This window comes from Neisseria subflava (assembly GCF_024205745.1).
GTDB classification, from domain to species: domain Bacteria; phylum Pseudomonadota; class Gammaproteobacteria; order Burkholderiales; family Neisseriaceae; genus Neisseria; species Neisseria flavescens_B.
Genome location: NZ_CP073117.1, coordinates 976007 through 1033677, shown reverse-complemented (window position 1 = coordinate 1033677; position 57671 = coordinate 976007). Strand labels below are relative to the sequence as shown.

The 57671-nt window shown below is 49.0% G+C and carries 54 protein-coding genes and 1 pseudogene (2 of these 55 running past the window's edge); 37 read left to right on the top strand and 18 right to left on the bottom strand.

Annotated elements, in window-relative coordinates; genetic code table 11:
* Positions 1-2525, bottom strand: partial view of an Rne/Rng family ribonuclease gene (locus KCG55_RS05075; RefSeq protein ID WP_254323568.1) — the 5' portion only. The gene continues 367 nt to the left of window position 1, outside the view; the window shows 2525 of its 2892 coding nt (coding positions 1-2525); its start codon is at positions 2523-2525; the stop codon falls past the left edge of the window.
* Between the two features lie 515 nt (positions 2526-3040).
* On the opposite strand from KCG55_RS05075, the gene KCG55_RS05070 reads away from it, so the two are divergent.
* Both KCG55_RS05070 and KCG55_RS05065 read left to right on the top strand, forming a co-directional pair.
* Positions 3041-4027, top strand: a complete 987-nt coding sequence (locus KCG55_RS05070) for an RluA family pseudouridine synthase (protein ID WP_254323567.1) — start codon at positions 3041-3043, stop codon at positions 4025-4027.
* 10 nt (positions 4028-4037) lie between these two features.
* Positions 4038-4688, top strand: coding sequence for an HAD-IA family hydrolase (locus KCG55_RS05065; protein ID WP_254323566.1), 651 nt, complete (start codon positions 4038-4040; stop codon positions 4686-4688).
* Between the two features lie 65 nt (positions 4689-4753).
* Here the strand turns inward: KCG55_RS05065 and KCG55_RS05060 are convergent, their stop codons facing one another.
* Positions 4754-5560 (bottom strand): DNA ligase, encoded by an 807-nt coding sequence (locus KCG55_RS05060; protein ID WP_254323565.1) that lies wholly within the window; start codon positions 5558-5560, stop codon positions 4754-4756.
* A 110-nt stretch (positions 5561-5670) separates the two neighbouring features.
* On the opposite strand from KCG55_RS05060, the gene KCG55_RS05055 reads away from it, so the two are divergent.
* The 5 genes from KCG55_RS05055 (at position 5671) to KCG55_RS05035 (ending at position 9854) form a co-directional block, all read left to right on the top strand.
* Positions 5671-6309, top strand: a complete 639-nt coding sequence (locus KCG55_RS05055; protein ID WP_254323564.1) for an MBL fold metallo-hydrolase — start codon at positions 5671-5673, stop codon at positions 6307-6309.
* A gap of 459 nt (positions 6310-6768) precedes the next feature.
* Complete coding sequence (locus KCG55_RS05050; protein WP_188208878.1) at positions 6769-7284, top strand: outer membrane protein assembly factor BamE; 516 nt, start codon at positions 6769-6771, stop codon at positions 7282-7284.
* A gap of 8 nt (positions 7285-7292) precedes the next feature.
* Positions 7293-7721, top strand: coding sequence for a hypothetical protein (locus KCG55_RS05045; protein ID WP_049332858.1), 429 nt, complete (start codon positions 7293-7295; stop codon positions 7719-7721).
* A 300-nt stretch (positions 7722-8021) separates the two neighbouring features.
* Positions 8022-9239, top strand: coding sequence for an MFS transporter (locus KCG55_RS05040; protein ID WP_254323563.1), 1218 nt, complete (start codon positions 8022-8024; stop codon positions 9237-9239).
* Positions 9240-9389: 150 nt separating this feature from the next.
* Positions 9390-9854, top strand: a complete 465-nt coding sequence (locus tag KCG55_RS05035) for a four-helix bundle copper-binding protein (protein WP_254323562.1) — start codon at positions 9390-9392, stop codon at positions 9852-9854.
* Between the two features lie 61 nt (positions 9855-9915).
* Here the strand turns inward: KCG55_RS05035 and KCG55_RS05030 are convergent, their stop codons facing one another.
* The gene (locus KCG55_RS05030) at positions 9916-10449 is read right to left on the bottom strand and encodes an acyltransferase (RefSeq protein ID WP_070591913.1); all 534 of its coding nucleotides are present in this window, start codon (positions 10447-10449) and stop codon (positions 9916-9918) included.
* 280 nt (positions 10450-10729) lie between these two features.
* On the opposite strand from KCG55_RS05030, the gene rpmE reads away from it, so the two are divergent.
* The 16 genes from rpmE to cysS all read left to right on the top strand — a co-directional run bounded on the left by rpmE (position 10730) and on the right by cysS (position 23181).
* Entirely contained in the window at positions 10730-10945 is a 216-nt protein-coding gene (rpmE, locus tag KCG55_RS05025; protein WP_003681847.1) for a 50S ribosomal protein L31, read from the top strand.
* 236 nt (positions 10946-11181) lie between these two features.
* Entirely contained in the window at positions 11182-12840 is a 1659-nt protein-coding gene (locus KCG55_RS05020) for an ArnT family glycosyltransferase (RefSeq protein WP_254323561.1), read from the top strand.
* Positions 12841-12977: 137 nt separating this feature from the next.
* Positions 12978-13865, top strand: a complete 888-nt coding sequence (locus KCG55_RS05015; RefSeq protein ID WP_254323560.1) for a hypothetical protein — start codon at positions 12978-12980, stop codon at positions 13863-13865.
* 222 nt (positions 13866-14087) lie between these two features.
* A complete protein-coding gene (locus KCG55_RS05010) occupies positions 14088-14888 on the top strand; it encodes an ABC transporter ATP-binding protein (protein WP_254323559.1) in 801 nt (266 codons plus the stop codon).
* Positions 14889-14953: 65 nt separating this feature from the next.
* Positions 14954-15730, top strand: a complete 777-nt coding sequence (gene mlaE / locus KCG55_RS05005; protein WP_070823640.1) for a lipid asymmetry maintenance ABC transporter permease subunit MlaE — start codon at positions 14954-14956, stop codon at positions 15728-15730.
* Between the two features lie 50 nt (positions 15731-15780).
* Complete coding sequence (gene mlaD / locus KCG55_RS05000) at positions 15781-16275, top strand: outer membrane lipid asymmetry maintenance protein MlaD (protein ID WP_049329454.1); 495 nt, start codon at positions 15781-15783, stop codon at positions 16273-16275.
* 85 nt (positions 16276-16360) lie between these two features.
* Positions 16361-16897 (top strand): MlaC/ttg2D family ABC transporter substrate-binding protein, encoded by a 537-nt coding sequence (locus KCG55_RS04995; protein WP_254323635.1) that lies wholly within the window; start codon positions 16361-16363, stop codon positions 16895-16897.
* 62 nt (positions 16898-16959) lie between these two features.
* Positions 16960-17238 (top strand): STAS domain-containing protein, encoded by a 279-nt coding sequence (locus KCG55_RS04990; protein WP_036492161.1) that lies wholly within the window; start codon positions 16960-16962, stop codon positions 17236-17238.
* Positions 17235-18062 (top strand): MlaA family lipoprotein, encoded by an 828-nt coding sequence (locus tag KCG55_RS04985; protein WP_204787896.1) that lies wholly within the window; start codon positions 17235-17237, stop codon positions 18060-18062. Before KCG55_RS04990 ends, KCG55_RS04985 begins: the two co-directional genes overlap by 4 nt.
* A 115-nt stretch (positions 18063-18177) precedes the next feature.
* Positions 18178-18540 (top strand): hypothetical protein, encoded by a 363-nt coding sequence (locus KCG55_RS04980; RefSeq protein ID WP_003681812.1) that lies wholly within the window; start codon positions 18178-18180, stop codon positions 18538-18540.
* Positions 18540-18923 (top strand): acyl-CoA thioesterase, encoded by a 384-nt coding sequence (locus KCG55_RS04975; protein ID WP_254323558.1) that lies wholly within the window; start codon positions 18540-18542, stop codon positions 18921-18923. The genes KCG55_RS04980 and KCG55_RS04975 overlap by 1 nt, the downstream gene beginning before the upstream one ends.
* Positions 18920-19408 (top strand): peroxiredoxin family protein, encoded by a 489-nt coding sequence (locus KCG55_RS04970; protein ID WP_049332892.1) that lies wholly within the window; start codon positions 18920-18922, stop codon positions 19406-19408. Before KCG55_RS04975 ends, KCG55_RS04970 begins: the two co-directional genes overlap by 4 nt.
* Before the next feature lie 143 nt (positions 19409-19551).
* Positions 19552-20688 carry a GTPase ObgE gene (gene obgE / locus KCG55_RS04965; protein ID WP_254323557.1) on the top strand — a complete coding sequence of 379 codons (1137 nt, stop codon included), beginning with the start codon at positions 19552-19554 and terminating at the stop codon, positions 20686-20688.
* Between the two features lie 40 nt (positions 20689-20728).
* Positions 20729-20938, top strand: a complete 210-nt coding sequence (locus tag KCG55_RS04960; protein ID WP_084824333.1) for a hypothetical protein — start codon at positions 20729-20731, stop codon at positions 20936-20938.
* Positions 20939-20997: 59 nt separating this feature from the next.
* Entirely contained in the window at positions 20998-21738 is a 741-nt protein-coding gene (locus KCG55_RS04955) for a hypothetical protein (RefSeq protein ID WP_254323556.1), read from the top strand.
* A gap of 21 nt (positions 21739-21759) precedes the next feature.
* The gene (gene cysS, locus KCG55_RS04950; protein ID WP_254323555.1) at positions 21760-23181 is read left to right on the top strand and encodes a cysteine--tRNA ligase; all 1422 of its coding nucleotides are present in this window, start codon (positions 21760-21762) and stop codon (positions 23179-23181) included.
* A gap of 112 nt (positions 23182-23293) precedes the next feature.
* On the opposite strand, the gene KCG55_RS04945 is transcribed toward cysS, so the two are convergent.
* Together KCG55_RS04945 and KCG55_RS04940 are read right to left on the bottom strand one after the other, a co-directional pair.
* A complete protein-coding gene (locus KCG55_RS04945; RefSeq protein WP_254323554.1) occupies positions 23294-23899 on the bottom strand; it encodes a nitroreductase family protein in 606 nt (201 codons plus the stop codon).
* 15 nt (positions 23900-23914) lie between these two features.
* Positions 23915-24310 carry a DoxX family protein gene (locus KCG55_RS04940; protein ID WP_254323553.1) on the bottom strand — a complete coding sequence of 132 codons (396 nt, stop codon included), beginning with the start codon at positions 24308-24310 and terminating at the stop codon, positions 23915-23917.
* A gap of 128 nt (positions 24311-24438) precedes the next feature.
* Between KCG55_RS04940 and KCG55_RS04935 the strand changes: the two genes are divergently transcribed.
* Positions 24439-25329, top strand: a complete 891-nt coding sequence (locus tag KCG55_RS04935; RefSeq protein ID WP_254323552.1) for a LysR family transcriptional regulator — start codon at positions 24439-24441, stop codon at positions 25327-25329.
* A gap of 57 nt (positions 25330-25386) precedes the next feature.
* Here KCG55_RS04935 and KCG55_RS04930 read toward each other — a convergent pair whose 3' ends face one another.
* The 7 genes from KCG55_RS04930 to KCG55_RS04900 form a co-directional block, all read right to left on the bottom strand.
* Complete coding sequence (locus KCG55_RS04930; RefSeq protein ID WP_003683849.1) at positions 25387-25728, bottom strand: hypothetical protein; 342 nt, start codon at positions 25726-25728, stop codon at positions 25387-25389.
* A gap of 129 nt (positions 25729-25857) precedes the next feature.
* Positions 25858-26925: a Fic family protein gene (locus KCG55_RS04925; RefSeq protein WP_254323551.1), complete on the bottom strand. Its 1068-nt coding sequence runs from the start codon at positions 26923-26925 to the stop codon at positions 25858-25860.
* 145 nt (positions 26926-27070) lie between these two features.
* Positions 27071-29425: a Tex family protein gene (locus KCG55_RS04920; RefSeq protein WP_254323550.1), complete on the bottom strand. Its 2355-nt coding sequence runs from the start codon at positions 29423-29425 to the stop codon at positions 27071-27073.
* A gap of 63 nt (positions 29426-29488) precedes the next feature.
* The gene (locus KCG55_RS04915; protein WP_003747991.1) at positions 29489-30139 is read right to left on the bottom strand and encodes an ABC transporter ATP-binding protein; all 651 of its coding nucleotides are present in this window, start codon (positions 30137-30139) and stop codon (positions 29489-29491) included.
* Positions 30136-30933 carry an ABC transporter permease gene (locus KCG55_RS04910; RefSeq protein ID WP_070646519.1) on the bottom strand — a complete coding sequence of 266 codons (798 nt, stop codon included), beginning with the start codon at positions 30931-30933 and terminating at the stop codon, positions 30136-30138. Before KCG55_RS04910 ends, KCG55_RS04915 begins: the two co-directional genes overlap by 4 nt.
* Complete coding sequence (locus KCG55_RS04905; protein WP_188208900.1) at positions 30933-32102, bottom strand: capsule biosynthesis protein; 1170 nt, start codon at positions 32100-32102, stop codon at positions 30933-30935. Before KCG55_RS04905 ends, KCG55_RS04910 begins: the two co-directional genes overlap by 1 nt.
* Before the next feature lie 11 nt (positions 32103-32113).
* Entirely contained in the window at positions 32114-33292 is a 1179-nt protein-coding gene (locus tag KCG55_RS04900) for a polysaccharide biosynthesis/export family protein (RefSeq protein WP_254323549.1), read from the bottom strand.
* Positions 33293-33410: 118 nt separating this feature from the next.
* Between KCG55_RS04900 and KCG55_RS04895 the strand changes: the two genes are divergently transcribed.
* Positions 33411-34514, top strand: coding sequence for a stealth family protein (locus tag KCG55_RS04895; RefSeq protein WP_254323548.1), 1104 nt, complete (start codon positions 33411-33413; stop codon positions 34512-34514).
* An 18-nt stretch (positions 34515-34532) separates the two neighbouring features.
* Positions 34533-38201 (top strand): CDP-glycerol glycerophosphotransferase family protein, encoded by a 3669-nt coding sequence (locus tag KCG55_RS04890; RefSeq protein WP_254323547.1) that lies wholly within the window; start codon positions 34533-34535, stop codon positions 38199-38201.
* 71 nt (positions 38202-38272) lie between these two features.
* On the opposite strand, the gene KCG55_RS04885 is transcribed toward KCG55_RS04890, so the two are convergent.
* From KCG55_RS04885 to KCG55_RS04870, 4 genes are all read right to left on the bottom strand, one after another.
* On the bottom strand, positions 38273-39322 hold the full coding sequence (locus KCG55_RS04885; RefSeq protein WP_254323546.1) for an acyltransferase: 1050 nt from the start codon (positions 39320-39322) through the stop codon (positions 38273-38275).
* A gap of 85 nt (positions 39323-39407) precedes the next feature.
* Complete coding sequence (locus KCG55_RS04880) at positions 39408-40778, bottom strand: XcbB/CpsF family capsular polysaccharide biosynthesis protein (RefSeq protein ID WP_254323545.1); 1371 nt, start codon at positions 40776-40778, stop codon at positions 39408-39410.
* 1 nt (position 40779) lies between these two features.
* The gene (locus KCG55_RS04875; protein WP_254323544.1) at positions 40780-42219 is read right to left on the bottom strand and encodes an AMP-binding protein; all 1440 of its coding nucleotides are present in this window, start codon (positions 42217-42219) and stop codon (positions 40780-40782) included.
* A gap of 3 nt (positions 42220-42222) precedes the next feature.
* On the bottom strand, positions 42223-42453 hold the full coding sequence (locus tag KCG55_RS04870; RefSeq protein ID WP_003747973.1) for an acyl carrier protein: 231 nt from the start codon (positions 42451-42453) through the stop codon (positions 42223-42225).
* 220 nt (positions 42454-42673) lie between these two features.
* Here KCG55_RS04870 and galE point away from each other — a divergent pair, with 220 nt between their 5' ends.
* From galE to KCG55_RS04820, 10 genes and pseudogenes are all read left to right on the top strand, one after another.
* Positions 42674-43690, top strand: a complete 1017-nt coding sequence (gene galE / locus KCG55_RS04865) for a UDP-glucose 4-epimerase GalE (RefSeq protein WP_003747972.1) — start codon at positions 42674-42676, stop codon at positions 43688-43690.
* Between the two features lie 116 nt (positions 43691-43806).
* A complete protein-coding gene (gene rfbB, locus KCG55_RS04860; RefSeq protein WP_254323543.1) occupies positions 43807-44874 on the top strand; it encodes a dTDP-glucose 4,6-dehydratase in 1068 nt (355 codons plus the stop codon).
* Between the two features lie 73 nt (positions 44875-44947).
* A complete protein-coding gene (gene rfbA, locus KCG55_RS04855) occupies positions 44948-45814 on the top strand; it encodes a glucose-1-phosphate thymidylyltransferase RfbA (RefSeq protein WP_254323542.1) in 867 nt (288 codons plus the stop codon).
* Between the two features lie 53 nt (positions 45815-45867).
* Positions 45868-46407, top strand: a complete 540-nt coding sequence (rfbC, locus tag KCG55_RS04850) for a dTDP-4-dehydrorhamnose 3,5-epimerase (RefSeq protein ID WP_254323634.1) — start codon at positions 45868-45870, stop codon at positions 46405-46407.
* 25 nt (positions 46408-46432) lie between these two features.
* Positions 46433-48547 (top strand): capsular polysaccharide biosynthesis protein, encoded by a 2115-nt coding sequence (locus KCG55_RS04845; protein ID WP_254323541.1) that lies wholly within the window; start codon positions 46433-46435, stop codon positions 48545-48547.
* Between the two features lie 136 nt (positions 48548-48683).
* Positions 48684-49942: pseudogene (locus KCG55_RS04840) on the top strand (capsule biosynthesis protein).
* Positions 49943-50308: 366 nt separating this feature from the next.
* A complete protein-coding gene (locus KCG55_RS04835; protein WP_254323540.1) occupies positions 50309-51715 on the top strand; it encodes a tetratricopeptide repeat protein in 1407 nt (468 codons plus the stop codon).
* Between the two features lie 217 nt (positions 51716-51932).
* Positions 51933-53147, top strand: coding sequence for a sodium/glutamate symporter (gene gltS / locus KCG55_RS04830; RefSeq protein ID WP_254323539.1), 1215 nt, complete (start codon positions 51933-51935; stop codon positions 53145-53147).
* A gap of 105 nt (positions 53148-53252) precedes the next feature.
* Positions 53253-54275, top strand: a complete 1023-nt coding sequence (locus KCG55_RS04825) for a lysozyme inhibitor LprI family protein (protein WP_254323538.1) — start codon at positions 53253-53255, stop codon at positions 54273-54275.
* Between the two features lie 54 nt (positions 54276-54329).
* The gene (locus KCG55_RS04820) at positions 54330-55325 is read left to right on the top strand and encodes a S49 family peptidase (protein WP_036492225.1); all 996 of its coding nucleotides are present in this window, start codon (positions 54330-54332) and stop codon (positions 55323-55325) included.
* A 189-nt stretch (positions 55326-55514) separates the two neighbouring features.
* On the opposite strand, the gene pdxA is transcribed toward KCG55_RS04820, so the two are convergent.
* The gene (gene pdxA / locus KCG55_RS04815) at positions 55515-56519 is read right to left on the bottom strand and encodes a 4-hydroxythreonine-4-phosphate dehydrogenase PdxA (protein ID WP_254323537.1); all 1005 of its coding nucleotides are present in this window, start codon (positions 56517-56519) and stop codon (positions 55515-55517) included.
* A 156-nt stretch (positions 56520-56675) separates the two neighbouring features.
* On the bottom strand, positions 56676-57206 hold the full coding sequence (locus KCG55_RS04810) for a cytochrome b (RefSeq protein WP_080974668.1): 531 nt from the start codon (positions 57204-57206) through the stop codon (positions 56676-56678).
* 233 nt (positions 57207-57439) lie between these two features.
* Between KCG55_RS04810 and KCG55_RS04805 the strand changes: the two genes are divergently transcribed.
* A protein-coding gene (locus tag KCG55_RS04805; protein WP_254323536.1) for an ABC transporter permease crosses the window boundary here: on the top strand, positions 57440-57671 show its 5' end (the start). It continues 1298 nt past the right edge of the window; only the first 232 of its 1530 coding nucleotides appear in the window; its start codon is at positions 57440-57442; its stop codon lies off the right edge, out of view.

Sequence of the window (57671 nt, the reverse complement as noted above, 5' to 3'; positions counted from 1 at the left end):
TGCGCTACGGCAGGCTCGTCTTCGCTTTCAATCGCAAATACGAATGGCTCTGCGCTGGTCACTTCAGGCTCGGATACCACAATCACCAGCGGCTCGGCTTGGTCGCTTTCAGAAGACAATGTTGCATTTGCAACTTCAACCGTTTTGTTCAAACCTAAAACATGCGCTACGGCAAAGAGAACTTTGTCGGCGGTATCGGTAATGTTCAGGTATTGCTCGATTTTTGCCGAAGACGGAATATTGCGTTTTTTGCTGTTGGAACGGCGGTCGTTGCGGTTGTTGCGCTGACGGTTGTTGCGTTCGCGTCCTTGACGGCCGTTGTTTTTCACACCCTCTTCGCTGCGGGCGTTGTCGTCCGCTTCAACTTGCGCCTGTTTGCCATCGGCTTGAACATTCACGTCCTCAACACGGTTTTCCGCAGATTGATGACGATTGCGCTCGTTACGGCCGTTGTTGCGGCGGCGTTTATTGCCGTTTTGTTCCGCTTGGGTTTCAGACGGCATCTCAGCCAGTGCAGCCACTTCTTGAACGTTTACGTCTTCAACCACTTCCTCAACACGGTTGCGCTCGTTGTTGCGATCATCACGGCGGTTGTTACGGTTGCGGTTGCGGCGACTGTCTTTACGCTCGTCGTTGCGGCTTTCGTTTGATTTGTTTTCTTCAACCTTGCTGTCGGCAGCTTCGGCATTCACTTCGCGCACTTCGACTTTGCTGCCGTCGTGTTTGTTGTTGCGGCGTGGATTTTGACGGCGGCTGTTTGAACGGCGGTTGCTGTTTTGGCTGCGGTTGGTTGTAGTGCGTTTTTCGGCAGGCTCTGGAGCAACTGCGGCAGGTGCAGGCTCGCCGCCGAAAATGCGTTTCAACCAAGCTTTGAAGCTGTCCCACCAAGAGGCTTTTTTCTCAGGGGCAACAGTCGGTGCAGGCTGTGTATGGCGTACTCCTTTGACAGCCGGCTCAGGACGGGAAGCTTTGGCTTTTTCGCTGCCGAAAGGTTTGGCGGATTCGTCTTCTTCCGGCTCGGCGACGCGTTTGTAGCTCGGTTCGCCGTCTTCTTCTACGTCATCAATGCGGATGCGGTTGATTTCGTAGTGCGGATTTTCCAAGTGAATGTTTGGAATCAGGACGACATTCACATCCAAACGCTCTTCCATCGCAAACAGCTCGGCACGTTTTTCGTTCAACAGGAAGGTGGCGACATCGACAGGCACTTGTGCGCGTACTTCGCCGGTGTTGTCTTTCATTGCTTCTTCTTGAATGATGCGCAAAACATGCAGGGCGGTGGATTCGATGCCGCGGATGACGCCGGTACCGGCACAGCGCGGACACGCGACATGGCTGCTTTCGCCCAGAGCCGGTTTCAAACGTTGGCGGCTCAATTCCAAAAGGCCGAAACGCGAAAGTTTGCCCATTTGCACGCGGGCGCGGTCTTTTTTGAGCGCGTCGCGCAGGACGTTTTCAACATCGCGTTGGTGTTTCGGATTTTCCATGTCGATGAAGTCGATGACGACCAAACCGCCCAAGTCGCGCAGGCGCATTTGACGGGCGACCTCTTCGGCGGCTTCCATATTGGTTTTGAACGCGGTGTCTTCGATGTCCGAGCCGCGTGTGGCACGTGCAGAGTTGACGTCGATGGAAACCAGGGCTTCGGTGTGGTCGATCACAATCGCGCCGCCGGAAGGCAGGCTGACGCTGCGTGAGAACGCGCTTTCGATTTGGTGTTCGATTTGGAAACGGGAGAACAGCGGCGTGTGGTCTTGATAGAGTTTCAGACGGCCTACATTGCTCGGCATGACGTAGCTCATGAACTCGGCAACTTGGTCATAAACTTCTTGATTATCCACCAAAATCTCGCCGATATCGGGACGGAAATAGTCTCGAATCGCACGAATCAGCAGCGAGCTTTCCATGAAGAGCAGGTAAGGGTCATGATGTGCTTTGCCTGCTTCTTCAATGGCTTGCCAGAGTTGTTTGAGGTAGTTCAAGTCCCATTCCAACTCTTCCGCACTACGGCCGATGCCGGCAGTACGGGCAATGATGCTCATGCCGTTTGGAATGTCGAGTTCGGCCATGGCGGCTTTCAATTCTTGACGTTCTTCGCCTTCGATACGACGGGATACGCCGCCGCCGCGCGGATTGTTCGGCATCAATACCAAATAGCGGCCGGCCAGGCTGATGAAAGTGGTCAGTGCCGCGCCTTTGTTGCCGCGCTCGTCTTTTTCGACTTGGACGATAACTTCCATGCCCTCTTTGAGCACGTCCTGAATACGCGCCCTGCCGCCTTCGTAGTCGCGGAAATATGAACGCGATACTTCCTTAAACGGCAAAAAGCCGTGGCGGTCGGTTCCGTAATCGACGAAACACGCTTCCAGCGACGGCTCGATGCGGGTAATGATACCTTTGTAGATATTGCCTTTACGCTGTTCTTTGCCCAGCGTTTCGATGTCCAAGTCCAAAAGGTTTTGGCCATCGACAATGGCAACGCGCAGCTCTTCGGCCTGCGTTGCGTTGAATAACATTCTTTTCATAGTCACCTCGTGAACAGCGGCCATTTGATTTGTGAATATCTTTTTCAGACGGCCTGTCTGTCCGGTTGGCACTCTTCAAAGGCAAGATGGGAAAATCCCCGTGTAACCAGTATTTGATTTGAAATCCGCAAGGTTGCATGCTTGAACTCAAGCCATGTGCGGACGGATTCGGATAAAGAAGGAAATAAAGAACAATGCGGCGGAAAGGTTGATGGTTCCGCTGCCGTCCGAATGCTGATGCTTCGGACAAAATTAAGGCAGCCTACATCTTCTTATTATCGTAGCGCCGGTAATTTCGGACGGTGCTGCGCGGACTGCGTCTTACGCCCGGCCGGACGGCAGGTTCAATTCAAACTTAATTACGGGATTGCGTTTGCCGGCTTTGAACAAACACAAGGAAATGCTTTGCGGAGTGCGTTTTTAATATAAAATCTCGTTTTAACAATAAATCCGTTTCAGACGGCCTGCAACGGCAGGTTCGGGTCCGGAAACGGACGTTTGGGATTATAGAGAAAATGCACGCAATACGCAAAGATTCAGTCAGCCTGATTGCCGTTGCCGAACACGAGGAAGGCCAACGCCTTGATAACTATCTGATAAAAATCCTCAAAGGCGTCCCGAAAAGCCATATCCACCGCATTATCCGCGCCGGCGAAGTGCGGCTGAACAAAAAACGCTGCAACCCCGACAACCGCATTCAGGCAGGCGATACCGTCCGCATTCCGCCGATACGCATCGCCGAAAAACAAAGGCCGTCTGAAAGCCAGGCCGCGCCTGCGCGCGAGTTTAACATCGTTTACGAAGACGATGCGCTTTTGGTCATCAACAAACCGTCCGGCGTCGCCGTCCACGGCGGCAGCGGCGTGAGCTTCGGCGTCATCGAACAAATCCGCCGCGCCCGTCCCGAAGCGCGTTATCTCGAACTCGTCCACCGCCTCGACAAAGACACCAGCGGCCTTTTGATGATAGCCAAAAAACGCAGCGCCTTGGTGAAACTACACGAAGCCATCCGCAACGACCATCCGAAAAAAATCTATCTCGCGCTGGGTGTCGGCAGGCTGCCGAACGACCGCTTCCACATCAAACTCCCCCTGTTCAAATACACCGGCGCACAAGGCGAAAAAATGGTGCGCGTCAGCGAAGACGGCCAATCCGCCCATACCATCTTCCGCGTGTTAAACCGTTTTTCAGACGGCCTTTTGCACCAAGTCGGCCTGTCCGACCTAACCTTTGTCGAAGCCACCCTGAAAACCGGCCGCACCCACCAAATCCGCGTCCACCTGCAATCACAAGACTGCCCCATTGCCGGCGACGAACGCTACGGCGACTATCAAGCCAACAAACGCCTGCAGAAACTCGGTTTGAAAAGAATGTTCCTGCACGCTTCCGAGCTGCACCTCGCCCATCCGCTGACCGGCGAAAAACTGATTCTGAAAGCCCCCCTGCCGCAAGAATTGGCGCAATTTGTTGTAATGTTGGAAAATCAGGAAAAGGCCGTCTGAAAGGAAACCCATGAAACCCAAACTCATTATTTTCGACTGGGACGGCACGCTTGCCGACACCACCAACCCCATCATCCACACCTTCCAACAAAGCTTTGCCGATTGCGGCCTGCCCGTTCCCGAAGCCGACCAAATCCGCCCGCTCATCGGATACAGCCTCTCCGGCATCATCCGCCGCCTTGCCCACAACGTCAGTGAACACGTTCAGGAAACCCTGATTGAGACCTATGCCGCGCACTACCTCAATCCCAACAACCGCAACATGACCCTGTTCCCCGAAGCCCTGCCCTGCCTGCAACGCTTGAAACAACAAGGCTATTGGCTTGCCGTAGCAACCGGCAAAGGCCGAGGCGGCTTGGACAAAGCCATCGCACAAACCGACACTCAAGACTTTTGGCTGGAAACCGCCTGCGCCAGCGAATATCCGTCCAAACCTGCACCAGATATGGTACTCGCCCTCTGCGACCGACTGGGTGTTGAACCGAAAGAGGCCGTCGTCATCGGCGACACCACCCACGACCTAGAAATGGCCGCCAATGCCAAAATCCGCGCCATCGCCGTCACCACCGGCGCACATACCGCCCAACAGCTTTCCGCCCTGCCCCATGTCGCCATGCTCAACAGCTTGGCCGAATTGCCTGATGTATTGGAAACCTTATAAAAATCTATGTAACATCTATATTAAAGGCCGTCTGAAACCTATTTTCAGACGGCCTTTCATTTGTTTTATCGATCCGAGCGCACCCTGACAAATGTTGCAAATTTCGGCGTTCCCTTTTGCGTAAAACCACGATAACGGTAAGTAATCAGCGCACCGATTTTCGGCGGATGTTCTCGGTCCTTATCCTTAAAACCGCTGCCGATACGAAACTCGCCATATTGGTTTTTGCATCCTACCGCACCCAAACGCCCGACATTGCGCCCTTTGCCCTCATAATGACGCGTTACCGTACATTCATCATCATATTCACTTTTCAGCTTCAACAGCTGCCCATTTCTACCGCCTGCATAACGGGCTTCAGGTTGATGCAGCATCACACCTTCTCCACCCAGCGCTTCGACTTGTTTCAAAAAATCCAAAGCATGCTGTTTGTCGCGCACCTTGATTTGCGGAATAACCGTAAACCGTGCCGACGGGTGTGATTTCAGCCATTTCGAAGCCGTTTCCAGCCGCTGATACAGATTGCCCTGCGCCTGCGGCACATCAAAAACATGTAAACGGATGCCGTCCCAATTTCCCGAGGCAGAACGCACCGTCGCGGAAATTTGCTCAAACCGCCCTCGTCCGCTGTACAACTCGCCATCCATCGGAAACGGTGGAAAACCTGCTGTAAAACCTTTGGGCGGTGTAAACGTATAACCCTGACGACTGACCAGCTGCCTGCCGTCCCAATACGCGCGTACGCCATCCAACTTTTCACTCATGGCCCAACCGGCAATATCTTGATTTTTATATTCCTGCGCCAACAACAAATCTGCACCAAACGCCGCAGAGATGAAAGAAGCCGCAAAAATCGGTATCATGATCCGCATTACATTATTCATAAGACACTTTTCCAGACTTGCTTTTTATTATATATACATAATAGCAAAAGGCCGTCTGGAACGTAAATAACGTTAATAAGCCTTTCCTAGGAACACCCATGGCACTCCAATTTGAAATCAACGCCGTTACCCCCTTCCGTCAAAACTGCACGCTGATTTGGGATGATGAAACCAAAGAAGCCGTTTTGACCGATGTCGGCGGCGACGTACCCTATTTATTGAAACAAGTCCAAAACAAAGGCCTCAAGCTGACCGCCATTTGGCTGACTCACGGCCATCTTGACCACGCAGGCGGCGTGGTTGAACTTTTAAAAACCTGCGACGTACCCGTTCTCGGCCCGCACAAAGACGACGAATTCCTGCTCCAAGCCCTTCCGCAAACAACAGCGCAATACGGTTTCCCCGTTTCCCCGTCATTCACGCCGACACGCTGGTTGGAAGAAGGGGAAACGCTCAAGGTCGGCAACCACAGCTTCCAAGTCCTCCACATTCCCGGCCACACCCCCGGCCAAGTCGTTTTTTACAACGCCGAAAACGGTCTTTTAGTCGCAGGCGATGTTTTATTTTATGAGACCATTGGTCGCACAGATTTTCCGCGTGGCAATCATGATGACCTCATAAATAATATTCGCGCTAAACTATTAACCCTGCCCGAAACCACGCAAGTTATCGCCGGACACGGCCGCATGACCAATATCGGGCATGAGAAAAGGTATAATCCGTTTCTGGTTCGTTAATATGAATGTTGTATAAAACCAACATTCTAGCATACACAGATTATGCGTATAAAGGAAAACTGGCATACAATTTGCAGGGATAACACCCGAAAGATTAAGTACCTAATCTCCGGCAAATGCCAAAAAGAACTAAAGCACAAAGATAACAAGGTATTACGCAATACAACTTGATTTATCAAAAACCGGACATCTCTAAACCCCAAGCCTGACTCGCAGTGAAATTGTTACAAAGTGACAATAAATGTCAGTCAGGCCGTCTGAACGGTTCTGCCGATTCAGGCGGATACAACGGAGATGAGGCGCAATGCCCTGCCGGAATGTGCCGATGTTCTGTTTGTCAAACCGTCGGGTACATCTTTAAGAAGCACAACATTATTTGGGTAAACCGGCAAACTCGCTGCCGGCACTAACAGGCCGTCTGAAAAGTTCGGCTGGTAAAATCAATAAAAGGATTATCACATGAAAAAAATCGCAAAAGTGGGCTTCGTCCTGCTGGCTACCGGCCTGCTGGCCGCCTGTGCTACTAAGAGCAAAATCACTCCTGAAGGCACTACAGACGAGCCACGCTTCCCTAAACCTTACTCCCTGACCTTCAACAACGACCGCGGTACATTCCCGACTTTTGACGAGCTGGATCAAATGCGTCCTGGTCTGACCAAAGACGACATCTACAAAATCCTCGGCCGTCCTCACTACGACGAAGGCATGGTTGGCGTGCGTGAATGGGACTACCTGTTCCACTTCTACACCCCAGGCGTAGGTGTTGACCCTGAAAACACTTCCGGCGTTGAAGGCATCACTACTTGCCAATACAAAGTGATCTTCGACAAAGACAAATTTGCACGCAGCTTCTTCTGGAATCCAGTATTCCCTAAAGATGCCGTATGTCCTCCTCCAGCACCTACACCTAAACAAGAGCCTCAAGTGATCATCCGCGAGATCATTAAAGAAGCTCCTCAACGCATCCGTCAATAAGGACAAATTTGAAACGGATCCTATTAGGTATAGCCTTGGCAGCAGGCCTGAACTCTTTGGCCGCTGCCGATGCTGTCAGCGACTATATCCAACGCAAAAAAGTTGTGGTCAATACAGCTAAGGCGGAGCTTTGCTTTGCCGATGACGGTCAGTGCCATCCGGTACTGATTGGCAAGACCACGCCGAAAGGCAAATTCAATATGACACCAATGATGACCAGCAAACCGGGTTACGGTGGCGAGGTTATCGGCTTCAAAGAAGAAAATGACTTTCTGTTTGCATTACACAGGGTATGGACGCTCAAACCACAAGAAAGACGCATGGAACGCATCGCCTCCCCTCATGTGGCCGACCGCATCATAACCAATGGTTGTATCAACGTACAAAATAATGTGTACGAAAAACTGCGTCAGTATTTCATTCTGGAAATCATCTGATGTAAGTCAGTCAAACAAAGGCCGTCTGAAACTTTTCAGACGGCCTTTGTTCTCAAACGAAAATTCAACGGCAATTTGCTTGCTCCGTCAGTACCAAACGAAGAATATTTGACCGCTTCATCCTCAATTCATCCTCAAGCCATATCACTTTTTACCATATCCAAAGAACCAACGGTTATTTATGCCGTTTCTCGCCCAATGCTAGAATCGCGCGTTTATATATCGGCTCGCCGAGAAATCAAATAAATAATATAGTGGCAGGAATAGCTTTTATTCCCTGCCCCCTTACACACAAACATCATGACCGATTCTTCTGCAAAATTACCCAATTTGTGGCTGCTGATTGCCGCTGCCGCCTCCATCCTGCTGATTACCATCGGCATGAGGATGACTTTAGGGCTTTTTGTCCTGCCCGTCGTCAACTCGACCGAATTGAGCATGACCCAGTTCAGCCTGATTATTGCCATTTTCCAATTGATGTGGGGCATATCGCAACCCTTGTCCGGCGCGTTAGCCGACCGCTTCGGCGCGTTTAAGGTTTTAGCCGGCGGTACGGTTCTGTTGATTGCCGCCTGTCTGATGGTGCCGCAAATGCCGACTTATTGGGGGCTGATGCTGGGTATCGGTTTATTGTTGGCATTTGGTACGGGTTCGGGCGGATTTTCCATCATTATGGGACAGGTCGCCGCCAAAACGCCGCCTCATCGGCGCGGCTTGGCTTCCGGCTTGGTCAATGCAGGCGGGTCCGCAGGGCAATTTTTGTTCGCACCGCTGGTCCAAGGTTTGATTGCCCTGCCTCACATCGGCTGGACGGGGACATTTTATGTTTGGGCAGTCATTGCCATCTTGATTTTGCCGATTTCTTGGTGGCTGACCGGCGGCAAACATGCTTCTCACACCGTCCATACCGACGACGACGGCCAAACCTTGAAGCAGGCCGTCTGTAAGGCTTTCGCCAACCGCAGCTATATCTTGCTGCATTTGGGTTTCTTTACCTGCGGTTTTCACATCGCCTTTTTGGTTACCCACCTACCGACCGAAATTTCACTTTGCGGCCTCCCCGCTACGGTCGCTTCGACCTCCATTGCCATTATTGGTTTGGCAAACATCGCCGGCTGTATTTTTTCAGGCTGGTGTACCGGCAGATTTTTGGGCAAATACGTCCTCTTCGGTTTATATGCTTCGCGTGTCGCCATGATATTAATTTATCTGGCCTCCCCTAAAACCGATTTGAACTTCTATCTTTTCGCCGCCGGACTCGGTTTCACTTGGCTGGCAACCGTCGCCCCCACCGCCGCCATTACCGGCAAACTTTTCGGCACGCGCTACTTGGCCACCCTCTTCGGGTTAACCATGTTGAGCCATCAAATCGGCGGCTTTTTGGGTTCGTACATCGGCGGCATCGTCATCACGCGCTTCAACGATTACGGCTGGATGTGGTACGCCGACGCAGTCTTGGCAGGAGCGGCCGCCCTGTTGAATTTACTGATTCATGAACGGAAAGCGGCTGCAACCTGACGCGGGAACCTTGACATTTCAAGGCCGTCTGAACGTGTTATCGATACCTTCAAACGGCCTGTTGTTTAAAAACGAATAACATGATAATCTTTTAATAGCGGATGCAATAATTCGTCCGATATTTCTACAAAACAAAAAGGACTCTATCTTATGAACCGTCGTCAATTTATCGGCAGCGCTGCTGCTGTTTCCCTCACCGCCGCCGCTTCTTTTGCCCGTGCTCACGACCATGCAGGCCATGCACACCACGCTGGTCATGCTGGTCACGCGCATTCTGCACCGCGCGCCTACGAAGCTGCGCGCAAAGCGGCCGCACATTGCGTTGAAGCCGGTCAAATCTGCTTGGCGCACTGCATCGCCCTGTTGAGCTCCGGCGATACTTCCATGAAAGACTGCGCAACCGGCGTTAACCAAATGTTGGCACTGTGCGGCACATTGCAAAACCTCGCTGCCCAAAATTCACGCCTGACTCCGTCTTTGGCAAAAGTGTGCATCGAAGCCTGCAAACAATGTGCTGCCGCCTGCAAAGAACACGCCGGCCACCACGCTGAATGCAAAGCCTGCTACGAATCTTGCTTGGCTTGCATTAAAGAATGCGAAAAAATTGCCGCTTAAGCACTATTGAAAAAGGCCGTCTGAATTTCAGACGGCCTTTTATTTTGCTATTTTGTTTACGCTATTCGGCTGCAAGCTCTTGCTCATCCAGCAGTTTTTTCCGAACAATCGCAGGATTGCCCGCGGCCACGCAATAAGGCGGCACATCTTTGGTAACCACCGAACCTGCGCCGATTACCGCGCCCTTGCCGATGGTAACGCCGCCCATGATAATCGCACGCCGACCAATCCAAACATCATCTTCAATCACAATCGGGCTGATGTCTGTATAGCCTTCAAAGCGGCGGGTTTCAGGGTTGAATTTGTGGTTGGTCGAATAAAACAGGCATTCCGGCCCCATCATCACGTTCTTGCCGAGGGTCAAACCGCGGCAGATTTCGCAATTTACGCCGATGCCCGAATTATCGCCGACTACCGTATCCGGAAAGACGTATCCGCCTTTTTCAATATTGACGTTTTTACCGATGTTTGGAGAAATGCACGCAGCCAAAGCAGCACGGAATTTTTGCGCAATCCGGCCGAATGGTTTGCAATAAGACGGAGGCAACATTCCTCCCCAAACACGCAAAATGCACGTCAATATCCTTTTCCACATTAATTCCGTCTCCTGTTCGTACAAGCGTAAATATTATTCAGACTATTATTCTTCTTAAAGTTTCACATCTAGAGGAGGTTTTACATCCTCTTTTCAGTGAGATTACAATCTGACCGCATAATATTTGGTTCGAGAGTCTATTCTAAACTGTTCTTGTCTGTTGCGAAACTGCCCTGCTACAAAATATCCTCTTGACGAAACAGCCAAAAATAGCGAAAATTCCACGCTTAACTGAAGTACAGGCAAAACCCCTGTGCCCGCTTAATCGAAAGGAAATCAAATGAAACAAGGTATTCACCCGAACTACCACGAAATCAACGTTACCTGCTCTTGCGGCAACAAATTCGTGACCAAATCCGCAATGGAAAAAGACAGCTTCAACGTTGAGGTTTGCTCTCTGTGCCACCCTTTCTACACCGGTACTCAAAAAATCGTCGACACTACCGGTCGTGTGGACAAATTCAACAACAAATTCGGCAACCTGTTCAAACGCTAATTGCCGCTTTGTCAAAAAGACTGCTTCGTGCAGTCTTTTTTGCATTCAGGCTGTCTGAAATATTTCTTTCAGACGGCCTGAGCTTTGGGTCGTCATACCGAATGCCATATCATTCCAAACACCCGACAAAAACGAGCCGTAAGCATTATTTTACAAAGCTCTCCGGTCCGGCATATCGCGCAAACCCGTCAAACCCTGTACCATTGCTATTCAAACCAACCGTTTTTTGACCTTCCATGCTGACTTACACACCGCCCGATCCGCGCCGCCCTCAAAAAACCCATGAAAAACCATGGCTTCTGCTACTGATGGCCTTTGCCTGGCTGTGGCCGGGCGTGTTTTCGCATGACTTGTGGAATCCTGCCGAACCCTCCCTCTTTACCGCCTCCGAGTCCATGAAAAACGGCGGCAGCCTGTTGGTTGCACAAATCTTTAGCCAACCCGACTTCACCCTCTCCCCTGCTTTTTTGTGGGCAGCAACCGCATTCCAAACCCTGTTTTCGCCTTGGGCGGCCGATGCCTATGATGCCGCACGTTTTGCCGGCGTGGTATTTACCGCCATCGGACTGACCGCCTGCGGTTTTGCCGGCTTCAACTTTCTCGGCAGACACCATGGTCGCAGCGTTGTCTTAATCCTTATCGGCAGCATTGGTTTACTGCCCATCGCCCACTTCCTCAATCCCATGTCGGCCGCTTTTGCCGCATTTGGATTGATTCTGTGCGGCTTTTCACTGGCACGCCGCCGCGTCATTATTGCTATTTTGCTGTTGTGCAGCGGCTGGGTTTTACTCTCCCTTTCCTCAGGCTACCTGCTGACCGCGGCCATGATGTTTTTGGCACTTGCCCTGTCGTTCCATTCTACTTGGCAAAGCAAACGCTATTTGCTGACCCTGATTGGCGCCATCGTCGTGTCCCTGCCCCTGCTGATTCTGTATCCGCTGGTTTTATCCAAAACCAATCCCGAATGGTTTGATATTTGGTTCAATCATTATTCCTTAGGCGTATTCGGCGGCTTCCATCAGATTCAGATGGCCTTCAATCTGCCCTATTATCTGAAAAACCTGCTGTGGTTTACCCTGCCTGCTTGGCCGCTGGCGGCATGGACGCTCAGCCGCACGCGTATCCACGATAAAAACTGGGGCATTCTGAGCCTGTCGTGGCTGGTTATCATGACAGCCCTGCTCGCCATCAACCCGCAACGCCTGCAAGACAACCTCGTTTGGCTGTTGCCGCCGCTCGCACTACTCGGCGCAGCACAACTGGACGGACTACGCCGCGGCGCAGCGGCATTTATCAACTGGTTCGGCATCATGGCATTCGGTTTGATTGCCGTCTTCCTGTGGCTGGGCTTCTTCGCCATGAACTACGGCTGGCCTGCCAAGCTGGCCGAACGCGCCGCCTATTTCAGCCCATATTACATCCCCGACATCGATCCAATTCCGATGACCGTCGCCCTGCTGTTTACCCCGTTGTGGTTTTGGGCGATTACGCGTAAAAACATCCGCGGTCGCCAAGCCGTAACCAACTGGGCAGCCGGTGTTACCTTGGCCTGGGCCTTGCTGATGACCCTGTTTTTACCGTGGCTCAACGCCGCCAAAAGCCATGCGCCGGTGGTTCACCAAATGGAAGACACGCTTTCTCCCGAATTAAAACAGAAACTTTCAGACGGCCTCGAATGTATCAGCATCGACGGCCAAGACCAGCGCACACGCATCGCGTGGACACAATACAGCCATATTAAAACCACGACCGACAACCCGTCCTGCCGCTACCGCCTCATCCGTCAAGCCGCCAACATCGGCGCACCTTCGGGCTGGCAAACCTTGTGGCAAGGTGCAAGACCGCGCAACAAAGCCGAGACTTTCCTATTACTGGAAAAAACTGCGGCGCAGTAAATCACACCAACCTCAAAACTGAATACCCCAGTCCAACAAAGGCCGTCTGAAAGAACTTTTATCCTTTCAGACGGCCTTTGACTCACTTTAACACCGCTTCCCGTACAATGGCCCTTTTCCCTTATCTGCCTAAAAATATGAAACCCAACCGCCTTTTGTCCCTCGTCCTCTTATTGACCGCCCTCTCCGCCCATGCCAAAGATTTCATCATCTACGACCGCATGGACTACGTCGGTAAACCCGACCTGACTGCCGACAAGCTCTCCAAAGTGTTCTTGGTTTACGAAAGCGAGTTGGTCAAACCCGATCCGACGGGCAAACGCAAACATGGCGTACTCAACGAAGCGCGCATCCGTGAATTGGCCAAACAATCGCGCCGAGAAGGCTACCGCACCATTTCCACCGACATCGAAAGCTGGTTTGCCGAAAAAGACGGCCAGCTGCTGACACCCGACGAATTGAGAACCGACTTCGCGCGGATGTACCAAATCTTCAGAGAAGAAAACCCGCGCGCCGTCATCAGCAACTACGGCATGCCCTCCGAACACCTGCACGGCATCCGCCACTACCGCCCCAACGTTGACAACGAAACCATCTTGGCCAAATGGCGGCAAGTCAGCAAACGCCGTGCGCCCACTGCCACCATCAGCGACTATGCCAATCCTGTGTTCTACATCACTTCCCCCGATTTGGTGCAATGGGAAAAAGACGTGAAAACCGCCGTTGACGACATCCATCAACGCTTTCCCAACAAAAAAATCATCGGCTACATCTGGCCGCAATATTATTCGGCCACCAACAGCCCTTATTTCAAACAGTTCATTGATCCCGTCCGCTGGCGCCAAATGCTCGAAATCAGCAAAAAATACACCGACGGCGTAATTATCTGGTCAGACAAGCGCGATGAAAACAACCAAATCGTGCGTTGGAACGATCCGCGCATCCAAGCCACGATGAAAGCGACTCAAGCCTTCATCAATGCCAATGCCAAAGAAATCAAGGTAGAAGGTTTGCAGAAATATTAAAAACAAGGCGGGCATATTTGCCCGCCTCTTTATATACCTACACAGCTGTCTGTATGTTTGACACAACACGCGACAAAACGACCGTGCTACCAACGCTTCTGCATTCTTTCACACGTTTTTACCCGTTATTCCTAAGCGCAGGCCGTTTGAAAATTGCCCGAATATCCAATACCCTTTACAATACCCGTAATTAAAATACATTTTTCGACACCCCTCTCCTGCATGAGTTCCACACCCTTCATCGAAATGAAAGACGTTGCCTTCGCATATGGCGACCGTCCTATTCTGAACAACATCAACTTCAGCATTCCACAAGGCAATTTCGCCGCCGTAATGGGTGGTTCGGGCAGCGGTAAAACCACGCTGATGCGCCTGATTACGGGTCAAATTCACCCGCAATCGGGCAAAGTGCTGATTGAAGGGCGCGATTTGGCCGCATTTTCGGCGCAGGAACTGTACGAACACCGCCGCCGCATGGGCGTTTTGTTCCAACACGGCGCATTGTTCACCGACTTATCTGTCTTCGACAACATCGCCTTCCCCATGCGCGAGCTGACGGATTTGCCCGAAGCGGTCATCCGCGATTTAGTATTGCTGAAACTGAATGCAGTCGGTTTGCGCGGTGTTGAAAACCTGATGCCTTCCGAGCTTTCCGGCGGTATGTCACGCCGCGTCGCCCTCGCGCGTACGATTGCGCTCGACCCTGAAATCATGTTGTATGACGAACCTTTCACCGGCCTCGACCCGATTTCGCTGGGCGTTATCGCCCACCTTATCAGCCGTGCCAACAAAGCCCTGCGCTCAACCAGCGTCATGGTGACACATGATATTGAAAGATCACTGGAAATTGTCGATCAAGTCATTTTCTTGGCACACGGCGAAATCATGTTCTCCGGCTCGCCCGAAGAAATGCGCGAACTCGACTCGCCTTGGGTACGCCAGTTTGTCGGCGGCTTGGCAGACGGCCCCGTCGCCTACCGCTATCCGGCGCAAACGACTTTAAAACAAGACTTGCTGGGCTGATGTTCAGACGGCCTGAATTTTAAACAAGGCCGTCTGAAAACCATTTAACCAATCAACTGAAACCTATGAATTTTATCCGTTCCGTCGGGGCAAAAACCCTCGGCTTTATCCAATCGCTGGGCAGCATTACGCTGTTTTTCCTGCATATCCTGGCCAAATCAGGTACGGCGTTTACCCGTCCGCGCCTGAGCATCCGCCAGGTTTACTTTGCAGGCGTGTTGTCTGTCCTGATTGTTGCCGTGTCCGGCCTGTTTGTCGGCATGGTCTTGGGCTTGCAAGGCTATACGCAGCTGGCAAAATTCAAATCCGCCGATATTTTGGGCTATATGGTTGCCGCTTCCCTGTTGCGCGAATTGGGTCCCGTATTGGCGGCTATTCTGTTTGCCAGCAGCGCGGGCGGTGCCATGACCAGCGAAATCGGCTTGATGAAAACCACCGAGCAGCTTGAAGCAATGAACGTGATGGCGGTCGACCCTGTGGCACGCGTGGTTGCGCCGCGCTTTTGGGCGGGCGTGTTTTCCATGCCTTTGTTGGCGTCGATTTTCAACGTTGCCGGTATTTACGGCGCGTATTTGGTCGGCGTCGAATGGCTGGGTTTGGACGGCGGTATTTTCTGGTCGCAAATGCAAAACAACATTACCTTCCATTACGACGTACTCAACGGCTTAATCAAATCCGCCGCTTTCGGCGTAGCCGTTACGTTAATCGCCGTACATCAGGGCTTCCACTGCGTACCAACCTCCGAAGGTATTTTGCGCGCCAGTACACGCACAGTAGTGTCTTCCGCCCTGACCATCCTCGCTGTCGACTTCATGTTGACTGCATGGATGTTTACCGACTAAAAGGCCGTCTGAAACGACACTTAAAAAGAATGAAACAAGGACAATAGCACATGAAAAAAAATGCTTTGGAATTTTGGGTAGGACTGTTTGTCTTACTGGGCGCGGCCGCTATCGGCTTTCTCGCCTTCCGTGCCGCCGGCGGACAATCGTTCGGCAAATCCTCTCAAACCTACACCGTCTATGCCGATTTCAGCGACATCGGTGGCTTGAAAACCAACGCTCCGGTCAAATCCGCAGGCGTACTGGTGGGCCGTGTTGCCTCCATTCAGCTCGACCCTAAATCCTATCAGGCAAAAGTCGCCCTCAATCTGGACAGCCAATATCAGTTCAGCAGCGACGTTTCCGCACAAATCCTGACTTCAGGCTTGTTGGGCGAACAATACATCGGCCTGCAACAAGGCGGCGATACTGATTCTTTAGCGGCAGGCGACACCATTACCGTCACCAGCTCCGCCATGGTTTTGGAAAACCTTATCGGCAAATTCATGACCAGCTTTGCCGAGAAAAACGCAGACAGTGAATCTGCCGGTCAAAACAAACAATAAACACATATCAACCCAATATTCAGGACACTCCCATGAAAAAACATCCTTCATCAGCGCATTGAGCATCGGCGTATTGAGCATCAGCATGGCATTTGCCTCTCCTGCCGACGCAGTCAACCAAGTCCGTGAAAACTCCGTTCAAGTGCTGAAAATCCTCAACAGCGGCGACGCCAACACCGCACGCCAAAAAGCCGAAGCCTACGCCATCCCTTACTTCGACTTCCAACGCATGACCGCTTTGGCCGTCGGCAACCCATGGCGTACTGCAACTGACGCACAAAAACAAGCGTTGACTAAAGAGTTCCAAACCCTGCTGATCCGCACCTACTCCGGCACCATGCTGAAATTCAAAAACGCCCAGGTCAACATCAAAGACAACCCTGTCGTAAACAAAGGCGGTAAAGAAATCGTTGTCCGCGCCGAAATCAACGTTTCCGGCCAAAAACCGGTTAATATGGACTTTACCACCTACCAAAGCGGCAGCAGATACCGCGCATACAATGTCGCAGTCGAAGGCGCAAGCTTGGTTACCGTATATCGCAACCAATTCGGCGAAACCATCAAAGCCAAAGGCATTGACGGCCTGATTGCCGACTTGAAAGCCAAAAACGGCGGTAAATAATCCACCCCGCACCATGCCGCCTGATGTTCAGACGGCATGGTGCCTTACATCATAAAGACACCATGCAAACAGAAATCCGCAACGGCACGCTCTACATCAGCGGCGACGTTACCGTCAAAACCCTGACTGCCTCCGCCTTTGCGCGCTACGAACAGCAATGCTGTCTGAAAGAAACAGACAGCATAGACTTCAGCCAAGTAGGCAAAGCAGATTCAGCCTGCGTTTCCCTGCTGCTCAACGCTCTGCGCCGGATAGACAAAAAACCGACCATTCAAAACATTCCTGATTCCGTCCGCGCACTGGCCGAACTTTACGAAATCAAAGACTGGTTGCAATCATGAAAAAAACCACCGCTTCACTCTGCCTCCTCATCAGCATAGCCTCCGCTCCCGCACTTGCCGAACGCAATCCGGCCGATCCTTACGAAGGCTACAACCGTACCGTTTCCAAGTTCAACGACAAAGCAGACAAATACGTCCTTTCCCCTGTCGCACGCGGCTATCGCAAAGTAACGCCCAAACCGGTGCGTACCGGCGTGATCAACTTCTTCAACAACCTGCGCGACGTCGTCAGCTTCGGCAGCAACGTTCTGCGCCTTGACGTCAAACGCGCCAGCGAAGACCTCGTCCGCGTCGGCATCAACACCACCTTCGGCCTTGGCGGTTTAATCGACGTAGCCGGTGCAGGCGGCGTACCCAGCAATAAAAACACCCTCGGCGACACCTTCGCCTCATGGGGCTGGAAAAACAGCAACTACTTCGTTGTCCCCCTGTTCGGCCCATCTACCGTACGCGATACCATTGGCAACGCCGTTACCACCGTCTACCCAGTTAAAAACGCCGTCTTCCACACCAGAGCAGGACGCTGGGGCACAATCGGCCTGCAGGCCATCAACACCCGTGAAGAACTGCTCGACCTGACCGACAGCCTCGAAGGCGCAGCCATCGACAAATACAGCTACACACGCGACCTTTACATGAAAGTCCGCACCCAACAAACCGGCGGCACGCTCCCTCAAAGCGAAGACGACAACATCGACATTGATGACTTAGTGGACAGCAACGCCACTTCCGAGCCGGTAGCAGCACCCCAAACCGCTCCGGCAGAAATCCCCGATACAGCCAATCCCCAAACCCTGTATCAAACACCATCAGAAAATCCCTGATTGTTTCCATAAATTAAAGGCCGTCTGAAATTCAGACGGCCTTTATCCCCCAAAAGATAGCCAGTCCACCACCTTTGCTATATCATTCAACTATACAGAAACCAAGGAAAACACCATGTACGAAGTCAACCGCAGCGTCTTCCTGCTTATCCCCCTCGATCCTTTTTGGAACTGGCTGAAATCCCTGCCCGGCAATCACTTGGATGGCCTGACGCTTGAAGATATCCAAGCCGATGCCAATTCCTACCTCGTTCGCCCGTGTGAAACCGCAGACGAAGTATGGGACGAAATCGAAGCGCGCTTTGAAGATATTTTTGCTGCCGAATTGGCCGACTGGTGCGAAGACGAAAGCGAATGGCCGGATTTGGACGCCGACATTTTCAACGAATGGTTCGACATCCAACTCTCCACCGTGATTACCGACCTCGAACACGAACCCATCGCACGCGAAGAGTTCCAACCCATCAATCTCAACTGATGAAACTGACCGTCCGCAACTACCACCTCGACGGCTACGGCCACGTCAACAATGCGCGCTATCTCGAATTTCTCGAAGAAGCGCGCTGGACGTTTTTTCAAGAGCATAACCTTCTGTCCGAACTCAAAGGCATCATGCTCGTTGTTGCACGCGTTGACATCCGCTATCGCCGTCCGTCGCTCGAAGGCGACGTTTTGACCTTTACAGGCCGTCTGAAAGACATCGGCACACGCCACATCATCCTTAGCCAAACCGCGACTCTACCCAACGGCAAAGCCGCCATCGAAGCCGAAGTGACCCTTATGCCCGTCAGCAGCGAAAGCGGCCGCAGCATCAGCATTCCCCCAACCTTAGCACACGCCATTCAAAATCTAGAATCATGAAAAAAATACTCACACTCCTTGTCATTGCCACGATCGGCGCACTTCTTGCCTTCGTCCTTATCCCCAGCAACAAAGCCGCCCCTGATTTCGCCCTGCCCGACCTGCAAGGCAAAACCATTACCAACGCCGATTTAAAAGACAAAGTTACTCTTATCAACTTCTGGTTTCCTTCCTGCCCCGGCTGCGTGAGCGAAATGCCTAAAATCATCAAAACCGCCCAAGATTATCAAGGCAAAAACTTCCAAGTCCTCGGCATAGCCCAGCCCATTGACCCCATCGAAAGTGTCCATCAGTACGTCAAAGAATACGGCCTTCCCTTCACCGTCATGTACGATGCCGACAAAACTGCCGCAAAAGCCTTTGGTACACAGGTTTACCCTACTTCCGTCCTGATCGACAAAAACGGCAACATCCTTAAAACCTACGTTGGCGAACCCAATTTCTCCCAACTCTATCAAGAAATCGACCAAGCCCTCGCCCAATAAATCCAAGGCCGTCTGAAACCATATTTCAGACGGCCTAAAACCGAAATATCCTTTATAATAAGCAACATTTTATCCGTTCAGATACCAAGCTCCTCTATTAACAAAGGCCGTCTGAAACAACCGAATACCCATAAGAGAACATCATGAAATTCATCGACGAAGCAAAAATCGAAGTCGCCGCAGGCAAAGGCGGTAATGGCGCAACCAGTTTCCGCCGCGAAAAATTCGTGCCCCGCGGCGGCCCTGACGGCGGCGACGGTGGCAAAGGCGGCAGCGTTTGGGCAGAAGCCGACGAAAACACCAACACCCTCGTCGAATACCGCTTCGTCAAACGCTACCAAGCCAAAAACGGCGAAAAAGGCCACGGCTCCGACCGCTACGGCGCAGGTGCGGACGACATCGTCCTCAAAATGCCCGTCGGCACCCTCATCCGCGACCTCGATACCGACGAAATCGTTGCCGACCTCACTTATCACGGCCAGCGCGTCTGCCTCGCCAAAGGCGGCAAAGGCGGCTTGGGCAACATCCACTTTAAATCGTCCGTCAACCGCGCGCCCAAACAATCCACGCCCGGCGAAGAAGGAGAGACCCGCTCCCTGCAACTCGAGCTTAAAGTACTCGCCGATGTCGGCTTATTAGGCATGCCCAACGCCGGCAAATCCACCCTGATTACCGCCGTATCCGCCGCACGCCCCAAAATCGCTAACTACCCCTTCACCACCCTGCATCCAAACTTGGGCGTCGTGCGCATCGACGAAAACCACAGCTTCGTCATGGCCGACATCCCCGGCCTGATTGAAGGCGCGGCAGAAGGCGCAGGCCTCGGCCACCGCTTCCTCAAGCACCTATCACGCACCGGCCTGCTGTTGCACGTCGTCGATTTGGCCCCCTTCGACGAAGCCGTCAACCCAGCAGAAGAAGCCCTCGCCATCATCAACGAATTGCGCAAATACGACGAAGAACTCTACGACAAACCGCGCTGGCTGGTGCTGAACAAACTAGACATGCTCGACGACGAAGAAGCCCAAGCACGCACCGCCGCCTTCCTCGAAGCCATCGGCTGGGATTACCCCAAACCAGACGACCGCTTCCAATTCGATATGGAAACCCCGCGCCTCTTCCAAATCAGCGCCCTGACCCACCAAGGCACGCAGGAATTGGTACACCAAATCAACCAATACCTGACTGAGAAAAAACGCATCGCCGCCGAGGCCGAAGCCGCCGAAAAAGCCGCCGCCGCGCAGCCGCAGACGGATACTTCGGTGTTGAAGGCAGAGTGAATAACGGCAAAGGCCGTCTGAAAGGTTTTTAGACGGCCTTATGCCCGACAGCCACGCAAGGACAAACATGATTACGCCCGAACAAATCCAAGCCCTCAAGCGCAAACAAGACACCCTGCAAAGCCTCTACCGCGCATGGATGGCCGAAAAGCGCAAATACACATCGGTGTATGTCGGCGACGAGCACGGCAATATTGTGGAATTACAGCCGGACGGCACGGAAAAGATAGTCGGCCATACGCAGCGTTAAACCCAGAGCTGTTTTATTATTAGGTTAGTAAAAGAGTAAGATTTGATAAGGAAAAATAAATGGATAAACGATGGTGGGAATTTTATGCCTTGCGGTATGCGCTGGGCACAGTAATGGGTGTCTTTATACTTTTATATCTTTTTATTCATACTGATATTGCTACTAGATTTGGATTAGAAAAATTAGCTTTTCTTATTCCTAAAGATCCAAAAGATTTATCTTTTACTCATTTAGTTATTTTGGGTGTTTGTGGTTTGGCATATTGTTATTTATCTAGTGCGCCTATGTTGGTATTTCATGCATTAAGAGTAAATGTGTTTAAATCATCAAGTCATCAGTCTTCATTTTGGATTGGGTTGGTGTTGGTGTTGGTTACCAGTGTCATCTCACTCGCAATGACTGCATTTTTAGTATATATAGGTTCTACTTCTTTAGATAACCTGAAATGGCGGCAAATAATTTATTTTTTTATTTTATCTACCTTTTCTTTTTCATTTACGACTACTTTATCCATTTGGGGTATAATTAATTCTAATTTTTTAATAGTTAATTTTTACAAAAAACTTGCAGAAAAACGACAGAAAAAACTAGATTATGTGGAGTCATATAGACATTTGCGAGAGCATGCGAATGCATTTGCTCTTGTATTATGTGAAATAATTTTTTGTTTGTTGTTCGTAACTGGTTTGAAGATTAGTGGAAGTGTTAATTTTGTTCCTCTACTTGTAATTCTTTGGCTATTGGGCCCAGCTTTGATATGGCTTGTGGCCAATGCGTTGGAAAGTGAACTTACTAAATAATTCTAATTTTTGAGAATCTCCATGCTAAACCTCTACAACACCCTTACCCGCCAAAAAGAACCCTTCACCCCCATCGATCCAAAAAACGTGCGTATGTACGTTTGCGGCATGACTGTTTACGACTATTGCCACTTGGGTCACGCCCGTGTGATGGTTGTATTCGACATGATTGCCCGCTGGCTGCGCGAGTGCGGTTATCCGCTTACTTATGTACGCAACATTACCGACATCGACGACAAAATCATTGCCCGTGCGGCTGAAAACGGCGAAACCATCGGCGAGCTGACTGCGCGTTTCATTCAGGCTATGCACGAAGATGCCGATGCTTTGGGCGTGTTGCGTCCGGATATTGAGCCAAAGGCGACGGAAAACATTCCGCAAATGATTGCCATGATTGAAACCCTGATTCAAAACGGCAAGGCATATCCTGCCGCAAACGGCGATGTTTACTACGCCGTGCGCGAGTTTTCCGCTTACGGCCAATTGTCGGGCAAATCGTTGGACGACCTGCGCGCAGGCGAGCGTGTGGAAGTGGACGGTTTCAAACGCGATCCGCTTGATTTTGTGTTGTGGAAAGCGGCGAAAGCAGGTGAACCGGCATGGGAAAGCCCTTGGGGCAACGGCCGTCCGGGTTGGCATATTGAATGCTCTGCCATGAGTGAAAACCTGTTCGGCGATACTTTCGATATTCACGGCGGCGGCGCGGATTTGCAGTTCCCGCACCACGAAAATGAAATCGCCCAAAGCGTCGGTGCCAGCGGTCATACCTGCGGCCACGACCACGCGCAAACCCACCACGGTCAAAGCATCGCCAGCCACGTCAAATACTGGCTGCACAACGGCTTCATCCGTGTGGACGGCGAAAAAATGTCCAAATCGTTGGGCAACTTTTTCACCATCCGCGAAGTGTTGAAACAATACGACCCAGAAGTCGTACGTTTCTTCATCCTGCGCGCCCACTACCGTAGCCCGTTGAATTACTCGGATGCGCATCTGGACGACGCAAAAGGTGCACTGACCCGTCTGTACACTACGTTGAAAAACACACCAGCGGCTGAGTTTGACTTATCTGAAAACGCCAACGACTACACCCGCCGTTTCTACGCCGCCATGAACGACGATTTCGGTACGGTCGAAGCGGTTGCCGTGTTGTTTGAACTGGCAGGCGAAGTGAACAAAACCAATGATGCGCACCTCGCCGGCTGCCTGAAAGCTTTGGGCGGCATCATCGGCCTGTTGCAACGTGATCCGATTGAGTTTCTGCAAGGCGGTGCTGTTTCAGACGGCCTGTCCAACGAGGAAATCGACGATTTGATCGCCCAACGCAAACAGGCACGCGCGGATAAAAACTGGGCGGAATCCGACCGCATCCGCGACCTTCTGAACGAACACAAAATCATTCTGGAAGACAATGCTGGTGGTACGACTTGGCGCCGCGGTTGATTTCATGGCATAGATAAAAGGCCGTCTGAAACTGTTTTCAGACGGCCTTTTTAATTTTGGTATTTCAAAAGGGGCGCAAACATCGCGCCCCTTGTTTAAAACATTACTTCATTTATGCGCCAAATACTTTCAGACGGCCTTCGATTGGTTGGAAGGCTTTTTCGCCGGCTGGAGCCGCGATACCGCCAATCACCATTTGCGCACGCAACAACCAGCTTTCCGGCAAGTTCCATTCTTTGGCAATGGCCGCATCAGGCAGCGGATTGTAGTGTTGCAGATTGGCGCCGATACCGGCAGCTGCCAATGTTGTCCAAACAGCATATTGAACCATGGCATTTGCCTGATCCGCCCAGATCGGAAAGTTGGCCGCATAAGATGGGAACTGCTCTTGCAAACCTCTGACAACATCTTGATCTTCAAAGAACAAAACTGTCGCCGCGCCTGCTTTAAACAAGTTCAGTTTTTGTGCAGTGGCTTCAAACTGCTCGGCAGGAACAATTGCACGCAACGCTTCTTCGACAAAATGCCACACTTTGGCATGTTCTTCGCCAAACAATACGACCACTCGGGCAGATTGCGAATTGAAAGCAGACGGCGTATGCAAAACGGCGTGTTCGATGATTTTGGTTACTTCCTCATTGGACAGAGGCAGGGTGTTGTTCAATGCATAGATAGAACGACGGGTTTCAGCAGCTTGTTGCAAAACAGAATAAGTCATGATCTTTTCCTTAAATTAATCTTTATCTTTACCAAAAACGTTATCCAACGCCCACGCTCCGCCACCGGCTACTGCCAGATACAAAAACACGAAGCAGAACAAAACGGCAGATTCGCCATGGTTGGCCAATGGGAACAAAACATTACTAGAAGATGCGTGGGCCATAAAGTAGGCGACAGCCATCTGACCGGACAAAACAAACGCGGTCGGACGGGTAAGCAGGCCCAATATCAATAAGATACCGCCGACAATTTCCAAAATACCGGCCATCAGCATCAAGCCTTCAGGCGCGCCGCCCATGGACATTGGAAAACTGAAAAACTTGGCCGTACCATGCAGCAAAAACAAATACGCCGTCACAATGCGCAAGACGGACAATACAACAGGTTGGAATGATTTGAGGGCTGACATCTTAATAATCCTTATTTTAATGGCTACCTGAAAGAGGTAGGGAGCAATTTCAATAAGTGCAGTATAGATAATTCCCAGTAAGAGATATATACTCGAATTATTGATACAACGTTTCCTAATAAGAAATCATGGATACCCTATTCAGCCTAAAAGTTTTCCGCCAAGTCGTTCAAAGCGGCAGTTTTACCCGTGCCGCCAATCAGCTCGACATCTCCACCGCCATGGCCAGTAAACATGTCAGCCATCTGGAAAACACCATTCAAGCCAAGCTCTTACACCGCAACAGCCGCAACCTCCATCTGACCGAAGCAGGCGAAGAATACTACCGCCAATGCAGCTACGCGCTGGATACCTTGGACACCGCCGCCCAAAAAGCGGCTGGCGGCGTCGAAACGCCGCAAGGTATGTTGCGCGTAACCATGCCACTGTGGTTTGCAGGCGGCAATATGAGCGCATGGTTGGCCGAATACCGCCAGCGTTATCCCAAAGTCACGCTCGACCTCGTCCTTGACAACCGCCATATCGACCTCATTGCCGAAGGCTTCGACCTTGCCTTGCGCGTTTCCAAAACTCCCTCCCCTTCGCTGATCTTCAAACCGCTAGCCAAAATCGAGTTCGTCCTGCTTGCCGCCCCCGACTATCTTGCCCGACACGGCACACCCGATACACCCGAAGCCGTCATGCAGCATCAAGCTATCCTGCCTTCCTATACCAGTCAACAAGACTGGGAAATTACCCACCGCGCTACCGCAGAAAAAGCCATTCTCCACCTCTCCCCGGTTATCCGTAGCGACAACACACTGATGATCCGCGAGCTGATTAAATCAGGTGCAGGCATAGGCTATCAGCCCCTTTGGGCGGTTCAGCAGGAATTGAAGGACGGCACATTGATCCAACTCCTGCCCGATTACACCATCTGGACAGACCAACTGAACGCCACTTATGTCGACAGGGCCTTTCTCAGCGCGAAAGTGCGCAGCTTCATCGACTTTCTCTATGAAAAAATATCGGAAGGATAAACATCAAGGCCGTCTGAAACACTTTTCAGACGGCCTTTAATCAAAGCAATAATCCAATCAATAATTGGTCGAGCAGAACTGTTCGCGTTTGTCCGCATCGGCGGCATAGCATGTCAAACCCATGCCTGACGCATTGCTGTTGTTCGCTTTCGCACCCGGTTTCTTGTTCACCAAAACCTTACCGTTTTTACCGATTTCAACGGTTACGCCTTTGCCGTTTTTCAGCTTCCATTTCAACACTTGCGCATCGGCACTTTGGCATTTGCTGACCGTACAGCCACCTTCTGTCGCGACGTTGCCGTTTTTATAAATCACGCACTGCTGCTGGCTGTCGGTACAGGCCGCATACGCAGCAACGGAGAAACAGGAAATCAGCGCGGCAAACAAAACAGGTTTCATGGTTTGAACTCCTAAGGTTGTGATGATGGGTTTGTGATATTTGGAACTATACGCTTATTTATATCAGCAAGCCATCAAGTATGATGGTAAATAATATATTGATTTAATATTGTATAAATTCAAATATTATCAATTGGTTGGTAGTAAGATACTCATCAGCGCAATATTGATATAGTAGTTGCTTCTACCTATCTTTTCTTTGTGAAGGAACCCGCCTTCTGTCAGTTCGTCCAGATATTTTGCGGCACTGGGGCGAGAAACGTTCAGCGTTTTCATCAGGAAATCGATTTTTGTGTAGGGATGGTTGAATAGGTGGTTAATCAGATCTTGGCTGTAGAAGTTGAAGTTTTCCCTGATGCGGTGTTTGTAGTCCAGCATCGCCTGATGGATCTGCTGCACGGTATCGATGCCGTCCTTGGCGGTTTGTTCCACGGCTTCCAACATATACAACAGCCAATCTTCCCATTCACCCGTATCGCGTACATATTGTAACAGTCGGTAATATTCGCTTTTGTTCCGTACCAGATAGCGGCTGAGGTATAAAACGGGAATATCCAGCAACCCGGTTAAAACTAGATACAGCACATTGATAATCCTGCCTGTTCTGCCATTACCATCGTAAAATGGGTGAATGCTTTCAAACTGGTGATGGAGCAACGCCATACGGATAAGCGGATCGATAGGTTTTTCCGTGTTATCGTTGTTGATAAATGCTTCCAATCTGCTCATCAGGCAAATGATATCGTCCATATGTTGCGGCGGCGTATAGACGGTTTCGCCTGTACGGTCGTTTTTCAGCATCGTCCCCGACTGTTTACGGAATCCGGCACGGTTCTTTTCCAACTCGGCCTGTATCGTCAAAATATGATTGTTGGTCAGCATTCCGTGTTTTTGGATAAGGTCGAAGCCACAATGCAGTGCTGAAGCATAATTCTGTACTTCTTTGATGGCAGGACTAGATGAGCTTGCCGATATTCCTGCGCGGAACAGTTCGTCATGAGTGGTAATGATATTTTCGATTTCGGAACTGTCTTTGGCTTCCTGCAAAGACAGCGTGTTAATCAGAATGCCTTGGTTGGGAATACTGCGGCAGATGCCTTTTAATTCGGCTAGATAACGATGGGCGGAAGCCAGTTTTTTCAAGACGGCAACAGAGTCGAAATCTATTTCAGGAGGGAATTGTTCGATCGAGTACATTTTAGGGTTTCGGTTAAATGATAAAAAAATTCCGTTTTTTTGCTATATCGCTTCAATATGATAAAAAAACGGGATTTTTTTTACAATTTAATTTTATTTATTTGTTTCAAAGAGGTTTTACTTTAAATAGCACTTCAGACTACTGTTACCGCTTCAATTTCGCAAACGCATCTGCCATCGCCGAATTGGTTGGGGCACGCTCGTTGCATTGGGGTTTGCGGTCGCGGCGTTCTTGATGTCGGGTTTCAGACAGCCTGTTGCCTTTGGCTGCGCCGCTCGGTTCGTCATCCAGTCGCATGGTCAGCGCAATGCGTTTACGCGCAGCATCAACCTCCAGCACTTTCACTTTCACCACATCGCCGGCTTTCACCACTTCGCGCGGGTTTTGGACGAATTTATTGGATAAGGCGGAGATGTGCACCAAACCGTCTTGATGGACGCCGATATCCACGAACGCGCCGAAGTTGGCGACGTTGGAGACCACGCCTTCAAGTATCATGCCGACTTGCAAGTCGCTGATTTCGTGGATGCCTTCGGCGAATGAGGCCGTCTGAAACTCGCCGCGCGGGTCGCGGCCGGGCTTTTCCAGCTCTGACAGGATGTCCAAAATAGTCGGCAGGCCGAAGCGTTCGTCAATGAAGTCGGACGCTTTGATTTGCTTCACGCGCTCGCGGTTGCCGATGAGTTCGGCGGCGGTAATGCCTTGTTGCGCCAGCATTTTGGCGACGACGGGATAGGCTTCAGGGTGGACGGCGCTCGCGTCCAGCGGCTCTTTGCCGCCGTTAATCCGCAAAAAGCCCGCCGCCTGCTCGAAGGTTTTTTCGCCCAAGCGCGGTACTTTCAGCAATTTTTTGCGGCTGTCGAACGCGCCGTTTTCATCGCGGTAGGCGACGATGTTTTGGGCAAGGGTTTGATTCAAACCGGAAATTCGCGCCAAGAGTGGGGCGGAGGCGGTGTTCACGTCCACGCCGACGGCGTTCACGCAGTCTTCGACCACCGCGTCCAGCGATTTGGCGAGCTGGCTTTGGTTCACGTCGTGCTGATACTGACCCACGCCGATGGATTTGGGGTCGATTTTGACCAGCTCGGCGAGCGGGTCTTGCAGCCTGCGGGCAATGGACACTGCGCCGCGCAGGGAAACGTCCAAGTTGGGGAACTCGCGTGCCGCCAGTTCGGACGCGGAATAAATCGATGCGCCAGCTTCGGAAACGACGATTTTGTGAATTGGATAGTTAATATAGTCTTCTCCAACAGCCCATTCGATATCAGATAACTGCATATTTTTATCTATTGCTATGTTTCTTATATTTCTTGTTGTCAAACGTGTGATAACTGCTCCAACTAACATATTAGTTTCACGACTAGCTGTTCCATTACCGATAGCAATCACTTGAACTTTATACTTTCTAATAAAAGTGACTAACTGTCGAATAGATTTTTTATCATTAAATAAATAGAAAATAAATGTGTCTATGAGCTTACCTGTTTCATCAATTAATGCAGCTTTGACTCCTGTTCTAAACCCTGGATCTAACCCCAAAATAGATACTCTCCCCGCAGGTGCGGTAAGTAATAAATCTTTTAAATTTTTAGAAAAAACAGTAATGGCATTTACATCTGCTAATTCTTTTAGTTTGGAAAATATCTCAAGTTCCAACGACAAAAAGATTTTCGCGCGCCAAGTCAGGCGCACGGTATCGCGCAGCCATTTATGGCCGTCTGAAACCTTGAAGCGGCGGGCGATGATTTGCTCGTATTCGCTTTGCTGCGTAATCGGCGTGTCGTCGGGCTGGTATTTGAGCGCGATGTTCAACACGCCTTCGTTGCGGCCACGCAATACCGCCAGCGCACGGTGGCTGGGCATGGCGCGGACGGGTTCGCGGTGGTCGAAATAATCGCTGAATTTTTCGCCTTCGGTTTCTTTGCCTTCAACGACTTGCGCGTGGATTTCGGCTTCGTTCCACAACTTGTCGCGCAGCGTGCCGATGAGTTCCGCGTCTTCGGCAAACTGCTCCATCAGAATTGCACGCGCGCCGTCCAGCGCGGCTTTGACGTCGGGGACGTTTTCGTTCAGGTAGCCTTGCGCGGCGGCTTCCACGTCCTGCGGTTGCTCGGCAAGCAACACGTCCGCCAGCGACTGCAAACCGTGTTCGCGCGCGATTTGCGCTTTGGTGCGGCGTTTGGGCCTGTAGGGCAGATACAGGTCTTCCAGCGCGGTTTTGTTATCGGCGGCTTCGATTTGCGCTTTGAGGTCGTCTGAAAGTTTGCCTTGCTCTTCAATGCTTTTTAACACAACGGCTTTGCGCTCTTCCAACTCGCGCAGGTATTGCAGCCGCTCGGCAAGCTGGCGCAACTGCGTATCATCCAGCCCGCCCGTAGCTTCTTTACGGTAACGCGCGATAAAGGGGACGGTCGCACCGTCATCTAAAAGCTCAATGGCGGCATTGATTTGCGCGGTAGTGGCGGAGAGTTCTTGGGAAAGAATTTGAGTAATGTTCATCAATAGAATTCCAACGGACAGGCCGTCTGAAATTTCAGACGGCCTGATTAAAAAACAATCGCTTTAAGGCAGCGAATTATAATATTCGTAGGCTTTGTCCATATCTTCAAACTGGTACATATGCCCTTTTTCCAGCACCATCGCATTATCGCAATATTGCTTCATGGCGCTGTGGCTGTGCGACACCAAGATGATGGAACGGTCTTTGCGCTTCTCAAACAACTCGTACTTACATTTATCGGCAAAGCGCGAGTCGCCAACTGCAATCACTTCGTCAATCAGATAGCAATCAAATTCTACCGCCAACGACAAAGCAAATGCCAAACGCGCCTTCATACCTGAAGAATAACGCTTGACCGGCTCGTAAAGATATTGACCCAGCTCGGAAAACTCTTCGGTAAAGTTCTTCACATAATCGATGTCGACATTGTAAATCCGGCAGATGAAACGCAAATTGTCCATACCGGTCAAGCTGCCTTGAAACGCACCGGAGAATGCCAAAGGCCAAGAAATACTCATCGTACGCTTGATTTCGCCCGTGGTTGGCGGCTCAACGCCACTGATCAAACGGATAAGCGTCGATTTACCTGCACCGTTGCGACCGAGAATACCGATTTTCTCGCCCTTCTCCATTTTGAAGTTGATGTCATGCAAGACTGTCCGCCAACCTTGGCGGGTCAGATACCGTTTGGAAACGTGTTCAACTGAAATCATTGCGGCTCAACCCCTTTGCTGAATCTCGCCACCATCGCCAAACCAAGCAGCAGCAAAACTAAATTACACAACAAAATATACCAAGGATTTTCGTAAGTCGTAACGCTGTTGCCAAAATACCCGGCACGGAACATTTCTGTACCATGCACCATCGGAATCATCAGCACATAGTGTTGCAATTGCTGAGGCAGGTTGTGTACGAAGAAAAACACGCCGGACAAAGGCATCATCACAAAACTGATGGTACTCCAAACCTTGCCAAACGGCTCAAAGTGAAACGCCACCGAACAAATGACCAGCCCCAATCCAACGGCAAACATAGCCATCAATAGCCAAGCCAACAACATATAGAAAATATCTGCCGGTACATCAATCCAGCCGATGACGACCAATGCGAACATAATCACGACCTGCGCAATGGTGGCGCCGGCAATCTCCAACAACATACGCGCAAAAATGGTATCCAAAACGCGTACATTTCGGTGATACAGCAGGCTTGTGTTGGCAGAAATCGAACCGATAGCACGATTAGAAGCATTACGCCACATCATCATCATCGGATAGCCTGTCAGCGTGAATGCCACGATATTCAAGGCTGACACGTTGTTCATGCGGAAAAACTTCCACATCAACACCATAACCAAAGTCAGCAGCAAAGGTTCGACAAACAACCACAAAAAACCAATGTTATTACGACCGTAGCGAGTAATAATTTCACGCATTAAGAGTGCGCCGATTACCCTTTTTTGGATAAGCAGCGACTCCAAAAACGATGTTTTATGTAGCTCTTTCATCAGTTTTTATGCTCACGGATACTTGCCGTCAGCAACACGGCAATGCCATAGACAATCAAACCGATGACAAACGTTGCCACGATGTTGTACAGACGGTTTGGCTCATGTGCCAAGTCAGGTTTGTTCGGCTGGGAAATCACTTCCAAATACAATTGCTGACGATCTGCTTCCGCTTTTGCACTTTCCAAAGAAGTCATCGCCGCAGCCAATTGTTTCTCAGCCAATTCGTTTTCCAAATACACGCGTTGATATTCCGCCGCCTGATTGGACAATGATCCCTCGCCGCCGCCGGAAATCGCTTTCATTTGTTGCGAGATTTCTTTACGCAAGCTCTTCTCACGCGCAATCAAACCTGGAATTTGCGGGTTTTCAGGCGTAACGGCTTTTACCTGGTCCAGCTGGGTTTGAATGACAATCAACTCGTCCTGCAATTTGGATACCAAACCCATTTGCACATCGGATTGCGCCTTCAAGTCAAAAATCCCGTTGGACACACGGAATTTTGTCAATTGGGCAGAAGCTTCTTTAACTTTTTCTTCAGCCGAATTGACCACTTCTTGAGCATAACGAATCGTATCCTGACGAGCACGTTCGTTCAGCTGGTTGATCAATACCTCACCCTGTTTGAGCAAAGCATCATTAATCTTTTGAGATTCACCGGCATTGAACGATGTAACGCTCAAATTGGAAATGCCTGAGACAGAGTCAAAATGGATGGATACCTTATCGCGGTAGTATTGATAAAACGCCTCATCCTCGCCACGCAGGCCAAAACCATTAAAACGGCTGAAGATGTCGCCTTCTTTTTCATAAAAATCACGAACGGGCATTTTCTTACGCAACGCGTCCAAAGCCGAACGCGACTGCATATATTCCTGCACGGTATAAATATCGTCTTGCGCACGAGAGAAACCAGACCCCTGCAAAATGGCACCCAAGCCGTTCAAAGACGATTGGCTCTTAGGAGAACGCACCACAAAGCTGGACTGGGATGTGAACTGATCGGAAGCAAATATTCCGTAATACACACCGGAACACAAAGTCGGCACGATAACCGTTACCCAAAGCAACGGATTAATCTTACGTAACCAAGACTTTTTGGCCTTTTTCTTTTCGGGAGCCGGTTGTTCCGGTTTCACATCCACATTTGCAGAAACTTGCTCAGACATTATTTTCCCCATTAGTTCACTAAATTATTAATACTGTTCGCACCGCTAACCACAGGCGAGAACACAAATGACAAGAACTTGCGTACTTCAGCCATCGGCGCATTCGATACGTACACCACGTCCTTATCCTTCACAGGGAAACGCTGCATCCAAAACATAGAATTCGCATCTGCCAGGTTCAAACGGTAGACCACAGGAATCTCCGCACGATCGCCATAACCCTTTTCAACCCATTTAGATTGTTTCTCAGGAGGCAGCTCGGATAAAGGCGCATAACGGAATACAAATACACCGCGCGCATCTGCACTATAATCCTGCAAGCCGCCCATACGTCCCACAGCCTCAGCCAAAGACAAGCCCTTCACAGAGAAACCAATCTGCTGCGTATGACCGACCGCACCCATAGACGTAAACGTGCTCGGATTAGTAATCATTGTGACTACATCACCGCGGCGCAACAAAATATTTTGACGCGGATGCGCCACCAAATCTTCCAGAGCAATCGTTCTCACAACATTACCGCGTGTCAGCTGTACGTTCGTATCCTGCACATTCGCAGTCGAACCGCCCACGGCAGCCACCGCATCCAACACACGCTCGCCTGCAGCCGTCAAAGGCATACGCACACTGTTACCCGCACGGATAACCGATACATTCGCCGCATTATTTTGCACCATGCGCACCATTACCTGCGGCTGGTTCGCCATTTTTTTCAGACGGCCTTTAATAATGTTTTGCACCTGAACCGGTGTTTTACCGAGGACAGACACATCGCCGATAAACGGCACAGAAATCGTACCTGAAGAGCTGACCATCTGCTCAGGCAGCTTCGTTTGCTGCGCATTACCCGAACCGGTAGACGACAAAGCCCCACCGAACAACACAGCCGGAGGAGCTTCCCAAATCGTAATGTCCAGCACATCACCTATATTGATAGCCCCTATTGATGATGTGCCATCGCCCAACTGAGCAAATGACTGATTAACTTGCGCTTGATATAGCGACTGAGCTACCGCACCATTCACATCAATCAACTCCACCTCCGGCACTTCGGCTGTAGCCGACTGTTGCCCCAAAGCAACAACATTTCGTGTACTTGGGCCGGAAGTAGGAAGAGAAGAGCATGCAGCCAACAGACTGACGCACAACAATAATATGCCCCTGCGGGTAAGACATTCTGCTTTCAACATTGATTAAATCTCACTATACTTTTAATTACGCACGACCATTATAACACCTGATGAAATATTAGGCCGTCTGAAACCTGACATAAGTATCAAAAAACATCACATTACAGCGAATACCGTCATGAGAAAACTTAAAAAACTGATTCGACAACCAGGTGTATTCTTCCGCGACTATCTCAATAAAAGATACCCCGTCCGCAACGCCGAACAGCGTACAACAGAGTCGGACGAACCGGTCATTATCGACAACAGCCTGTATTTAGCCGAACTTGAAAATAGTATCAACCTTCCCCCTATTAAAGTTGATGTCGTTTTCACATGGGTAAATAACCAAGATCCCAAATGGCAGCAGCGTCGCCGCCAATATAGTCCTACTGCCGAACAAAACGCACTCCACAATAATGACGAAGCCCGTTTCAGCAACCACAACGAACTTTACTATTCACTTCACAGCGTGCGTACCTTCCTGCCGTGGGTCAACCATATCTACATCATTACCGACAACCAACGCCCCGACTGGCTCAATCCTGCCGACTATCCCAACGTCAGCATAATAGATCACAGTCAAATCATTGCCCCGCAATACCTGCCCACCTTCAATTCGCATGTAATCGAAGCACACCTGCACAACATTTCTAATCTAAATGAACACTTCATCTATTTTAACGATGATGTATTTGTTGCCCGACCATTACCGAAGGAACACTTCTTTCACGCCAACGGCATTGCTTCACTTTTTATTGCAGACAAAAGCTTAAAACAAATGTCCGAAAGAGGAACCGATACACCCACTCTTTCCGCCTCAAAAAACTGTATCACACTATTACAACAGCACTACGATTGCCACATCGACCGTCCGTTAGTACACACCTATATCCCACTGCATAAAAGCAGCTTTCAATTTGCTTGGCAGCACTACCGTACTGAGATTGAAGCCTTTTTATCCAACCGTTTCCGTTCTAACCACGATCTCAACCTTGCCACCTTCCTCGTACCTTGGCTGATGTTTTTAAACAGGAAATCTACAGTAGGTAATGAAATATGTTATTATTTTAATATCCGCTCCAACAAAGCGCCTGCCCAATATATCAAGCTCTTAGAAAATAAAAAAAATGGGCGGCAGCCACACTCTTTTTGTGCCAACGATTTTCACAGCCAGCAACAGATTGAAAACTACCAGGACAAACTGATTCAAATGCTGGAAAATTACTTCAAAACCAAATAAAAATAAAAGGTCAAAAAAATGAACAATAAAAAATTTCGGAAGCTCTTACGAGACCCTAAACTCTTTTTCCGCGACATGTACGCCAAACGCGTAATGAAACTCAAAAAATACCTTCCCTTAAAATACGAAGGTAATAATCAATTTACAATCGTTTCAGCCGTTTATAACGTCGAAAAATACCTTGATGAATACTTTGACAGTATCGTCAAACAAAGCTTGAATTTCAAAAAACACATTCAAATCATTCTAGTAGATGATGGATCAACCGACCATTCGGCAGAAATCATCAAACGATGGCAAGCTAAATTTCCAAAAAATATCCATTATTTTTACAAAGAAAATGGCGGCCAGGCCTCGGCACGCAATCTGGGTTTGCAACATGTTGAAACCGAATGGGTAACATTCATAGATCCAGATGATTTTGTTTCTTCTGATTACTTCTACAAAACAGATAACTTCTTAAGTAATAATGCCAACATTAGCATAGTAGGTTGCCCATTAGTATTCTACTTTGAAGATAAAGACATGGTGAAAGATACACACCCCTTAAAATATCGTTTTGCTAAAGGAGATGTTGTCCTTCCCTTATCTAATCTAAAAGATCACCTACAATTATCTGCAAGTACTGCTTTTTTCAAAATTGATAATATCCGTAATGCACATATTTATTTTGATGAGGCGATGAAACCTAGCTTTGAAGATGCAAAATTTGTTACTGATTATATTCTAAATACCGATGCCTCAACTAATGCTGCTTTTCTGTCAAAAATCAGTTATTTTTATCGAAAACGTTCTGATGGTTCGTCCACGTTAGATGGAGCATGGAACAATCCATTACTATTTTCTAGAGTAATTGAAAAAGGCTGTATTGAAATTTTAAAAACAGCCAAAATGAAATTTGGAAAAGTCCCTGAGCATATTCAAAGAATCGTCCTATACCATATCATCTGGTATTTTGGTCGTATCGTAAACAAACCTGCAGCATTGTCACACCTAAGTGAGGAGCAAAAAAAACATTTCGTTACCTTATTACATGAAATGTTTTCATATATTGATGAAGCAACAATCCTTCGCTTTAATTTGGCAGGGACATGGTTTTTCCAAAAAGTAGCTCTGCTCGGTTTATTTAAAAATACAGCACCTAAAAGTCAAATTGCTTATATTGAAGATTTCGATTTGAAAAAGAAACAGATTTTGGTGAAATATTTTTCAAATTTCCCAATTGTTGAGCAATGGGTAATCAATGGTAAGGAAATATTCCCTAAATACCAAAAAGAGGTTGTCTATGACTTTCTAGGCAGTTTATACACTAAAGAATACCGCACATGGCTTCCTTGTCACGACATGGGCGATTTAGAACTTTTTCTAGCCGGTAAAAGAGCTAAATTAACTTTTTCAGGAAAACAATTTGACAAACTACCAATCGAAACGGTATTCACTTCATTTAAACAAAAATCCACAGTTAAATCGAATGCCTGGATTTTGATGGATAGGGACAATCAGGCTGATGATAATGCAGAACACTTATATCGTTATATTAGTGAAAATCATCCAGAACAAGATATTTATTTTGCCCTGAAAAAAACATCCTCTGATTGGAAAAGGCTCGAACAAGATGGGTTTAATTTGCTTGAATTTGGCTCATCTGTATTTGAGAGTAAATTAAAAGACTGCGCAAAAATCATCAGTAGTCATGTTGATGGATATATCACACATTATTTCAAAGATGATTCCCTATTAGATAAAGACTACGTCTTTTTACAACATGGCATCACGAAAGATGATTTATCAGGTTGGTTAAATACCAAAAAAATTGCTTGTTTCGTTACAGCGACAAATCCAGAATACCATTCTATTGTGGATAATACGACTGCTTATAAATTTGGTAAAAAGGAAGTTAAACTGACAGGCTTCCCTCGTTATGACCGTTTACTCATCAATAACAATACCGAATCTAAACAGATTTTAATTATGCCAACATGGCGTAGCTCCATTGTAGGCACATATATTTCAGGCACAGAACGAACAAGAAACCCTGATTTCATGAAAACTAACTATGCCAGACATTGGCATGGTTTCATGAATCACGCCATATTAAAAGAACTGAATGATCAAGGTTATCAAATCGTCTTTGCACCACATCCAAGTATTCAGGAATACATGGATGAGTTCACTGTGCCTGACTTTATTAAAATCTATAGCTATTCAGAAGGTAACATCCAATCCGTCTTCCAAAATAGTAGCGTCTTGATTACAGACTATTCATCTGTTGCATTTGATGTAGCCTACTTGAATAAAGCTATTTTGTATTATCAATTTGATTATGATGAAGTATTTTCCAGTGGAAACCACACCTATCAAAAAGGTTATTTTGACTATAACCGAGATGGTTTTGGTGTAGTTGCTTATAATGAAACAGAACTTCTGGCAGCATTAAAAGATCTGGTAGACAATCAAGCTAAAGTACCTGATTTATATCAGAAACGTATTGACAAAACATTCCAATTTAGGGATTCGAATAATTGTGAGCGTGTCTATCAGTCTATTACAGCACTTGACCAACCTGACACTACAGATAATCTGCCTATTATTCAGAATATGATTGCCCAAGCTGAAAAACTTCATGCATGGGACTTGGCTGCAAGCCGTATTCAAACTCTGCTTGATACAGGCCGTCTGAATGCGGAAGAAACAGCTGATTATCACCATCGTTATCTGAACGCTTTATTTGAGAGCAAACAGTTTGATACTTTGCAAAACCTGTTACCTGATTATCCCGATACCGCAGGTTACTGGCACGCGAAAATAGACTTATATATCGGTAATGCCGTTAAAGGGGCGGAATTTTTTGCTGAAAACGAGCATATAGGAACGCAAAATGATTTACTTGTCGCGTTACTTGCAGCCTCGTTTCACCAAGCAAAAAGGCCGTCTGAAAAACTGTTTGCCCGGATAGGTACAGACTTACCCGACTCATATCAACCTTTGTTAGCCGTAGCACAAAAGCTATCGGAGCAGAATTATTTTGTAGCATTGGCTTTACTGAAAACGTATATTGATAGCTTGGATGATCGCACAAAAGGTTATCTCAAACCCGAGCTATTGGCTTCTTACCTCTGCATGAAACTTGGTAACTTACAAGGCGCGCATCAGTATTTGGTTTCTTTTGAAAACCATACTCAAAATGATCCAAGTTGCCGTATCGCCATTGCAAGACTGGCAAAATTACGCGGTGATTCTGAAAAACTATTTACCCAGCTTAACCGTGCCTTTGAAGAAAATCTGCTCTTAATTCCTGAAGATTTAACAGTCGATTATCTGAAAAAAATGTACGCCACCGGCAACACTGACGGCGAAGGATATCTCTTGGCTCAACTGCGCCAAAAATATCCTGAGAATCCGTCTTTGGCCTTGTATGAAGCTGAAAAACTTGCTCAAAACCAAGATTGGGAGTCTGTCACCAAAATATTGGCTGATTTTGCACAAACCTCACCGGAAACGATGTATCTTTATACAACTGCTTTATGCCGTCTGAAAAACCATCAGGCAGCACAACGTTATTTTGACAGTCTCTCTCTACAAGACACCGCAACATATTGGAAACTGGCAGCTGAAATAGCCGAAGCTAAAGGTGACAAGGCATTACAGGCTGAGTGTCTGAAAAAACAATTGGCTTGTTTAGAGTAATCTCTGTCTTATCTTAAAAAAGGCCGTCTGAAAACTTTTATGTTTTCAGACGGCCTTTACTATTAGATTCACTAATCAAGTTCTACTGTTGAATTGATATAGGTAACATGATTCATTTCTGTCAAATCCTTACCTTCATCTATATCTGTATATAAAACATTATTGCGTTCCCAAAATACATCTTTGCGTATAACTTTAGCCGGCACTCCTGCAATAACGCAGTTATTAGGAAACTGTTTTTTCACTACCGAAAATGCACCAACAATACTACCGCTACCAATCTTTGTACCACCCCAAATTGTTGCGCCATAGGCTACCCACACTCTGTCTCCAATGGTAACGTCTTTAGAAACATTTAAACGTTTTCCAGTATGAACATCATAAATCGGGTGTGCATCATCAGTACGGATTTGATTATTAGTGGCAAACATACAATCTTCACCAATGGACAAGGTTGTATGTTCGGCAACAGTAATATAAACCGGATTGGTACTGGTAGTTTTACTGCCGATGTTAATCGTACAGCCTACTCCCAAACACCATTGGCCTTGCATAGAAACATTTTCTCCAATATAGACTTTGCTGTCCTTACCTAAAAATTCCAAAAACACATTACGCAAGTTTGCATTAGGGTGGATAACAACTTCATTTCCACCTCCTCCTAGAAATTGGAAATGACAGTTTCGCAGATTATCAGGTGCAGTAATTTTATTTCCGGAAGTATCAATATAATTACCTGACATCACTTCTTTTTTGCGGCTGTTAACTACTGGACGTTCAGAAAAATATTGTTCCGCACGTTCGGCCAATTTGATAAAGACCGCACAGGTTTGGGCAAAATCCAAAGCACTGACATCATAAATGTATACATTATCCCCATCCTGCTTAGATAAACTGAAGTTTGGAAACATTTCTCCGATATTATTTATCTCACTTTTATTACGATAAAACAGGAAAATCTTCTGCCAATCTAAATTTAAGCTGACAGAAAATGGTGCTTCACGGTCAGATTTGAAATTGCAGTACACATTCTGCTGATAATAAACATCAACAGACGTATTCTTTAATTTGATACTTTTAAGAATTTCTTGCTGAAATTCTTCAGTCGTTTTACCTAACATTAAATTCCCCAAACATGATAAATATGGTTCAAATATTAAAAAAATAGACAGTAAATTTTAAACTTACTGTCTATTTACTTCGCATTTAGTTCAGATTAATGTCCGAATCAGTGATATGGATGTCCAACAGCAAATTATTGATAATGGTATTGGACAAGAATACTGTATTTCCTGAAAAATCTATGTGCTTTTGAATTTTTTCAAAGTCAAATTCACATAATACAATCGTAGGCAATGCTTCTTTCAGCTCTTTAATATCCGGATAAAACTCTGATACTTTAGCCGATGAAATGACCACTTGATTTTCAAGGTTATGATCAATTACATCTGGTAGCTTTTTGAAAGTCTCCAAAATCGGCGTACGGATAGAGTGCAGATACAATGGATCTTTTCCACCATAGTATTTATGGTTGCCCAAAAATGGGTCGATTGCAAAGGTTTTGTACCCACCAATTAAGCCGTGATATACCGCCCCTGTACCGCCTGATGATGCACCGCAAATGACTACGTTTTTCTTATCTACGCCATAAATACTCATCAGGCTCTTAATGAAACGCTGGATATTGTCTTCGATATTTTCATCAAACTTTGTATTCAAACCGTGACTGCCAAACGCGTCTGATACATCAGCCATACGGATGATATAAGTATTTGGCATGATGCTGTTGCTGATAAATGGAAATGGGTGGCTATAATAACGGTCAACCATATTCTCATTACTCTTATTGGTATAAGAGAACAACACCAATAGGTTTTTCTTGTTGGCACTCAATACTTTCGGTGCTTCAACAGTATAAATGACATTTTCCAACTCATGGAAAGAGTCTGGGAAATAAGCCAAAAGATCTTTATAACTGTGCTTATTCACACGACGGAACACACTCACACCCATTTTGTGTTCAACAGCTAAAAAGCCTCTATTATTTAGCTCATAAACATAATCACTTAGACCATGATTCCGAGCATAGCTTAGGAAAAACTCATTACTGTCGCCTTTAATACCGATGTATTCAACTTCCGGCTTATCCAAGTACTCGGCTAAATCAATGCTTTTATTTTTTTCAACATTCAGGATGTAGCACAATTCGCTGCCAAGATAAATGGACGTAACTTCTAAAATCTCACTAAATTTATCCTCAATTTTTGCCCAATCGGTTTCAGCAAATTTAAAAGACAATACTGTCTTTTCTTGATTAACCGATTGTGGGTAACTTCCATAAACTTCTGAAATATATTTTAGAAATTTTGGGAAACCAGAAATTTTAGAAACCTTGCTCTTATTACGCTCAATAAAGTTAAAGGTTTGCCCTGATGTTGAATAGCTGATGCTGACAAAATAGTCGTTCAACAGAAAATCAAACACTATACTTTGATTGTTATAAATCCAAGCGTTAGCCTTTTGAGGATCAATCTTGGCTTTTCGTAAGATGTTTTGCTGAATTTGATATAAATCCATTTTATAAACCCTGTTGATATTTTTCCAACAATGCTTTTTTGTCGGTTTTGTGGTTGGTGCTGACTGGAATTTCATCAATGTGAATAAATTCAGACGGCATCATGTAAGACGGTAAATTTTGTACTAATGCGTCTTTGATCGCCTGAGTATCTGCACTTTGCTTGGCTGTATAGAAACACACCAAACGCAATACTGCGCCTGTGTTGCGTTTCAAAGCCACTACTGCCACATTATCAAAGGCAAATTCCTTAAGGTTAAGGATTTTTTCTTCAATTTCTGAAAGTTCGATACGGTAGCCATTGAGCTTAATCTGCTCGTCTTTACGGCCTTGTACATAGAACAATCCATTTTTTTCAAAACCGTAGTCACCTGTTTTATAAGTACGGTTATCTGCACTGTGTACTACCAAGCGTTTAGCATTTTCAGTTTCGTTGTTCAGATAGCCACGCATCACATGGTTACCGCTAATCCAAATCTCTTCGTCAACAATCTCTAATTTGGAATTAAGCACGGCAACACCTACAGGCAACTCTTCTTCTGCCACCAGCATATCAGGCGTAATATCAACGTAAGTTGTTGCTACAGTAGCCTCAGTCGGACCATAGGTATTGATAACACGGACACCGGGAAATTTTTGAAAAATCATATTTACTACTGGTTTGCCAAGTTTTTCGCCACAGAACAAAAATTCTTTCAAACTCGGTAAAGTAGCCTGACTACATTTAGGGTTAAGCAGCTGCTGCATGGCAAAAGAAGGCGTGGAAACCCAAGTAGTAATTTGTTGTTTGGCCAAAAAATCAATCCAGGTGGCAGGATTAGAAATAGCATCACGACTGTTCATGACAATGCAACCACCGTAAGCCAAGTTGCCAAAGATTTCATACATTGACAAATCAAACGCAAACGGAGCCTGATTCATAAACACATTAGGTGCGGCTAAATTAAGCTGCTCTTTCATCCATTTCATCAGGTTGAATACAGCTTCACGACCGATTTGCACACCCTTAGGTGCGCCGGTTGTTCCTGAAGTAAACATGATGTAAGCCAAATCTTTTTCAGCCAGCTCTACTTCTTCGTCAGTCTGCTTTTCAAAAGTTTGCGTTGCCGAACGGTACACAAAACGTGCTTTCGACAGTTGGCAGATATTGTTCAGACGGCTTTCAGGATAAATACTATCCACCGGAATAAAAGGGATTTTGTTTAATAAGCAGGCATAAATTGCCACTGCAAAATCAATTTCTTTATGGCCGTGCAACACTAAAGGAATGTTTTTGGTAATATCTGCTATGCTTTTGTAAGCCTCGATAAATGCGGCTATTTTTACGCGCAACTCTTCCCAAGAACATTCCTGAGTATCATTAACTAATGCTTTTCCCGAAGTTTGGCTGAAACGGTATTCCAAAAAATCATCAAGATTTTGGAATTCATTTAATTGTTTCATGATTTAGCCTTTGTAATTATTTTCAACATATTGAATGATATTGGCTGAGTTTGCCAAAATATCAACCAGTTGCTCAAACGGCAAATCAACATCAAATTTTTGTTTGATGGCCATAACCAAATCCATTGCGCTCACAGAATCAATAAGTCCTGTAGACAACAATTCTTCATTTGCTGACACTTGTTTTTGTGCAACTTGTGAAATCAACGCCAAAACTTCGTTAGATACTGACATGGTAAGATCCTTTTATTAAAATTGAAATGATAACGCTTTGCACCCTGTGCATAACACTGTGATTATCCCATATTTTTTTACTTTTCAGGTAACTAAATATACAATAACCAAATAAAGCAATCCCTCTTTGACAACATTTACATCAGGTCAGCTGAAAGCGTTTGTATTTTCAGCCAACCGGTTCACGACTTCCAAACACAATTTTAATTAAGGAAAACCAATGACTATTCTTATCACCGGCGGTACCGGTTTTATCGGTTCTCATACCGTTGTTTCCCTGTTGAAATCAGGCTTTAATGCCGTGATTTTGGACAATTTGTGCAATTCGTCTGCCAACATCCTCCCGCGCTTGGAAAAGATTACCGGCAAGTCTGTGCCTTTTTACCAAGGGGATATCCGTGATCGTGAAGTGTTGCGTCAAATCTTTGCAGAACACGATATTGATGCCGTCATCCATTTTGCCGGCTTAAAGGCAGTCGGTGAAAGCGTGGCCGAACCAATGAAATACTATGACAACAATGTGTCGGGCAGCTTGGTTTTGGCTGAAGAAATGGCGCGTGCCGGCGTATTTAAGATTGTGTTCAGCTCATCGGCTACGGTTTACGGCGATCCGGGTAAAGTGCCTTATACGGAAGATATGCAACCGGGGGACACGACCAGCCCTTACGGCACGTCTAAGTCTATGGTGGAGCGCATTTTGACGGACATCCAAAAGGCCGATCCGCGTTGGAGCGTGATTTTGTTGCGCTATTTCAATCCTATCGGTGCGCATGAAAGCGGTTTGATCGGCGAGCAGCCAAACGGTATCCCAAACAATCTGCTGCCTTATATCTGCCAAGTGGCTTCAGGCAAGCTGCCGCAATTGTCGGTTTTCGGCGATGACTACCCTACCCCAGACGGTACGGGTATGCGCGACTATATCCATGTAATGGATTTGGCAGAAGGCCATGTGGCGGCGATGCAGGCGAAAAGCGATGTTTCGGGTGTACACCTGTTTAATTTGGGTTCGGGACGTGCTTATTCGGTATTGGAAATCATCCGTGCTTTTGAAGCGGCATCCGGCTTGACCATTCCGTTCCAAATCAAACCGCGTCGCGATGGCGATTTGGCCTGTTTCTATGCCGACCCTGCCTACACCAAAGCGCAAACCGGTTGGGAAACCAAACGCGATTTGGCGCAGATGATGGAAGACTCATGGCGTTGGGTCAGCAACAACCCAAATGGCTACGACGATTAAGTTGACCTGATACAGGCCGTCTGAAAGAGATGTTTTCAGACGGCCTCTTTATCTAAAAAACACACTTTCTGTCTGCTATAATCTGTTTATATTATTTTGACTATCCTCTGAAACTTATGAAAAAAATCCTTGTTACCGGCGGTGCGGGCTTTATCGGTTCTGCCGTTGTCCGTCATATTATCCAAAACACCCAAGACTCTGTCGTCAATGTCGATAAGCTGACTTATGCCGGCAATTTGGAATCTTTGACCGAGGTAGCCAATAATCCTTGCTACGCTTTTGAGCAAGTGGATATTTGCGACCGCGCCGAACTCAACCGCGTATTTGCACAACACCAGCCTGATGCCGTGATGCACTTGGCTGCGGAAAGCCATGTCGACCGCTCTATCGATTCGGCAGGCGAATTTATCCAAACCAACATCGTCGGCACATTCAATCTGCTTGAAGCAGCCCGCGCCTACTGGCAACAAATGCCGTTTGAAAAGCGCGAAGCCTTCCGTTTCCACCATATTTCTACCGATGAAGTCTATGGCGATTTGCACGGCACAAACGATTTGTTTACCGAGACCACACCATACGCGCCGTCCAGTCCCTACTCTGCCTCTAAAGCATCCAGCGACCACCTCGTCCGCGCATGGTTGCGTACTTACGGTTTGCCGACCATCGTAACCAACTGCTCCAACAACTACGGCCCTTACCATTTCCCGGAAAAACTCATTCCTTTGATGATTCTGAACGCGCTCGACGGCAAACCGCTGCCTGTGTACGGCGACGGTATGCAAATCCGTGACTGGCTGTTTGTCGAAGACCACGCCCGCGCACTGTATCAGGTTGTTACCGAAGGTGTCGTCGGCGAAACCTACAATATCGGTGGACACAATGAAAAGGCCAATATCGAGGTGGTTAAAACCATCTGCGCCCTGCTGGAAGAACTCGTTCCCGAAAAACCAGCCGGCGTGGCGCGTTACGAAGACTTGATTACTTTTGTGCAAGACCGCCCCGGCCATGACGTACGCTATGCCATCGATGCCGCCAAAATCGGCAGGGAACTGGGCTGGAAACCGCAGGAAACATTCGAATCCGGCATCCGAAAAACGGTGCAATGGTATTTGGACAACAAAACCTGGTGGCAAAACGTACTGAACGGCAGCTATCGTTTGGAACGTTTAGGTACCGGAAAATAAGTTTTCAGACGGCCTGTTCCCATATTAGGCCGTCTGAAAATCATGCAAACACACACTACTCAGGAGAAAACCCATGAAAGGCATCATCCTTGCCGGCGGCAGCGGCACACGCCTCTACCCCATCACGCGCGGCGTATCCAAACAACTGCTGCCCGTGTACGACAAGCCCATGATTTACTATCCCCTGTCCGTATTGATGCTGGCAGGAATCCGCGATATTTTGGTGATTACTACACCCGAAGACAACGCCTCTTTCAAACGCCTGCTCGGCGACGGCAGCGATTTCGGCATTTCCATCAGCTATGCCGTGCAACCCAGTCCGGACGGCTTGGCACAGGCATTTATCATCGGCGAAGAATTTATCGGCAACGACAATGTTTGCTTGGTTTTGGGCGACAATATTTTCTACGGCCAATCGTTTACGCAAACATTGAAACAGGCCGCCGCCAAGACCCACGGTGCAACCGTATTCGGTTATCAGGTCAAAGACCCCGAGCGTTTCGGCGTGGTTGAATTTGACGAAAACTTCAACGCCCTGTCTATCGAAGAGAAACCGCAACAGCCCAAATCCGATTGGGCAGTAACCGGCTTGTACTTCTACGACCGACGCGTCGTCAAGTTCGCCAAACAAATCAAACCGTCCGCCCGCGGCGAATTGGAAATTTCCGATCTCAACCAAATGTATTTGGAAGACGGTTCATTGTCGGTACAACTTTTGGGACGCGGTTTTGCGTGGTTGGATACCGGCACCCACGAGAGTCTGCACGAAGCCGCCTCATTCGTCCAAACCGTGCAAAACATCCAAGACCTGCAAATCGCCTGCCTGGAAGAAATCGCTTGGCGCAACGGTTGGCTTTCCGATGAAAAACTGGAAGAGCTGGCGCGCCCGATGGCGAAAAACCAATACGGCCAATATTTGCTGCGCCTGTTGAAAAAATAATGTTTGAGGCCGTCTGAAACTTTTCAGACGGCCTTTAGATGAAAGATAAAACGATGAACATCATTGATACCGCCATTCCTGACGTAAAACTGCTTGAGCCCCAAGTCTTCGGCGACGCGCGCGGCTTTTTTATGGAAACCTTCCGCGACGAATGGTTTAAAACCCAAGTCTGCAACCGCACCTTCGTGCAGGAAAACCATTCCAAATCCGGCAAAGGCGTATTGCGCGGCCTGCACTATCAAACTGAAAACACACAAGGCAAACTCGTGCGCGTGGTTGTCGGCGAAGTATTCGACGTGGCTGTCGATATGCGTAAAGACTCCCCCACTTTCGGCAAATGGGTGGGCGAGATTCTGTCCGCAGAAAACAAACGCCAACTATGGGTACCCGAAGGTTTCGCACACGGCTTCTATGTACTGAGCGATGAAGCCGAGTTCGTCTATAAATGCACAGACTATTACAACCCCAAAGCTGAATACTCGCTGATTTGGAATGATCCGACCGTCGACATCAACTGGCCGCTACAAGGCGAGCCGAACCTGTCGCCTAAAGACTTGGCAGGCAAAGTATTGGCCGAAGCCGTCACGTTTTAAAAAATCATTCAGGTCGTCTGAAAGAATGTTCCTCTTTTCAGACGGCCTACAATCCATTAATAACAATAATCGACGAAAACGCATTGTGAAAAACGCCTACATTCCCTCTCGCGGCATCCGCAAAATCCCCCATCTCTCCACCCTATTGCCCGAGTTTCATATCTGCAAAGATGGAAAAGGAACAGAGGCTGTTGTCGGCTGGGGTTTGCGCCCGACGACACACAAAGCGCGTGCGTTTGCCACCGAACACCAGCTTCCCTTTATTGCTTTGGAAGACGGCTTTTTACGATCGCTCGGACTAGGCGTCTCCGGTTATCCGCCCTATTCCATTGTCTATGACGACATCGGCATCTACTACGACACCACCCGTCCTTCGCGTTTGGAACAACTGATTCTCGCCGCCGATACCATGCCGTCTGAAACCTTGGCTCAGGCACGGCAGGCGATGGATTTCATCCTGCAACACCACTTGTCCAAATACAACCACGCGCCCGAACTTTCAGACGATCATCCTTTGCGTTCCCCATCCAAACTAGAAACCGTCCTCATCATCGACCAAACCTTTGGCGATATGGCCATCCAGTATGGTGGCGCAGAGGCCTCTACGTTTGAACTGATGTTTCAGACGGCCTTGAATGAAAACCCGCAAGCCGATATCTGGGTAAAAACCCATCCCGATGTTTTGTGCGGCAAAAAACAAGGCTATCTGACCCAACTGGCGCAGCAACACCGCGTCCATCTTCTAGCAGAAGACATCAATCCGATTTCTTTGTTGCAAAACGTCGATAAAGTTTATTGCGTTACCTCGCAAATGGGTTTTGAAGCACTTTTGTGCGGCAAACCACTGACCACCTTCGGCCTGCCGTGGTATGCCGGATGGGGCGTGAGCGACGACCGCCACCCACAAATCGGCAGTCTTGCTCAAACCCAACGCCGCGCTCCCCGCAACTTGCTGCAGCTCTTCGCCGCAGCCTATCTGCAATACAGCCGCTACCTCAATCCTAATACCGGCGAAGCAGGCAGCCTCTTTGATGTCATCGACTATCTGGCGACGATCAAACGCAAAAACGACAAATTGCGTGGCGAGTTGTATTGCGTCGGTATGTCTTTGTGGAAACGCGCGGTTGCCAAACCATTCTTTAACGTCCCCTCATGCCGTCTGAAATTTATCTCTTCCACCCAAAAACTGGCCGGGGTCAAACTGTCCGACGATGCACGCATCCTTGCTTGGGGCAACGGCAAAGAGGCCATCGTCCGTTTTGCCGAACAACACCATATCCCCCTGCTGCGCATGGAAGACGGCTTTATCCGCTCGGTCGGACTCGGCTCTAATTTAGTACCGCCACTGTCGCTCGTTACCGACGATATGGGCATTTATTTCAATGCCGAAACCCCGTCCCGTCTTGAACACATCCTGCAAAACCAAAACTTCGACGATCAAGACTTTCAGACGGCCTTGAAGCTGCAAAAAATGCTGACCGAAAACCACATCAGCAAATACAACGTCGGCAGCTCAAACTTCAGCGCCCCAGCAACCGACAAAACCGTGATCCTCGTTCCCGGCCAAGTTGAAGATGACGCGTCTATCCGCTACGGTTCGCCCCAAATCTACCGCAATCTGGATTTGCTCCGTACCGTACGCGAACGTAATCCCGATGCCTATATCATCTACAAACCGCATCCCGATGTAGTTAGCGGTAACCGTATCGGTCATATTTCCCCTGAAGATACGGCACGATATGCCGACCAAACCGCCGAACAAGCCGACATCCTGACCTGTCTCCAATACGCGGACGAAGTACATACCATGACTTCGCTGACCGGTTTTGAAGCCTTGTTGCGCGGCAAAAAAGTCAGCTGCTACGGCCTGCCTTTTTACGCAGGCTGGGGGCTTACCCAAGATCTGCTGCCCATTCCGCGCCGCAGCCGCAGGCTTGAGCTTTGGCAGCTGATTGCCGGCACGCTCATCCACTACCCCGACTACATCCACCCCGAAACCCATCAGGCCATCAATGCGGAAACCGCAGCCCAAATCCTGATACGTCAAAAAAATATGCAAAAAAACAACAACGGATTACATCGCGGGTACTTTGCTAAAAAATTAGGTAAAATCAAACAACTATATCTATCTTTCAAATAAACACCATCTAAATTAACAATACGTCATAAGCTTGCCTCTGTTGCGGCATTATTGCCTTTGCATCGTTAATTCTCTTAGCGTATGCTTGAAAGTTCAACCTAAAACTATTACATAAAAAACAAATCCACATTGCGACATGAAACAGACCGTCCTCAAAAACAACCTGCAAAACTTGCTTGAAAGCGCAGAAAATATCCTGCTGCTTCAAGGCCCTGTCGGCGATTTTTTTCTGCGCCTTGCCGACTGGCTGACTGCAAACGGCAAAACAGTACATAAATTCAACTTTAATGCAGGCGACGACTATTTTTATCCACCCACTCAAGCGCATACCGTTGTTTTTAACGACGACTACGAGGCCTTTCCTGAATTTTTGCAAGAATATATTGTTCAACATCACATCCAGGCCGTTGTCTGCTTTGGCGACACACGCCCTTATCACGTCATTGCAAAACGAATTGCAAACGAAAACCAAGCCAGTTTTTGGGCGTTTGAAGAAGGCTATTTCCGCCCCTACTACATCACCTTAGAAAAAGACGGCGTCAACGCATTCTCCCCTCTGCCGCGCCGTGCCGACTTTTTTCTTGAACAATTCCCTAAGCTTGCCCAGCAAGAATATAAAGCGCCAACGCCGGTACGCGGCGGGTTTACGCCCATGGCAAAAAACGCCATCCGTTACTATATCGAGTTGTTCCGCAATCCACGCAAATACCCTGACTACATCCACCACCGCGCGCCCAATGCCGGCCATTACCTCAAACTGTGGTCGCTCTCCATCCTCAAGCGTTTGAACTACTATGTTGAAGACATCCAAATCGCCAAACGTGTGGAAGCAGGCAAATACGGCAAGTTTTTTATTGTTCCCTTGCAGGTATTCAACGACAGCCAAGTCCGTATCCATTGCGACTTTCCCAGCGTCCGCAGCTTCCTACTCCATGTTTTGAGCTCATTTGCCGCCCACGCGCCTGCCGACACCAACATCATCATCAAGCATCATCCGATGGACCGCGGCTTTATCGACTACTGGCGCGACATTAAACGCTTTATCAAAGAACACCCCGAACTCAAAGGCCGTGTGATTTATGTCCATGATGTCCCCTACCCGTTTTCCTGCGTCACGGTCTCGGTATGGTCACCATCAACAGCACCAGCGGCCTGTCCGGACTGATTCACAATATGCCTGTCAAAGTGCTCGGTCGTGCCTATTATGATATTCCCGGCATGACTGACCAAAATACCTTGGCAGAATTTTGGAATCATCCGACACCGCCTGACAAAGAGCTGTTCCATGCCTACCGTATGTATCACCTCAACGTGACCCAAATTAACGGCAACTTCTATAGTCAGGTGTTTTTTCCTAACAGAAAAACCTCCGACTCTTCCACACCGACAACCTGACTTAGCGAAGGAAAGTTCAGGCCGTCTGAAAAACATTTCAGACGGCCTGAAGCAATCAATACCTTAGCTACTGCCATGTAAATAAAACACAAAAACCTGCATTTATCATTAACAATAAATTACAAAAACAGTATAATGACCGAGCTGTCATGAGCGCACACCGACTCAACCTGAGCCCTTTGTAACACATAAAATATGGATGCCCCTAGGCAAAACAATATAACAAGCCAAGCATCCTAAAGATAAGCCAACAAGGCAATACACTCTGCAAAACTGTGCCGAGCAATATTTTTACAAAGACCTCAACCGGTATCGCCGCCCATATGCCGCAGCATCCGTCTTCCACTTTATATCCGCCCGCAAACCATGACCGCCGCTCCTGATATCCTCTACCGGCAAGCCGCCGCCCTTTTGGAACAATCCAATACCGCCCAAGCCCTGCCCCTGCTGCAACAGGCCGCAGAGCAGGGATATACGGAAGCTGCTTTTGTATTAGGCGGCCATCTGCTGAAAAACGGTCATCCGGAGCAGGCACTTCCATGGTTGGAAGCCGCCGCGGCCCAACGCCATCCTAAGGCACTCTTTATCCTGCTGCAACAACGCGAACGCAACGGCACCCCGACCGGACAGCTTCTTAACGAATACGCCTGGCTGGGTGAGCAAGGTCACCTCGAAGCCCAATTAATCCTCATGCGTTACCATGCGCAACGCAACGATCCACAATCGCTCTACTGGGCAGAGCTTGCCGCTGCCCGATATGCTGCGCCTGCGTATTACCATCTGGCACGCCATCATCAACGCCAAGGCGATGTTACAACAGCCATCGAACAATACGAAAAAGCGGCAGCGCTCGGCGTGACTGCCGCCTACTGGCAACTCGGTCAAATCTACTTCTACGGCACAGGTGTCAGTCCTAACCACGCACAAGCCGAACACTATCTCGAACAAGCCGCGCAAGCCGGCCACATCGCCGCACAAACCCTGCTGGCCGACCTTCTTGCCACCCAACGCAAACCCGAAGCCTTAGAATGGTATCGTCGTGCCGCCGATAAGGAACAAGCGGAAGCACAGGTCAAGCTGGCCCAATACGCCCTGACCGGCGAACTTTCCGAACGTGACCCATTCCAAGCGGCGCGCTATGCCAAAGCCGCTGCCGAGAAAGACCATCCCGAAGCCCTGAAAATCATGGGCGACCTCTACCGCTACGGCCTCGGCATCAAAGCCGACAACCATATCGCTCATGATTACTACCACCGTGCCGCCGCGCTGGGTTCTGCCGCCGCCGCACAAAAACTCATCAGCGACGCCGCACTGTACCATCCGCAACAATACGAACAAATCAAAACAGCCGCCCTGCAACAGCAACAAACCGAAACCACATACCGTTTGGCGGAAACACAAGCCCACGCCATCGGCCGTCCCGCCGATTACAATGCCGCGCGCAAAAATTACATGGAAGCTGCCGAGTTCCACCATAAAAACGCGGCGGCAGCCTTAGGCCGCATCTACCATTACGGCCTCGGTACGGCGCAAGATCCTCGGGCAGCTGCACACTGGTACGCCATCGCTGCTGAACAAAACCATCCTTCGGCCCAATACCACCTTGCCTGTTTTTACTATCACGGGCAAGGTGTCGGCTGTCATGTTCCGACCGCCTGCTACTGGCTGCAGGCCGCCATCAGCAACGGCCACACTTCGGCCGAATCATTAACATCCCTATTAGAACAATGGCGCCGCGAAGCGCATCATGCTATCGGGCAAAAGGCCGTCTGAAAAGATTTACACTCGCATTTTTTGACAAACTTTAACTATTCCCCTAATATTTGCCAGTTATTTTTCACGGACACGTCATTGTTTTCATTTCTTTCTGAAAACACCTTGTCCGCGCATCAATACCATGACACTCGGCGGATAACGCCAAGCGTTGAAACACACTACATCCGGAACAAAAACGGATGCTCGGAAAAACATTTCTAGGAGGTGAAACAACATGGAATGGGAATTCAACAGTTATTACACACTGATTGCCGCCACGCTCGTGTTGCTGGTTGGTAAATTTCTGGTTCAAAAAATCAAATTCTTAAGAGACTTCAATATTCCCGAGCCGGTCGCCGGCGGTTTGATTGCCGCTATCGTCCTGTTCGCCCTGCACGAAGCCTACGGCGTCAGCTTCAAATTTGAAAAACCGCTGCAAGATGCGTTCATGCTTATTTTCTTTACATCCATCGGTTTGAGCGCCGACTTCTCCCGTTTGAAAGCGGGCGGTTTGCCTTTGGTTATCTTTACCGCCGTGGTGGGTGCATTCATCATCGTCCAAAACTTTGTCGGTGTCGGCTTGGCGAGCGCATTGGGCTTGGATCCGCTGATTGGCCTGATTACCGGTTCGATTACCCTGACCGGCGGTCACGGTACCGCCGGTGCATGGGGTCCTGACTTTGAAAGCAAATTCGGCCTGACCGGCGCAACCGGCTTGGGTATGGCTTCCGCAACATTCGGTCTGGTATTCGGCGGCCTGATCGGCGGTCCCGTTGCCCGTCGCCTGATCAACAAAATGGGTCGCAAACCTCTGGAAACAAATAAAAAACCAGTTGACAATGACCAAACCGACGACGTCTTCGAACAAGCACAGCGCACCCGCCTGATTACGGCTGACTCCGCTGTCGAAACGCTCGCGATGTTTGCCGCATGTTTGGCATTTGCCGAAATCGTGGACAGCTACGACAAAGCCTTCTTCGACTTGCCTAAATTCGTATGGTGTCTGTTTGCAGGCGTAGTCATCCGCAACGTCCTGACTGCCGCTTTCAAAGTCAATATGTTTGACCGTGCCATCGACGTATTCGGTAACGCCTCCCTGTCCCTCTTCCTGTCTATGGCCCTTCTGAACCTGAAACTGTGGGAATTGACCGGTCTCGCAGGCCCTGTGACCATCATCTTGGCTGTACAAACCGTCGTAATGATTCTGTACGCAACCTTCGTTACCTACGTCTTCATGGGTCGCGACTACGACTCTGCCGTATTGGCGGCAGGTCACTGCGGCTTCGGTTTGGGTGCTACCCCGACTGCCGTTGCCAACATGCAGTCCATTACCCAAACTTTCGGCCCGTCTCACAAAGCCTTCTTGATTGTGCCTATGGTCGGTGCGTTCTTCGTTGACTTGCTCAACGCCGCCATCCTCTCCGGCTTCATCAGCGTCATCAAAGGCTGATACGTCTAACATAGAAAAGCACTTGCCGCATTTACTTGCTGCAAGTGCTTTTGCTATGATAGGCACGTCAGGCCGTCTGAAAGGCCGTCACCTTCAGGAGTACACATGTACAAAAAAACCGCTTCCGTATTGATTTTAAGCACAATTCTGCTTGCCGCATGCAGCAAAGAAGAGCCCAAAGCCGCACTTGATTGCGCCCAACCGGCCACACTGCAAAACATCCGTACCACCATCGAAGACACCCTCAAACAACAAGCGCGCTCCTTCGCCCGCAATGACAACCGCCAATTCGTCGATGCCGACAAAATCATCGCCGCCGGCCTCGAATTAGAAACCCTGCTTGAAGACCCCAAAGAAACCGAAGACGACGGCAAAGCCATCTGCCGCGCCAACCTCAAAATCCGCATTCCCGACACCATCCTCAAAACGGCCATAGACAACAGCCCGCTGATTTACGGCAGCACCCCGTTGGCCGACATGCTCGAACAAAAACTGATGGGCAGCAACCTAACCTTTGAAAACAACACGTTCAGCACCACCCTGCTCTACACCCCCGACAAAGACGGCAAACCGGTTTTCGAAGACAATACCCTGAGTTCCACCGCCCAAACCCTTTCCGCCACCCTGCTGCCCTACGGCGTGAAAAGCATCGTCATGATAGACGGCAAACCCGTGTCCAAAGAGCAGGCCATCAAACTGCTGCAAAACCAAAACACGGAAGAACCGCCGACTGTTAATCCGCAAGACATCCTTGAAAACAACGCTGCCAGCCAAGCCGTCGGCTTGACCGATGACGGCGACAATTCAGATTACGAAGTCCTGCGCCCCGACCATGAAACCCAACGCAACGAGCCGCCCGGCCTCAGCCAAAGCGAACTTGACAACGCGCGCGCGCAAAACCGTCAGGCGGACGGCGAGATCAACGACCTCTGGGGCGGCTTGGACAGCGACGTCAAACAACAAATCCTCGGCGAGCAACGCGCCTGGATTCAAAGCAAAAAACTCAACTGCCAACAAGCCGCCGCGTCCGCAGACAACGCCGCACAAGCAGAATACCTGCGCCTGCAGTGTGAAACCCGCATGACCCGCGAGCGCACGCAATACCTGCGCGGCTATTCCATCAACTAAAACCGATAAGGCCGTCTGAACATTCAGACGGCCTGCACGAAAGCACATCACATCATGCAATACCGAATCCACCGTGAAGGCGATGCCCAAAACACACCCTCTTCAGCCTCCACCCCCGTCGACAACTGGGAGCGCAACACCCTGCGCGAAGTCCTCCTCGCCGCCTACCAAGAACAACGCCGCGCCCGCATTTGGCGCAATATCTGGCGCGGCGTCGCCGTCCTCATCTTCCTCAGCCTGATTTTCGGCCTTGCGGAAGAAGAAGGGAAAACCACGTCGGTCCAAGCCCGCAGCGAACACACCGCCGTTATCGACCTGACCGGCGAAATCGGCAACGACATCGACGACCAAGTCCAAATCCTGCGCGACAGCATGGAAGCCGCCTACGAAAACGGCAACGCCAAAGCCATCATCATCCGCGCCAACAGCCCCGGCGGTTCGCCTGTCGTGTCCAGCATAGCCTTTAACGAAGTCCGCCGCCTCAAAGCCGAACACAAAGACATCCCCGTTTACCTCGTTGCCGAAGACATGTGCGCTTCCGGCTGCTACTACATTGCCGCCGCAGCCGACAAAATTTATGCCGACCCTTCCAGCATCGTCGGCAGCATCGGTGTGATCGGCGGCGGTTTCGACTTTACCGGCCTGATGGACAAAGCCGGTGTCAAACGCCGTCTGAAAACCGCCGGCAGCAACAAAGGCATGGGCGACCCTTTCACACCTGAAACGCCGGCGCAAACCCAAATTTGGGAAAGTATGTTGGGCGATATCCACCAAGAATTCATCAAAGCCGTCAAACTCGGCCGCGGCGCAAGGTTGAAAGACAAACAGTATCCCGACGTTTTCAGCGGCCGCATCTATACCGGCAAAGAAGCCAAACAGGTCGGCCTGATTGACGACTTCGGCAGCATTTACAGCGTTGCCCGCGATGTCGTCAAAGCCCCCGAGCTGGTCAACTACACGCCGCAAGACGATTTCAGCAAAATGCTCAGCCGCCGCTTCGGTGCGGAAGTGAAGGCCAAAGTCAAAGAAACTTTGTCTGAAATTTGGTAAATAAAAAATAAAAGGTCGTCTGAAACTCCAAACATCGGGGTTTCAGACGACCTTTTTATATGGTTTTTAAAATAAAACGCTGATCATTGTCCAAACATTTATCGGCTTCATCAAACCGACAGACAAATATCCCCTAATGATGCTTTTACGGGAACACATTACGCCTGCAAATGATCAAGCCTCCACATTTCAGACGGCCTGCTTCTGCATATTGTGCGCCATATCAAGCGCGGCGCGGACGGCGGTAATCAGGCTGCCGGAATCGGCTTTGCCCGTGCCTGCCAAGTTCAAGGCCGTGCCATGATCGACGGAGGTGCGGATAAAGGGCAGGCCGAGGGTGATGTTCACGCCTTCGCCAAAACCGGCATATTTGAGCACCGGCAGCCCTTGGTCGTGATACATGGCAAGGACGGCATCGGCATCTTTGAGCAGGAAGGGTTGGAACACGGTATCGGCCGGATAAGGGCCGCGCGCGTCTATGCCTTCGGCCTGCAGGGCATGAAGCGCCGGAATAATAGTGTCGATTTCTTCGTGTCCCAAATGGCCGCCTTCGCCCGCATGGGGGTTGAGGCCGGTAACGAGGATGACCGGTTTGGCTATGCCGAACTTATGACGCAGGTCGTGTTCAAGAATGCGGACAACCGACTCGATTAAAGGCTTCGTGATGGCGGCGGGAATGTCTTTCAGCGGCAGATGGGTGGTCATCAACGCCACACACAGGCCGCCGCCGGTCAACATCATGACGACTTGTTCGGTATGGCTTTTTTCGGCAAGGTATTCGGTATGGCCGCTAAAAAAGCCGTTGCCTGCGTGGGCATCGTTGATGATGCCTTTATGCAGCGGCGCGGTCACCATACCGGCAAACAGGCCGTCTGAAATGCCTTGATACGCCGTATCCAGCAGTCGGAGCACATACGCGGCATTGGCAGGATTGAGTTCGCCCGCCCGACACTCGGCATCTAAAGGAATATGCAGGACTTCGAGTTCGCCCTTGGGCAACGGATCAGCCGCTTGGGCTTGGAAGTCGCGCAGGATGACGGATTTGCCGAGCTGTTCGGCCCTTTGCGCCAACAGGTTTTTGTCACACAAAACAACGGGACGGCAAGGAAGGTCGGAGAAAGCCAAATCAAGGCAGATGTCGGGGCCGATGCCGGCCGGTTCGCCGGAAGTGATGGCGAGAATGGGAGCAGTCATGGTGTTTCTCGGTACGGTTTACAGTATTTGGACAACATCAGGCAAAATGCCTGCCCTACTTTTGCAGATTAACACAAATACAAAAAGGCCGTCTGAAAACAGTTTTTGCTTGGTCAAACTGTTTTCAGACGGCCTTAGCTGTTTACCGTTTTACACTTAAGAACGACGGCCGATCATGCGGTACAAAACGTCGTGGCCTTGAATGCGGTGGACGACAACCATGGCGATGTGGCCGGCGACAAGCGCAAAAAGCAGCCAGCCGAGTTTGCCGTGCGCCATATTGCCGAGGTTGGACATCCATTCGATTTTTTCAGGCGAACCCTGCATCACTTCGACACCGAATACTTTCAACGGGCCGCGACCGCCGCCGTATTGGCGGATCATGCCGATAACGGGGACGGCGAGCATGAAGACGTAAAGGGCAAGGTGGCCTGCTTTGGCGGCAAAGCTGTCGGCGGCAGGACGTTTGGACGCATTGAGCAAAGCCCAAACAATGCGCACGGCAATCACCAGTAGCGTGATGAAACCGATGGATTTATGCACGCCGAAGAGCGATTTGACCCATTCTTCGCCATCGTAGATGGTCCAAACGGTAATGGTGGAGAGGATGCCGATGAAACCGAGTACGGTCAGCCAGTGCAACGCGCGCGCGACGGCATCGTAGGTTTGTGGACGTGTAGTGGTCATAATGTTTCCTTGTTTTTGATTTGTTTGGTTTTTTGAATCGGCGGCATTGTAACAAAAATGCCCAACTGATTATGTTGCCTTTTTGAAGAGATTTCGTAAATGTTTGGAAAATTTGAAGAAACGGCGGTTTTATCCGTCAGGCTGCCCGGGCCGTCTGAAAACAAGGGCAGGAATACCACCTTCTATGCCGAACTCGGGCTAAAATAGGCGTTTTTATTCTCGGGTACGCATCGATGCAGGTTTGGATTCGGCGGTTTGCGCTGTTGCTTCTGCCTTTGGGTTTCTTGGCGATTATGGTGGCCGCGCCTTTGCTATCGTTGGCGTTTTACGACGGCGAAGGCGCTTGGGCGGAAGTGGTGGCTGATGACTATATGCGCCTGCGCTTGGGCTGGACGGTGGCGCAGGCAGTTTTGACCTGCGTCTTGGTCACGGCTTTGGGCGTGCCTGCGGCGTGGGTGCTGGCGC

Coding starts and splice junctions, on each gene's coding strand:
- KCG55_RS05070 (WP_254323567.1), top strand. CDS start 3,041: ATGCACGCAATACGCAAAGATTCAGTCAGCCTGATTGCCGTTGCCGAA.
- KCG55_RS05065 (WP_254323566.1), top strand. CDS start 4,038: ATGAAACCCAAACTCATTATTTTCGACTGGGACGGCACGCTTGCCGAC.
- KCG55_RS05060 (WP_254323565.1), bottom strand. CDS start 5,560: ATGCGGATCATGATACCGATTTTTGCGGCTTCTTTCATCTCTGCGGCG.
- KCG55_RS05055 (WP_254323564.1), top strand. CDS start 5,671: ATGGCACTCCAATTTGAAATCAACGCCGTTACCCCCTTCCGTCAAAAC.
- KCG55_RS05050 (WP_188208878.1), top strand. CDS start 6,769: ATGAAAAAAATCGCAAAAGTGGGCTTCGTCCTGCTGGCTACCGGCCTG.
- KCG55_RS05040 (WP_254323563.1), top strand. CDS start 8,022: ATGACCGATTCTTCTGCAAAATTACCCAATTTGTGGCTGCTGATTGCC.
- KCG55_RS05035 (WP_254323562.1), top strand. CDS start 9,390: ATGAACCGTCGTCAATTTATCGGCAGCGCTGCTGCTGTTTCCCTCACC.
- KCG55_RS05030 (WP_070591913.1), bottom strand. CDS start 10,449: ATGTGGAAAAGGATATTGACGTGCATTTTGCGTGTTTGGGGAGGAATG.
- rpmE (WP_003681847.1), top strand. CDS start 10,730: ATGAAACAAGGTATTCACCCGAACTACCACGAAATCAACGTTACCTGC.
- KCG55_RS05020 (WP_254323561.1), top strand. CDS start 11,182: ATGCTGACTTACACACCGCCCGATCCGCGCCGCCCTCAAAAAACCCAT.
- KCG55_RS05015 (WP_254323560.1), top strand. CDS start 12,978: ATGAAACCCAACCGCCTTTTGTCCCTCGTCCTCTTATTGACCGCCCTC.
- KCG55_RS05010 (WP_254323559.1), top strand. CDS start 14,088: ATGAGTTCCACACCCTTCATCGAAATGAAAGACGTTGCCTTCGCATAT.
- mlaE (WP_070823640.1), top strand. CDS start 14,954: ATGAATTTTATCCGTTCCGTCGGGGCAAAAACCCTCGGCTTTATCCAA.
- mlaD (WP_049329454.1), top strand. CDS start 15,781: ATGAAAAAAAATGCTTTGGAATTTTGGGTAGGACTGTTTGTCTTACTG.
- KCG55_RS04995 (WP_254323635.1), top strand. CDS start 16,361: ATGGCATTTGCCTCTCCTGCCGACGCAGTCAACCAAGTCCGTGAAAAC.
- KCG55_RS04990 (WP_036492161.1), top strand. CDS start 16,960: ATGCAAACAGAAATCCGCAACGGCACGCTCTACATCAGCGGCGACGTT.
- KCG55_RS04985 (WP_204787896.1), top strand. CDS start 17,235: ATGAAAAAAACCACCGCTTCACTCTGCCTCCTCATCAGCATAGCCTCC.
- KCG55_RS04980 (WP_003681812.1), top strand. CDS start 18,178: ATGTACGAAGTCAACCGCAGCGTCTTCCTGCTTATCCCCCTCGATCCT.
- KCG55_RS04975 (WP_254323558.1), top strand. CDS start 18,540: ATGAAACTGACCGTCCGCAACTACCACCTCGACGGCTACGGCCACGTC.
- KCG55_RS04970 (WP_049332892.1), top strand. CDS start 18,920: ATGAAAAAAATACTCACACTCCTTGTCATTGCCACGATCGGCGCACTT.
- obgE (WP_254323557.1), top strand. CDS start 19,552: ATGAAATTCATCGACGAAGCAAAAATCGAAGTCGCCGCAGGCAAAGGC.
- KCG55_RS04960 (WP_084824333.1), top strand. CDS start 20,729: ATGCCCGACAGCCACGCAAGGACAAACATGATTACGCCCGAACAAATC.
- KCG55_RS04955 (WP_254323556.1), top strand. CDS start 20,998: ATGGATAAACGATGGTGGGAATTTTATGCCTTGCGGTATGCGCTGGGC.
- cysS (WP_254323555.1), top strand. CDS start 21,760: ATGCTAAACCTCTACAACACCCTTACCCGCCAAAAAGAACCCTTCACC.
- KCG55_RS04945 (WP_254323554.1), bottom strand. CDS start 23,899: ATGACTTATTCTGTTTTGCAACAAGCTGCTGAAACCCGTCGTTCTATC.
- KCG55_RS04940 (WP_254323553.1), bottom strand. CDS start 24,310: ATGTCAGCCCTCAAATCATTCCAACCTGTTGTATTGTCCGTCTTGCGC.
- KCG55_RS04935 (WP_254323552.1), top strand. CDS start 24,439: ATGGATACCCTATTCAGCCTAAAAGTTTTCCGCCAAGTCGTTCAAAGC.
- KCG55_RS04930 (WP_003683849.1), bottom strand. CDS start 25,728: ATGAAACCTGTTTTGTTTGCCGCGCTGATTTCCTGTTTCTCCGTTGCT.
- KCG55_RS04925 (WP_254323551.1), bottom strand. CDS start 26,925: ATGTACTCGATCGAACAATTCCCTCCTGAAATAGATTTCGACTCTGTT.
- KCG55_RS04920 (WP_254323550.1), bottom strand. CDS start 29,425: ATGAACATTACTCAAATTCTTTCCCAAGAACTCTCCGCCACTACCGCG.
- KCG55_RS04915 (WP_003747991.1), bottom strand. CDS start 30,139: ATGATTTCAGTTGAACACGTTTCCAAACGGTATCTGACCCGCCAAGGT.
- KCG55_RS04910 (WP_070646519.1), bottom strand. CDS start 30,933: ATGAAAGAGCTACATAAAACATCGTTTTTGGAGTCGCTGCTTATCCAA.
- KCG55_RS04905 (WP_188208900.1), bottom strand. CDS start 32,102: ATGTCTGAGCAAGTTTCTGCAAATGTGGATGTGAAACCGGAACAACCG.
- KCG55_RS04900 (WP_254323549.1), bottom strand. CDS start 33,292: ATGTTGAAAGCAGAATGTCTTACCCGCAGGGGCATATTATTGTTGTGC.
- KCG55_RS04895 (WP_254323548.1), top strand. CDS start 33,411: ATGAGAAAACTTAAAAAACTGATTCGACAACCAGGTGTATTCTTCCGC.
- KCG55_RS04890 (WP_254323547.1), top strand. CDS start 34,533: ATGAACAATAAAAAATTTCGGAAGCTCTTACGAGACCCTAAACTCTTT.
- KCG55_RS04885 (WP_254323546.1), bottom strand. CDS start 39,322: ATGTTAGGTAAAACGACTGAAGAATTTCAGCAAGAAATTCTTAAAAGT.
- KCG55_RS04880 (WP_254323545.1), bottom strand. CDS start 40,778: ATGGATTTATATCAAATTCAGCAAAACATCTTACGAAAAGCCAAGATT.
- KCG55_RS04875 (WP_254323544.1), bottom strand. CDS start 42,219: ATGAAACAATTAAATGAATTCCAAAATCTTGATGATTTTTTGGAATAC.
- KCG55_RS04870 (WP_003747973.1), bottom strand. CDS start 42,453: ATGTCAGTATCTAACGAAGTTTTGGCGTTGATTTCACAAGTTGCACAA.
- galE (WP_003747972.1), top strand. CDS start 42,674: ATGACTATTCTTATCACCGGCGGTACCGGTTTTATCGGTTCTCATACC.
- rfbB (WP_254323543.1), top strand. CDS start 43,807: ATGAAAAAAATCCTTGTTACCGGCGGTGCGGGCTTTATCGGTTCTGCC.
- rfbA (WP_254323542.1), top strand. CDS start 44,948: ATGAAAGGCATCATCCTTGCCGGCGGCAGCGGCACACGCCTCTACCCC.
- rfbC (WP_254323634.1), top strand. CDS start 45,868: ATGAACATCATTGATACCGCCATTCCTGACGTAAAACTGCTTGAGCCC.
- KCG55_RS04845 (WP_254323541.1), top strand. CDS start 46,433: ATGTTCCTCTTTTCAGACGGCCTACAATCCATTAATAACAATAATCGA.
- KCG55_RS04835 (WP_254323540.1), top strand. CDS start 50,309: ATGACCGCCGCTCCTGATATCCTCTACCGGCAAGCCGCCGCCCTTTTG.
- gltS (WP_254323539.1), top strand. CDS start 51,933: ATGGAATGGGAATTCAACAGTTATTACACACTGATTGCCGCCACGCTC.
- KCG55_RS04825 (WP_254323538.1), top strand. CDS start 53,253: ATGTACAAAAAAACCGCTTCCGTATTGATTTTAAGCACAATTCTGCTT.
- KCG55_RS04820 (WP_036492225.1), top strand. CDS start 54,330: ATGCAATACCGAATCCACCGTGAAGGCGATGCCCAAAACACACCCTCT.
- pdxA (WP_254323537.1), bottom strand. CDS start 56,519: ATGACTGCTCCCATTCTCGCCATCACTTCCGGCGAACCGGCCGGCATC.
- KCG55_RS04810 (WP_080974668.1), bottom strand. CDS start 57,206: ATGACCACTACACGTCCACAAACCTACGATGCCGTCGCGCGCGCGTTG.